The organism is Klebsiella sp. CN_Kp091, assembly GCF_040065095.1.
Lineage (GTDB): Bacteria > Pseudomonadota > Gammaproteobacteria > Enterobacterales > Enterobacteriaceae > Klebsiella > Klebsiella aerogenes.
This window is the reverse complement of the sequence record NZ_JBEAIO010000003.1, coordinates 113123-170187: the sequence shown is the minus strand read 5'-3', so window position 1 is coordinate 170187 and position 57065 is coordinate 113123. Positions and strand designations below refer to the sequence as shown.

The window sequence follows — 57065 nt, the reverse complement described above, 5'->3', positions numbered from 1 at the left end:
CGCAGATTGAATTGCCTGATAGAGCTCGTCGTCGGAAATGCCATGAGAGCTAGCCTCTCTGGCGAACCATTTGGTTTTAAAGATACGCATTGCTGACATCCTGTCGTTAAAAGTATAGCACATAGTGCTATATTAAATTCTCCTGAGATTTGTTAAAGCGATAGCAAGCATCGTTTTTTTAAACATGCGAGCAGCTACGCATCCTCTTATGAAAAGCGAGAAGAGTTGCGAAAACGTTAAGTACGTCACATACAAAATGTTACACTGCGCAGCTTTCCGCCACTTTCTTCGCAGGTAACTCATGAGTCATTCAAATGAAGCCAAACCCCATGCAAGCGATCTCGCGCGGCCAAACTGGTCGGCGGTCTTCGCGGTTGCTTTCTGCGTCGCCTGCCTGATTACCGTCGAGTTTTTGCCGGTTAGTCTGCTGACGCCGATGGCGCTGGATTTAGGCATCTCCGAAGGGATGGCCGGGCAATCGGTGACGACGACGGCATTCGTCGCGATGTTTTCCAGCCTGTTTATCACCACGGTTATCGGCAAAACCGATCGCCGCTACGTGGTTATCCTGTTTTCGCTGCTGCTGACCCTTTCTTGCCTGCTGGTATCGTTTGCCGATAGTTTCACCCTGCTGCTGCTGGGACGCGCCTGTTTGGGTCTGGCGCTCGGCGGTTTCTGGGCGATGTCGGCATCGCTGACCATGCGTCTGGTGCCGATGCGCGTGGTACCGAAAGCGCTATCGATTATCTTCGGCGCGGTATCAATCGCGCTGGTGATCGCCGCCCCATTGGGCAGTTTCCTTGGCGGGCTTATCGGCTGGCGCAACGTCTTTAACGGCGCGGCGGTGATGGGCGTGCTGTGTACGCTCTGGGTGCTGAAAGCGCTGCCGTCGCTGCCGGGTGAATCGGCGGCTCAGCAGCAAAATATGTTTGGTCTGCTGAAGCGTCCGGGGGTGATGGCCGGGATGTGCGCCATTTTCATGGCCTTTGCCGGACAGTTCGCCTTCTTTACCTATATTCGCCCGGTTTACATGACCCTCGCCGGTTTTGACGTCGACGGCCTGACGCTGGTGCTGCTGAGCTTTGGTATCGCCAGCTTTATCGGCACCTCGCTCTCCTCGGTGGTGCTGAAGCGCTCGGTTAAAGCGGCGCTGGCGATTTCGCCGCTGGTGCTGACCGCCTGCGCAGTGGCGCTGGTACTGTGGGGAGAAAGCAAAATCGTCGCCTCGACGGTGGCGATTATCTGGGGCTTCGCGTTTGCGCTAATCCCGGTGGGGTGGTCAACGTGGATCACCCGTTCTCTCTCCGATCAGGCGGAAAAAGCCGGGTCGATTCAGGTGGCGGTGATCCAGCTTGCCAACACCTGCGGCGCCGCGGTCGGCGGCGTTGCGCTCGACCACTTAGGGCTGCTGTCGCCGCTGGTGTTGTCAGGAATATTAATGCTGTTTACCGGCCTGCTGGTGACGACCAAAGTGAAGGTGAATTAACCCGCTTACGGCCGCTCGCCTTTTGTCAGCCGGGCGTTGATGTCGGCAATCACTTCCGGCAGATCCGCCAGGGTATCAACCACATAGTGAGCCCCGGCGGCATACAGTTTGCCTGCCGCCCGCTCGCGACGGGTGGCGATTTCCTCTTTCGACATCGCCTGGTACTCCTCCCAGGTAGCGCCGAATTCGTTACCGGACACCGCGAGGCCGACGCTCCACATCCCGGCATGTAACCCTTCGCTGATGCCCGGTGCGGCGTCATCGACCTTCACGCAGTGGGCCACATCGTCTATGCCCAGGGTAATCACGTTCTGCAGCGCCATCCACGGGCCCGGTCGACCGCCGACGGCAAGGTCATCGGTAGCGACCCAGTGGTCCGGGGCGTAGCCATGGGCGGCGGCGGCCGGTACCAGCTTTTCCATCACCGGCCGCGGATAACCTGAGCAGGAGCCGATCTTCAGGCCCTCGGCGCGCAGCGCGGCGATAGTGTCGACAACGCCGGCAATCGGTGCGGAAAAATCGACAACCTTAGCGATTTGCAGCGGCATAAACGCGGCGTAGATCGCATCGATATCGGCGGCAGTCATCGCGCGGCCGAATTTGGCCTGCCAGCGGCTATCGACAGCAGGGAGTTTGCCCAGCGCTTCAATGTGCTGCCACTTGCCAAGCCCCATCGGCACGCGGGCCTCTTCAAGGGTGATCTCAATATCGAAAGCCTGGCGGAAGGCCTCGACGAAAATTTGCGTCGGGGCGAAAGAGCCGAAGTCTACGGTGGTGCCTGCCCAGTCAAGGATCAGTGCGCTAATACGGTTCATGGCGGTTCCTTATTGTTTCCAGTACATGGCGTTGTCGATAGCCGCCAGCAGGGCGGTGATATCGGCGTCGTAGACTTCGCCAATGTTGCCGATGCGGAAGCAGTCGCTTTGCGATACTTTGCCCGGATAGATAACGAAGCCCTGATCTTTCAGCTTCTGGTAGAAGGTGTGAAAGCGATACTGCGGCGCATCCGGTGAATAAAAGGCGGTGATAATCGGCGAATGCAGGCTATCGTCGAGCAGCGGCCGGAAGCCGAGCGCGCGCATCCCTGCCACCAGACGGCGTTGATTGTTGCGGTAGCGCTGATGGCGCGCGCTAACGCCGCCCTCCTGCGCCAGCTCTTTAAGCGCCTGGGCAAAGGCCAGCACGGTATGGGTCGGCGAGGTGAAGCGCCACTTGCCGTGGTTATCTTCCATGCAGCGCCACTGGGCATACAGATCCAGTGACAGCGAGCGTGAACGGCCTTTGCAGGCGGCCAGCTCCGCTTCGCGGGCAATCACGAAGGCAAAGCCCGGCACGCCCTGAATACATTTGTTGGCGGAGCTTATCAGGTAATCAATATTTAGCGCGGCGATATCCAACGGAATGCCGCCAAAGCTGCTCATCGCATCGACGATATAGCGTTTATCGTACCGTTTCGCCAGTTCGGCCACCTCTTCGATCGGATTCAGCATGCCGGTGGTGGTTTCGCTATGTACCATCGCGATATGGGTGATCGCCGGGTCGTTCTGCAGAATCTGTTCGATCGCCGCCGCATCAGGGCGTGCGACTTCGCCGCAGTCGTAAGGGTGGCAGGCGATGCCCATCAGCTGCGCCATCTCAATCATACGCGCGCCATAGGCGCCATTGCTGACGATCAGCACTTTGCCCTGTCCGCCGATGACGCTGCCGAGTACCGCTTCGACCGCGTAGCTGCCGCTGCCCTGCAGCAGTACCGCTGTATAACCGTCGGCTGGGGTAGCCAGTTGCACCAGCTGCTGGCGAATGGTCTGTACCACGCCGAGATTGTAATCATCATCCCAGGTGCAGCTATCGAACAACATCGCCTCTTTTACCGTACGGGAGGTGGTTAGTGGGCCGGGGGTCAGCAGCAGGTAGTTCCGTGAAGTCATTTGTCTCACCATTTGGTCTATACCAGATTTATATTTATCATGGAGACAAAGCCGGGGAAGGGTCAAAGGAAATGTGGCGCTGCAACAAAAAATTCATCTGGCTATGTATAATGAGCGCACGAAAAGTGGCAGTGAGTAAACATGAAATCACCCTCTGGCGAGATGCCGCAATACCTGATGATTAAAGCGCAGCTGCAGGCGCGTATTCAAAACGGCGCCCTCAAAAGCGGCGACAAGCTGCCTTCCGAGCGCGAGCTGTGCGCGCTGTTCAACACGACCCGGATTACGGTGCGTGAGAGCCTGGCGCAGCTGGAGGCCAGCGGCGTGATTTACCGCGCCGACCGCCGCGGCTGGTTTGTGACGCCGGAGCGTCTATGGCTGGATCCGACGCAAAATACCAACTTCCACAAGCTGTGTCTCGAGCAGGGGCGCGAACCGAAAACGGTGCTGCTTGATGGCCGCCTGGCTGCCGTGCCGCTGGATGTGATGGCGCCGTTGGCGCTGCAGCCCTTCGATCAGGTCTATTTGCTGACCCGGCTGCGCTATGCCGACGGCCGGCCGGTGTGCTACTGCGAAAACCACTGTCTGCCCGCGCGGGTGCCTGAGCTGCTGCGCCACGATCTCAACGGCAGTCTGACCGAGATTTATCAAACTCAGTACGACCTGATCTATACCAGTATGCATTTGTCGTTTTATCCCACCTCAATGCCGCCGCAGGCCGCAGAAGCGTTGGGGGTGATGGAAGGGCGCCCGGCGCTGCTGCTGCGCCGGCTGAATTACGATCAGCATGGGCGTATTCTCGATTACGATATTGAATACTGGCGGCATGACAGCCTGCGGATCGAAGTCGATACCCATTGATTTTATTGGTTAAATTTTTTGATCTCCCCGGTGGCGCTAACGCTTACCGGGACTATGCATCCCGCTCGTTTTAACTCTTTCGACACACTTCTTTCATCGTTTTGTCATAAACCCCCGGTAGCGTGAAGCCAAATCTGGTCTACACCAGAATAACTGACTATCCGATGAGGCTTATACGATGAAACTCTCCCGACTTGCTCTGCTGTCCCTGTTCGCGCTGACCAGCTCTCCGGTTTGGGCGGACGGCGTCGTCACGGTTTACTCCGCCGACGGCCTGCATGACGGCGATAACAGCTGGTATCAGAGCCAGTTCGACGCCTTCACCAAAGCGACGGGCATCAAAGTGCAGTATGTGGAAGGCGGCTCCGGCGCGATCGTCGAACGTCTGGCGAAGGAGCGTACCAATCCGCAGGCTGACGTGCTGGTCACGGTGCCGCCGTTTATCCAGCGCGCCGCGAAAGAGCAATTGCTGGCAACCTTTACCCCGCAGGGTAGCGCGCAGATCCCCGGCGCTAACGACCGCTACGCGCCGCTGGTGAATAACTATCTGACCTTCATCTATAACAGCCAGTTGCTGAAAGCCGCACCGGCCAGCTGGCAGGATTTGCTGGATAGTCGCTTTAAGAACAAGTTGCAGTACTCCACGCCGGGTCAGGCGGGCGACGGTACCGCGGTGATGCTGCAGGCGTTCCATAGCCTCGGCGGTAAAGACGCCGGTTTTGCATATCTGGGTAAGCTACAGGCCAATAATGTCGGCCCATCGGCCTCGACCGGCAAGCTGACGGCGCTGGTCAACAAAGGCGAGCTGTACGTCGCCAACGGCGATTTGCAGATGAACCTGTCGCAGATGGCGCGTAACCCGAACGTTAAAATTTTCTGGCCGGCGGATGACAAAGGCGAGCGCAGCGCGCTGGCGCTGCCCTATACCATCGGGCTTGTGCAGAACGGACCGAACAGCGAAAACGGCAAGAAGCTGATTAATTTCCTGCTGGATAAACCAGCGCAATCCAGCGTTAGCGCGCTCTCCTGGGGCTTACCGGTACGCAGCGACGTGGCGCCGGATGACGCTAACTTTAAGGCGGCGAAAGCGGCGCTCGACGGCGTGAAGAGCTGGGAGCCGAACTGGGATGATGTCGCGGTATCGCTGTCGGCTGACATTGTCCGTTGGCATAAAGTGACCGATAGCGAGTAAGCCTGATGTTGATGAAAACCACCGTCACTTCTTCCCCGTCGCTGGCGGGGACTTCCGGGATCACCCTGGACTCGCTGCGCGTTTCATACCACGGCAACGTGGTCTTAAAACCGCTGTCATTGACCATTGAACCCGGTGAGGTGCTGGCGCTGATAGGCCCTTCCGGTTCAGGGAAAACCACGGTGCTGCGGGCGATTGCCGGTTTTGTGCAACCGGCTGGCGGTCGGATCCTGATTGGCGATACTGACGTCACACAGTTGCCGCCGTACAAACGCGGGCTGGCGATGGTGGTGCAGAACTACGCGCTGTTCCCGCATATGAAGGTGGAAGATAACGTTGCTTTCGGCCTGCGGGCGCAGAAGCAGCCCAGGGGGCTTATCGCCGAGCGGGTGACCGAAGCCTTAAAAATCGTCGGTATGGCGGATTACGCCACCCGCTACCCGCATCAGCTTTCCGGCGGCCAGCAGCAGCGCGTCGCGATAGCCCGCGCGATTGCCGTGCGTCCTCGGGTACTGTTGCTTGATGAACCGCTGTCGGCGCTGGATGCGCAAATTCGTCATAACATGGTGGAAGAGATTGCCCGTCTGCATCGCGAACTGCCGGAACTGACCATTCTCTACGTCACCCACGATCAGACCGAAGCGCTGACCCTGGCGGACAAAATCGGCATCATGAAAGACGGTTCGCTGATCGCCCACGGCGAAACGCACGAGCTGTACCACTATCCACCGAACCGCTTTAGCGCCGAATTCCTCGGCCGCGCCAATATCCTGCAGGCGACGGCGCTGAAAGACAGCACCGAGCCGGGGCTGGTTAGCGTGAGCTGTGGCGGCGGCCTGATTAACGCCTTCAGCCGGGGCGGCCTGCACGGCAACAACAAGCTGTTATGCATTCGCCCGCAGCACATGAGCCTGGCGCCGCGCTCGGCAACCAGTAATCGCCTCAACGCCACACTAACTTCGGTACACTGGCAGGGCGATCTGACGCATCTGCTGTGCGATGTTGCCGGCGAAGCGGTGCGGATCGTCATGACCCACGTAAACCCACTGCCGCGCTCGGGGGACAAGCTGGCGCTCTACTTTGAACCTGGCGATGCGGTTCTGATCGAGGTGCAATAATGGCGCAAACCCTCACGCTTGCGCGTCCGGCGCGAAACCTACGCCCTTACCTGTGGCTGGCGTTGCCGCTGCTGGTGCTGGCGACGCTATTTTTCTATCCGCTACTGCTGATCGCCGAACAGGCGTTACGCGACGCCAGCGGCAATCTAAGCCTCGAGACTTTCTGGCAGGTGATCGACTCTAAGCGCTTTATCAGCGCATTGTTTAATACCTTGCAGATCGCCGTTTTCGCGACGCTCGGCTGCCTGGTGCTCGGCAGCGTGCTGGCGCTGATTCTGGTGTTTATTCCGTTCCCCGGCAGCCAACTGGTGAGCCGGGTCATTGATACGTTTATCGCGCTGCCGACCTTCCTGATTACTCTCGCGTTCACCTTTATTTACGGCTCGGCGGGGCTGCTCAACGGCACCCTGATGGCGCTGTTTGCTTTTGAACTGCCGCCGGTAGACTTTCTCTATTCGATTAACGGCGTGATCCTGGCGGAGATTACCGTCTTTACGCCGCTGGTGATGCGCCCGTTGATGGCCGGACTGCGGCAGATAGATAAGAGCCAGCTGGAAGCGGCGAGTATTCTCGGCGCCCATCCGCTACGGGTAATTACCCAGGTTATCTTCCCGGCGGCGCTACCGGCGCTGATGGCGGGCGGCAGCTTGTGCCTGCTGCTGACCACTAACGAGTTCGGTATCGTGCTGTTTATTGGCGCCAAAGGGGTTAATACCCTGCCGATGATGGTCTACAGCAAGGCGATTTTGGAGTCGGATTACAGCGTGGCCTGCATGATTGCGCTGATTAATATTCTGCTGTCGCTGGGGCTGTTTATGCTCTATCGGCTGGCTGCGGCGCGCACTGGCGTAAGGAGTTAACGATGTTGATTTGGTCGCGTAAAGGCCCCGCGGCGGCGGGTGCGCTGGCGGTCACGTTATTTGCCGGCGTTTTCCTGCTGCCGCTGGCGGTGATTTTACTCTCCAGCCTGAGTAAACAATGGAATGGCCTGCTGCCCACTGGCTTTACCTTTGCCCACTTTGTTAACGCCTTTCGCGGCGCGGCGTGGGATTCGCTGTTTTCGAGCCTGATGGTGGGTTTCTGCGCCAGCCTGTTGGCGCTGCTGTGCGGGATGTGGGCGGCGCTGGCGCTGCGCCAGTATGGCGCGACGCTACAGAAATATCTTGGCCTGGCGTTTTATCTGCCCAGCGCTATCCCCTCGGTTTCCGTCGGACTGGGCATTCTGGTGGCGTTCAGCCAGGGACCGCTGCAGATGAACGGCACCTTCTTTATCGTCCTGGCGGCGCACTTTGTGCTGATCTCCGCCTTTACCTTCAGCAACGTAACGACCGGGCTGGCGCGGATTTCCGCCGATATTGAAAACGTCGCCTCCAGTCTTGGCGCCTCGCCGTGGTATCGCCTGCGCCATGTTACGCTACCGCTGATGACGCCGTGGATGATTTCAGCGCTGGCGCTGAGTTTATCGCTGTCGATGGGAGAGTTAGGGGCGACGGTGATGATTTATCCGCCGGGTTGGACGACGCTGCCGGTGACCATTTTCAGCCTCACCGATCGCGGCAATATCGCTGATGGCTCGGCGCTGACCATTGTGCTGGTGGGCGTCACGCTGCTGTTGATGATGAAGCTTGAGCGCATCGCCCGCCGATTAAGCCAGAGATAGGTTGTATCCGGAGTTGTAGCCCGGCTCAGCGTAGCGCCAGCCGGGAATCGGATTGCCTCAGAACCAGGCCTCAAACATACCGCCGATGTTCAGCGAATCCAGCCGCTCGTCGCTGGTGCCGTCTACTTTCGCGGTGTGCTCGTTATTCACCTGGCCGCCGGTAACATAGAAGCGCAGCATCGGGCGGAACTCCGGCCCCATGCCGATGGCGATGTTCTGCGACAGCGTCAGCTTCCAGCCGTGGTTATCCCCGCCCTGGTCGTAGTCAACGCGCTGGTAGCCCGCTTCCAGCCAGGTCGAGTGCACATCGTTCCAGAAGTACATCGGCCGGACGATCGCGCCGTAGTTTTTACGGTTGTCGGTATTATCCTTGCCGTTGTCGTAGTCGTGGAAGGCCAGCAGATACTCGATCTGCGCCTGCTGAGTGAACTTATGGCTGCCCTCGAAGCTGGCGTAAACCGTGGTCAGGTCGTCGGTTTTGTTGTAGACGCTGTTATCCGAGTTATCGGAGTAGCGCAGAATAACTTTGTTCACCCCGCTGTCGTTGGTATGGCTCAGCACCAGCCCGCCCTGCCAGGCATCGAGGCGCGCGTCGCTGTCCACCGCTTTTGAGTCAAAGCCGTAGTTGGCGTACAACTCGACGTCAATCGGCCCGGCCTTGATGTTGTGGGTTTTGGTGGTCAACGCGTAGTGGCCGTTGTCGCCGGTATCGGAGCTGCCGGTACAGGTGATGCGCGACGGGTTGGTCTCGTCGGCCATCACTTCCGGGCTACAGGATTTCACCTGCGACACCGTCGCCACGTCGAACTGCACGCCGCCGATATCGAAATTCTTCACCCCGGCGCCCTGGCCGTCGTGGTTCATCCAGAAGTAGTCGTTGATCCCCTGTTGCGGGCGCTGGTGGAAGTCGCGGCCGGCCCAGATATAGGCGTTGGGGTTGGATTCAAGGACGTTGGTGACGCCAACGTAGGCTTTTTTCAGGTTAACCTCGTCGCTCCAGTGGTCAAACATGACGTTGAGATCCCAGATGGCCCCCTGCGCGCTTTTGAACGCTTTGCTGATCTGGAATTCGCCACCGTTGCTTTCGTTGCCGAGACGGCCGATCGCCGAGGCGCCGTTATAGGAGCCGTCGACGCCGACATATTTCTGGTCGCCGGTCTGGAAGTGGGCGCCATAGCGGGCGTAACCGCTAAATTTCAGGCCGAAGGGGATCGCCAGATCCGGCGAAGCGGCGGTGGTTTGCGGGTTGGTAATAACATCGACCTTTTTATTGGCCGCGGCGTCGATTTTCGCCTGGCGGTCGGCCAGCGCTTTATCAACCGCTTTCGCGACGATGGCGTCGATCTGCTCCTGGGTAAACTCCTGCGCCAGTACGGAAATTGGGCACAGCGCGGCGATAACCGCCATGGCCAATGGCAGCTTTTTAACTGTATTCATGGTTATCTCACTTTAATAATTAATATATGCAGACAATAACCGCCCCATTCTGGTTAAAATAAAAATAACCAAAATAAGCTGATTTTTTTCAGGGTACAGCTACGCCGGAGAATAAATATCTTATTCTCAGTGGCGAAAATTAACGACTAATACAGATGGCTTAATTTATTAGAAAATAGATCATAATATTTCCTGAGGTTATTGAGTTTATAATCAGGTCAGTTGGCGAAAATCCCTTTTCCGCATAAATTCATATTTCAGGTAAGACAATAATTACTGGCTAACGGCTCCGGCGACTGGTGCCACGCTTTTCGCCTTTTCGACTTCATTCTTTATTAATGAACGCTCATAGGCGCGCAGGAATGGCAGATAAATCACCGCCGACATCACCATGCAGATAACGCACATCACCACCGGGCTTAAGGTCCAGTTAGCCGCCCACGAGGCGCCAATCGGCGCGGGCGTCGTCCACGGCGTCAGCGACACTACCTGACTCAGCCAGCCAAGGCGGGTTGCGCCGTAAGCCAGCACCGCGTTGACCATCGGCACGCAGACGAAGGGAATAAACATCATTGGGTTCATGATGATCGGCGCGCCGAACAGAATCGGTTCGTTGATATTAAAGAAGCTCGGCACGATGCCCATTTTGCCGATAGTCCGCAGATGCGTGACCCGGCTACGCAGCAGCAGGAAGGCCAGCGGCAGGGTCGAACCGACGCCGCCAATCAGCAAATAGTGATCCCAGAAGCCCTGCAGGTAGACGTGCGGCAGCGCCGCGCCGGCCGCCAGCGCCGCCTGGTTTGCCGACAGGTTGGCCATCCAGAACGGGTTCATAATCCCGGTGACGATAAGCGAGCCGTGAATACCGGCGAACCAGAAAATCTGGCACATCAGCACCGACAGCAGAATTGCCGGCAGCGAATCGGAGGCGGAGACCAGCGGTTCCAGCAGATGCATAATCGCCTGCGGCAGGATCATGCCGGTTTGCGCCTCAATGAACAGGTTGAGCGGATGCAGAGTACCGATGACCACCAGTACCGGAATGAGGATCTCAAACGAACGGGCGACGCCGGTCGGCACCTCTTTCGGCAGGCGGATGGTCACATTGTTTTGCTTAAGCCAGGCGTAAACGCGGGTGGAGTAGATGGCGGTGATCAGCGCGGTGAAAATGCCCTGGCCGGATAAATACTGAGTAGAAATTTTGCCATCGGCATAGGGCGCGGCGACCAGCAGGAAGGCCATAAACGCCAGCAGGCCAGACATGACCGGATCGAGCTGGAACTGGCGTCCGAGGCTGGCGCCGATGCCGACTGAGATAAAAAAGGTCATCACGCCCATGCTGAGGTTAAACGGCAGCATCAGCTGTTCACGGTACTGCTGGGAAAAGTCCAGCCAGCCGCGGGCAAAGCCGTTAGTGGTCTCCGGCGAGAAAGGCGGAAAGATAAATACCAGCATGAAAGAGCCGATGATCATGAACGGCAATGCGGCGGTAAAGCCATCGCGGATGGCGATTACATATTTCTGTTGCCCAAGGCGTCCTGCCAGCGGAGTAATAGACTGCTCGATCACGGCAATCATCGACTGATACAGAGAACTCATTTGAACACCTCTTAGTGCGCCGCGGCGATCAGCGACAGGGCATAATTCAGAACGTTATCTCCCCGCTGCATTCCGTAATCCATCGTATCGATAGGCTGGACGGGAATATTCAGGGGAGCGGCTTTCTCGCTAAGCATTTTCAGCATGTATTTGACCTGGGGGCCAAGCAGCACCACCTGGTATTGCGGAAACTGCATATCAAATTCGGCAACGCCATAGGCGTCAATCTGCACCGGCAGGTCGCGTTCCTTTGCGGCATCCACCATTTTCCTCACCAGCAGGCTGGTGGACATCCCGGCGGAGCAACACAGCATAATCTTGTACATCGACGGCTTTCCTCATATGTAAAAAGTTATTGCGAGGATGGTTTGATATCAGACGGAAACCGGTTTCCATTTATAAAAAACAGAACTGTGAGCGCGGTCAATAACTCACCGTTAGCGGCCTTACTAATTAGATTTCGCTCACAAAATAATGTCGATTTGGCGTGGTTTTTTGCCGAAATGGAAAATCGGTTTCCAAATAAAAAAGGAAACGGCTATACTGCCGCTGGTTATAATTGAAGCGATTCAGGACACAGCGTTACAGGGGCTAAGCCGCACCTGCCAGGGGAAAAAAGATGTCGACAATCAATGATGTATCACGGTTAGCCGGGGTATCGAAAGCCACGGTTTCGCGCGTGCTGAGCGGTTCGCGCGGGGTAAAAGAGGCCAGCCGCCAGGCGGTGCTTCAGGCGGCGGAAACGCTGAACTACCGGCCCAATATGATTGCCCAATCCTTACTGAGCCAGTCGACGGGCTGTATCGGCGTGATTTGCGCGCAGGACAACATCAATCAGACCACCAGCTATCTCTACGCCCTGGAAAAACAGCTCAGCCAGCATCAGAAGCATCTACTGCTGCGCTTCGCCAATAACCGCGGCGACGTATTAAGCGCGCTGGATGAACTCACCTGTGGCCTGTGCGATGACGTGCTGATCATCGGCGCGCGCTTTCCGCTGCAGATCGAGCGCCCCGATGTGGTGCTGATTGATTGTCTGGAAAGCGATGGCGAGAACAGTATTCAGTTTGATCACGCCTTCGCCGCGGAAACCGCGTGTCATTATCTGATTAATCAGGGGCGGCGGCAGATTGCGCTGATCCATCCGCAGGGGAGCGGCTTTGCCGACCAGGTGCTGCTGGGCTATAAGCATGCGCTGGAGAAGAACTTCCTGCCGTTTAATCGCAACCTGGTCTTCCTGGACTGCGCCTCGTCGTCGGTGGCGGTGCAGGAGTTGATGAATAACGCCACTACCCTGAACTTTAATGCGCTGTTGGTGAGCGATGAACTGCAGGCGCAGCGGGTAGTGCCGCAGCTGCAGGCGTTTAACCGCGCGGTGCCGGAAAAGGTGATGGTCTTCAGTCTCGCGGGTTCGCTGCAGATGCCGGGTATTCCAACCATCCCGGCGATTGAGTATTCGATGGATGCGATGGCTTCGCGGATCGTCAACTGGCTGATCGAGAAAAGCCCGCAGCCCGGCGGCAGCCTGCTGCGCGGCGACTTAATTATTCCCTAGAGGTGCGGAGATATTCTAAATATGCGTGTCTAAATGCCATCAAGCATGAAATCGAGCGCTCCTTTAATAGCGTTGCGGTATCCGCTCGCATCGCAAAACTCGACTCCTAAGGCTTTAACAGGAATGGTTGCCGCTTCGTGTGTCATCAAAACGTATTTTTTCCCGTCAACCAAAGCCAGTATCGGGTTTAAACGCTCCGGAGCGGGATTAACACCGAGTCGCTCAACGGGCATTAACGGGATCGCTAAGCGGCGATTAATGTCGCCAATAATGTCACTGGTAACATCAATTAAAAGTGGGAAGGCCGGGTTTTTACTGGTACTTCTGTAGACATAATATTGCACTGTCAAAAACTCCGATATTCATCAGAAAAGCATCCGGTCTCTTCCCCTAAAGCATTCATTGCAGCTATTGCTTCAGCATTAGCTTCTCGCCAACGCAGGGCAGCATGTTTTTTCAGCTCAGCATCAAGCGCTGCGGCTAATGTAGCGCTCATATTTACACCGGCTTCGCGCGCACGATTGAGTAAATCCCGTTCGAGAGTGACGGTCACGTTTTGCGTTTTACGTTTTACAGTCATGATGAGATCTCCAGTGAGCAGATATGTGGAGCTTACACTTATACTGACACGATCGCTACCTGGCGGCCTCTGATAGCTCATCGCGATAAAACATATTATTTAGGAGATACGGTGAGGGTAACGCCCTCATGGGACGTAAAGCCTGAGTCCGGCGAAGTACCGAACTCAGGTCAGGATAATTTGGAGTGGCAACGGTTTTCCTGATAATTCAGCCCGTTACTTCCCCGGGCAGCGAATTTTATCAATGGCGGCCAGATAGCCTTTTTGATTATTGCGCTCTTTCGCCAGCGTCGCTTCGCGAACGTAACTCTGGTTGTCTTTCGAGGCGAGGATTTTATTGGCGAAATCGGTATCGCTGAGGGTGCTCGCCGGGGCGCATTTTTCCTTCACCGCTTTCAACACCTGCTGTTTTTGCTGCTCAAACTGCAGGCTTTGCAGCGGCGATTCGGCCCACGCCGCGCTGGCGCTAAGGGCAGTAACCAGACACAACATCCAACACGCTTTCATGGCGTTTCTCCTTCACTTTTCGCTTCAGTCAACTATATGCGCAGCAGGTGAATTGCGCAAATGTTAGACACTTTTTGTTGTTTAAAATCAGACGATTGCTATTACGCCGCGCGTACCCGCCGCCGGGAATCCACTGCGATAAGAATGACCGAAGAGAGAATCAACAGCGTCCCCAGCCAGTCCGGAAGAGTAAAGGTAATGCCCAACAGCAATAGAGAGAGCAGGGCGCTGCTCAGCGGCTCGGCGCAGCTGAGGATCCCGGCTTTCGCGCCGCCAATCTGCTGGGCGCCGTTGAGATACAGGCTGAAGGTCAGCGAGGTACCGATCACCACGAGATAGAAAAACGCCAGCAGCAGACGGCCGTTCACCACAAAGTTCGCGCTTTGGCTGCCATAAAACGGCAACAGCATCGCCCCGCCAATCAGCATGCTCCAGCCGACGATCGGCAGCGTGCCGTAGCGGGCGATAAGCGTTGAGGGATAGGTGGTATAAAACGCCGCCGCGAAGGCTGAGGCGATCCCCCAGAACAGCGCCGCCGGCGAGATGGAGAGCGAGGTCGGGTTGCCGTGGGTGACCAGCAGGAAGGTGCCGGCAAGCGAGGTGCCAATCGCCAGCAGCACAAAGGGACTGGGCCGGGCCTTACGCGCCAGCGCGAACCAGGCGACGATAATCGTCGGCGATAAAAACTGTAGCACCGTGGCGGTGGCGGCGTTCGACTTCTCGATGGTCATCAGGAAGGTGTACTGCACGGTTAACGCGCCGACCAGCGAGAAAAACAGCAGGCTAAGGGCATCTTTGCGGTTTTGCATGACGCGGAAAATTTTGTCGCCGTGAACGAAGGCGAGCATCAGCAAAATCAGCCCGGCGAACAGCAGGCGGATCATGGTCAGATAAGGCGATGACATCTGACTTTGCTGCATAATGTACTGCGCGCAGACCCCGGAACTGCCCCACAGGACGGCGGCGATCAATACGTTCAACATCCCTCTTTTGCTGGAACCCATTTTTCCCTCGCGTGAAATAGCGCAAAGCAGGAATCATAGCACGGCGGCGACGCGGCGCGTGTTTTACTGCCGACGCCACTTGCCCGGCGTCATGCCGTAGTGTTTTTTAAAGGTTTTCGCAAATGAAGCCTGTGATTGAAAACCGCAGCGTTCGGCAATCACTTCCAGCCGCGCCTGGCGATCGAGATGTAGCAGGCGAGCGGCCATCGCCATCCGCAGCTGCGACAGCCACGCCTGCGGCGTCAGATGATAGACGCGGGCAAAATGGCGGGCGAAGGTGGCGCGCGATAAAAACGCCCGCGCCGCCATGCTCTCGATAGTCCACGGCTGTTCCGGCGCGGCCAGCACCGCGAGAACGGCCGGCATTAGCCGCGTATCGCTCATCAGGCGCAACAGGCCGCCCGGCGGCTCCTGCGCGCCGAGCAGGGTACGTAACAGCAGTACCAGCAGCGTATCGCCAAGACTGCGTACGATAGCGCTGCCGCCGGGATGTTCCGCCAGGCTTTCGCGCACCAGCACGTTAAGCAAAATATCCAGTTCCGGGCAATCTTCGCGCTCATCGGTATGTAAATGGATCAGCGCCGACTCTTCGGCGAACAGCCAGTTGACGTGCGGGCCGAAGTAAAACTCGCCGCACAGCATCTCCAGCGCGTCGCTTTCCACGGCGGTACGCACTTCCGTTAGCGTGCCGTTAAAGCGATGGGCGACGGGCAGTACCTGGCCCCACTCCACCAGGCTCTCCATCAGATGCGGCGAACCGTGCGGCAGCAAGATCACGTCGCCGGCGCGCATGTGACGGGTTTGATGACCGACGGTTAGGCGCCCTTCGCCGCGCAACACAAAGTGCCACGGCACCACGCCCGCTCGCATTTGATCGTGTCCGGCCTGCCAGCGGCCGCCGAAACGGCAATGCAGATTCACTTCGCAACGCGGGGCCAGCAGCGTCAACAGATGGCTCAAACTATCCATGCGACTCCTGAGACGATAAGACAAAAAAATGAGACGAAGAGCGCCAGTCTAGCACGTCGCCGACCACTAAGATGTCTCCATTGCCACAACATACCCTCAAATAACAGGAGTACACCATGAGCCGTTTAGCCGATATCCGTGAACAAGATGCCACCGGTAAAGCCGCCGATATTTTCGCCGGAATTAAAAAAGCGATGGGTAAAGTGCCGAATGCCTATCTGACCATCGGCGGCCACTCGCCGGCGGCGCTCCAGCAGGCGCTGGCGCACAACGCGATGCTGCATAAAAGCAGCCTTAGCGCGCAGGAGCTGGAAGCGATTAATTTATCGGTCAGCGAAGCGACCGGCTGTGATTACTGCCTGGCCGCCCATACCCTGATGGCCAAAAAAGCGGGCTTCAGCGGCGAGCAAATCCACGCCCTGCGCCGCGGCGAGTATACGGAAGATGCGCGCCTGGACGCGCTGGCGAAATTCGCCCAAACCTTGGTGACCACCACCGGTACGCTGCCGGAAGCGGACGTCGCCGCGCTGCGTCACGCCGGTTTTAGCGACCAGCAGGTGATTGAGATCATCAGCGCCGTCAGCGCCATCCTGTTCACCAACATGGTAAACCGGGTTAACGACACGGTAGTGGACTTCCCGAAAGCCGATTAACCCGTCGTCGCGCGCCTGTTTACAGTCCCAGTTCGCTTAGCCCCGGATGATCGTCAGGGCGGCGACCCTGGGGCCAGTGGAACAGGCGCTCGCTTTCCGCGATCGGCAAATCGTTAATGCAGGCGTAGCGCGTGGACATTAGGCCGTGCTCATCAAACTGCCAGTTTTCATTGCCGTACGAACGAAACCAGTTGCCGCTGTCGTCGCACCACTCATAGGCGAAGCGTACGGCGATGCGATTCTCCTGCCACGCCCATAGCTCCTTAATCAGCCGGTATTGCAGCTCTTTACGCCATTTTCGCTGCAGAAACTCCACGATTTGCCCCCGTCCGTGGACAAATTCGCTGCGGTTGCGCCATTCGCTATCCACGGTATAAGCCAGCGCGACTTTTTGCGCATCGCGGCTGTTCCAGCCATCTTCTGCGGCGCGCACCTTCTGCACGGCGCTGTCGCGGGTGAACGGCGGTAACGGGGGACGTTGTTCGCTCATCAGGACTCTCCTTTTGGGGATAATTGATGCTGCAGGCGCTGATTCTCCTGCTCCAGTTCATGAATACGCTCTTGCAGGCTCTGGCTGTATTCCGCGACCTGCTGTGCGCTGTAGCGCGGCGTAATGTGCTGCGGGCAGTTCCAGTCAAAAGCCTGCAGATGAAAACGAAACAGGCGTTCGATGCGGGCGCGATAGTTTGCCGGCGTCACTAACGCCAGCAGCTCAGGCTGCTCTTCCGCCGCCAGCACCTCGACGGTAGCGTAGATCTTCAGCCTGGCACGGCGCGGGTAATCCATCAAAAACAGGCAGGCCCGGTCGCTGCCGCGCAGGTTGCCGGTGGTAATGTACTGGCGATTACCGCCGAAATCGGCCATGGCCAGCGTGGCGTCATCCAGCAGGCGCAGAAAACCCGGCGGGCCGCCGCGATGCTGAATGTAGGGCCAGCCGCTTTGCGACACCGTCGCCAGATAAAAACTGTCGCGGGTAGCGATCATCCCTTCTTCGCTAGCGCCGAAGCGATCCGCCTGACGGCGGCTGTGCGGCGTTTGCCACAGCTGGTCGCTGCCCATTTCATGTTGCACATCCATGACATCCGGGGTGATAGCGATATCGAGAAAGGTTGCTGCCATAACGCCTCCTGAAGGTAGGGGGCTATCATGGACTGTGCTGTGAAAAATGATAATACTGCTTATCTGGTAATCATCTTTCCAGATAACGGGAGAATAATGGACCGATTAAGCGCTATGGCGCTGCTGGTGAAAGTCACTGAACTGGGCAGTATGTCGGCGGCGGCGCGGGCGATGAATATGCCGCTAACGACCGTGAGCCGTAATATCGGCGAGCTGGAGAGCGCGCTGGGAGTCCGTTTATTGACGCGCACCACCCGTAAACTCACCCTCACTGATGCCGGCGTCGATTATGTCGCCGCTGCGCGGCGGATCCTCGAAGAGGTGGAAAACGCCGAACGCCGGGCAACGGGTGAATACCAGGAGCCGAAGGGCGAGCTGGTGATCTCCGCGCCGACGATGTTTGGTCGCCAGCACGTTCTGCCAGTAATTAGTGAATTTATCGCCCGTTATCCGCAAATTCGCGTACGTTTGTTACTTAGCGATAGTAATGCCGATCTGGTCGGCGACCATATCGATCTGGCGGTACGGATTGGCGAACTGGCTGATAGCAGCATGGTGGCGACCCGGCTGGGCGCGATGCGTATTGTGGCCTGCGCCCATCCCGCGCTGTTGGCCAAATACGGCGAACCGCAGCGTCCGCGCGATCTGGCGGCGTTGCCGATCATCCGTATTGAATCGCCGATGCCCTATCGTGGCTGGCGCTTTCGCGCCGTTGAACGGGAAGATCAGCTGATTAATCTGCCGCCGGTGTTGGCCGTCACCACGCCGGAGAGCGCCGCCGATGCCGCCCGACTGGGCGTTGGGGTGGCCCGCTTGCTGCACTATCAGGCGTTGGATGGTCTGCGCTGTGGGGAACTGCGTCTGCTGCTGGAAAGCGTCGAGCCGGAGCCCGCGCCGGTTCATTTGTTATATACCGCGCGGGAGCTGGCTCCGCTTAAGCTGCGGAAATTTATCGATTTTGCCGCGCCGGCGCTGCGCCAGTCCTTGCTACGCATTGCCGGGGCCGCTTAATGCGCCGCGCTTTTCAGCGGCGCCTCCTTCAATAGCCAGGAAAGGACAAACGCGACGGCCATAATGCAGGCCGCCATCAGGAATGCCGCATGGATCGCCGCGCCGAAGGCGTCGAGATAATCGAGACGGATCGCCGCTGGCAGATGCTGTACCGCCACCGGATTCATGGCTGGCGGCAGCACCGCGCCCTCAGGCAGCAGTTTCTGCAGGTTATTTTGCAGCACATGGGTAAAGACCGCGCCGAACAATGCCACGCCGATGGAGCCGCCAATCGAGCGGAACAGGGTCACGCCGGAAGTGGCAACACCGTACATCTGCGCCGGCATCGCGTTCTGTACCGCCAGCACCAGTACCTGCATCACCAGCCCCAGACCCGCGCCGAGCACGCCGGTAAACAGATAAAGCTGCCACATCGGCGAATGAATGGTGATGCGGGTCAGCAGCACCATGCCGGTCACGCCGAGCAGGGTACCGATAATCGGGAAAATCCGGTATTTCCCGGTGTGGCTAATCACCCGGCCGCTGATGATCGAGGTCAGCAGCAGGCCGCCCATCAGCGGGATTAACTGTAACCCGGCCTCGGTTGGCGTCGCCTCTTTCACCACCTGCAGATAGAGCGGCAGGAAAGTGACCGAACCGAACAGCGACATGCCGATAACAAAGCCAATCAGGCTGCACAGCAGAAAGCTACGGTTGCGGAACAGCGACAGCGGAATAATCGGCTCGGCGGCAATCCGTTCTTCGTAGATAAAACCGATGATCCCCACGATGCCGAAGGCCAGAATGCACCACAGCTGCGGGTCATTCCACGCATGGACGCTGCCGCCTTCCGAGGTAAACAGGATGATGCACAACAGCGCCATGCTGAGGTAAATCGCCCCCAGCCAGTCAATCTGATGCTGGCTGCGTTTGTTGCTGCTGTGGAATACCGCGCCGATCACCAGCAGCGCGAACAGACCCAGCGGCAGGTTGATATAGAAAATCCAGCGCCACGAGGCGTGCTGTACCAGGAAACCGCCGATCAGCGGGCCGATAACCGTCGCCAGGCCGAAGACGCCGCCGAACAGCCCCTGATAGCGCCCACGGTTGGCGGGTGGGATAACGTCGGCGACCGCCGCCATGCTGATCACCATCAGGCCGCCGCCGCCGAGCCCCTGCAGCGCGCGCATCAGTACTAATTGCGTCATGTTTTGCGCAAGCCCGCAGAGCGCGGAACCGGCAAGAAACAGCACGATCGCCACCTGCAGCACGATTTTGCGCCCGAAAAGATCGCCGAATTTACCGTACAGCGGCACTACGATGGTCGAGCTGAGGATATAGGCGGTGACCACCCACGAAAGTTTATCCAGCCCGCCGAGCTCGCCAACGATAGTAGGCAAGGCGGTGGAGACAATGGTCTGGTCCAGCGCCGACAGTAGCATCACCAGCAGCAGGGCGCTGAACAGCAGGCGGATTGAGGGCGCCGGTTGGTTTGCGACTTCAGATGTCATTGCATCACTCGCTTGAAATTAATTAAATGCATAATTAATATTTAGGGAAATGATGAATCGGGTCAAGAGATCGCCAGCATATGCCAGCACTAAAAGCTAATGAAGCGCCGCGCCGCCCCGGTCGGCCACGCGGTAAAAAGCCGGGAACCGCTAACCGCGAGCAGTTGATAGATATCGCCCTGGCGCTGTTTGCTCGCCACGGCGCGGCCCGCGTGTCGCTAAATGCCATTGCCAAAGAGGCCGGGGTGACGCCGGCGATGCTGAATTACTATTTTACGTCGCGGGAAGCGCTGATTGAGAATTTGCTGGAAGAGCGCTTTATGCCGCTGCGTAACGATATCAGCCGCATTTTTGTCGACCATCCGCAGGATCCGGTGACGGCGTTGACGATGATGGTTGAGACGCTGGCGGACATGGCGGAGCAAAATGCCTGGTTCGCGCCGCTGTGGATGCAGGAGATCATCGGCGAGATGCCGATGCTGCGCCAGCACATGGATGCGCGCTTCGGCGAGGAGCGTTTTCAGGTGATGCTGGAGACGGTTCGCCGCTGGCAGCAGGAGGGGAAAATTAACCCGGCGCTGGCGCCGGAACTGCTGTTTACCACGGTGATTAGCCTGGTGCTGGTGCCGTTCTCGCGCATCCATAGCGACCCGCGTTTACAGGCGATAACCCGGCAGACCATTGTTAGCCACGCGCTGGCATTAATGGGCCACGGGGTTGGCGGTTAAGACGTGATGTTGTGTTAATTCAGATGCCGACACTGCTTCTGCCTTATGGCTCTCCTGGCGCAGGGATTTTCCCGGAGGCGGCGCGTTGCGCCTTGTCCGGGCTACCAAAGAACTGTAGGCCGGATAAGGCGTAGCCGCCATCCGGCGCAAAAGTCGCGCCTTATCCACGGTTATCGTTACAGCGTCTTCGATAAATAGTGGCGTTGCATACCCGCGTGCGGGAAATCGGGCAGCGACATCTGCAACTGATAGCCTAATTTCTGATAAAACGGCAGCGCCTGGAAGCTAAAGGTATCGACCAGCAAATGACTGCAGCCCAACGCCTGCGCCTGCTGTTCTGCCTCCTGCATAAGCTCGCGGCCCAGGCCGTTGCCGCGCATCTCTTCGCTCACCCACAGGTATTCGATACACAGCCAGTTGCCTTTGCGTTTGGCGATAAGCCCGCCGCGCATCACCGCTTGCTCATCGCGGGAGTAAATGCCCAGATCGCCAAACTGCGTCGGGTCGAGGTAGCGTGAATTGTATTCACGCAGGCCTGCCAGCAATTCTTGTTGATCGTCGGGATTAATGCTTTTTGTAATTATTAGACCCATTAAGTTTCTCCAGTTGCACAGGCTATCGTTATATTTTCCTCTCCTGACTTTCACAAAATATTCTTATTTTCTCCACTATTTTTTGTCTTAATTTTGACCTTCAAAGTAAGCGAAATAACCTTTCCATGACTTTCGAAAGGGCGGGCTGAGAATCCCCACAATAATAATAGTGTTAAGGAACATCTACGCTCCATTTCGATATTTTCATTGAGACGAAAATGTCGCAGCGCCCATCTTTTCCTCGCGATTTAATTCACGGGGGGACGTCTTACATCTTGAGAAAATAAAATGAAACACATCATAGCCCCCATCGCGACAGCATTATTTCTCCTGAGCGGATGCGATAATGCGCAGACAACTGCGCCGCAACAACCCACGCCGGAGGTGGGAATTGTAACGCTGCAAGCCCAGCCGGTGCCGGTTGTCAGTCAACTGACTGGCCGCACGACCGCCTCGCTCAGCGCCGAAGTGCGTCCGCAGGTCGGCGGTATCATTCAGAAGCGCCTGTTTACCGAAGGCGATATGGTGAAGGCCGGGCAGGCCCTTTACCAGATCGATCCCTCCAGTTATCGCGCCGCCTGGAACGAAGCGGCGGCCGCGTTGAAGCAGGCACAGGCGCTGGTGGTCTCTGATTGCCAGAAAGCCCAACGCTACGCGTCGTTGGTCAGAGATAACGGCGTCTCTCGCCAGGATGCCGACGACGCTGCCTCCGCCTGCGCCCAGGACAAGGCCAGTGTGGAGTCGAAAAAAGCGGCGCTTGAGAGCGCGCGCATCAACCTGAACTGGACCACCGTCACCGCGCCGATTGCCGGGCGCATCGGCATCTCCTCGGTCACGCCGGGAGCGCTGGTCTCTGCAGACCAGGATACCGCGCTGGCGACGATCCGCGGCCTCGACACCATGTATGTCGATCTGACGCGATCCAGTGTCGATCTCCTGCGTTTACGCAGGCAGAGCCTGGCCAGCAACAGCGATACCCTCAGCGTGACGTTAACCCTTGAAGATGGCAGTACCTATCCCGAAAAAGGGCATTTGGCGCTCACCGAAGTCGCCGTCGATGAATCCACTGGCTCGGTGACCCTGCGCGCCATCTTCCCCAACCCGCAGCACATCCTGCTGCCGGGGATGTTTGTCCGCGCGCGTATCGATGAAGGCATCATGAACGACGCGATCCTCGCGCCGCAGCAGGGTATTACCCGCGATGCCAAAGGCGACGCCACGGCGCTGGTTGTCGATGCCGACAACAACGTTGAGCAGCGTACCGTGCAAACCGGCGATACCTACGGCGATAAATGGCTGGTGCTGAGCGGTCTGAAAGCGGGCGACAAGCTGATTGTCGAAGGCACCGGTAAAGTATCCCCCGGACAAGCGGTGAAGGCCGTTGCCGTCAAAAATAACGGAGGCAATGCCTGATGTTCTCCCGTTTCTTCGTACGGCGCCCGGTCTTTGCCTGGGTGATCGCTATCCTTATCATGCTTGCCGGGGCGCTGGCGATCCGCACGCTGCCGGTGGGGCAATATCCGGACGTCGCCCCGCCGGCGGTCAAAATATCCGCTACCTATACCGGAGCTTCCGCAGAAACCCTGGAAAACAGCGTCACCCAGGTTATCGAGCAGCAGCTCACCGGACTGGATAACTTACTTTATTTCACCTCCACCAGCAGTTCGGATGGTACGGTGAGTATTACCGTCACCTTTGAGCAGGGAACCGATCCGGATACCGCTCAGGTACAGGTACAAAACAAAGTGCAGCAGGCGGAATCGCGTCTGCCGAGTGAAGTACAGCAATCTGGCGTAACGGTAGAAAAATCGCAAAGCAGTTTCCTGTTAATCCTCGCGGTGTATGACAAAACCAACCGCGCCACCAGTTCTGATATCTCCGACTGGCTGGTCAGCAATATGCAGGACCCGCTGGCGCGCGTGGAGGGCGTCGGCAGCCTGCAGGTATTCGGCGCCGAATACGCGATGCGCATCTGGATGGACCCGACCAAACTCGCCTCTTACTCGTTGATGCCTTCCGACGTACAGTCGGCGATTGAGGCGCAGAACGTGCAGGTCTCCGCGGGTAAAATCGGCGCGCTACCGTCGTCCAATGCCCAGCAATTGACCGCTACCGTGCGTGCGCAGTCGCGGCTGCAAACACCTGACCAGTTCAAAGCGATCATTGTAAAGAGCCAGTCAGACGGTTCAGTGGTGCGCCTGAGCGATGTCGCGCGGGTGGAGATGGGCAGCGAGGATTACACCGCTACCGCTAATCTGAACGGCCACCCCGCAGCCGGGATTGCGGTGATGATGGCACCCGGCGCCAACGCGCTGGATACCGCAACGCTGGTGAAAAGCAAAATCGCTGAATTCCAGCGTCAAATGCCGCAGGGCTACGATATCGCCTACCCGAAAGACAGCACCGAGTTCATCAAAATCTCGGTCGAGGATGTTATCCATACCCTGTTTGAAGCGATTATTCTCGTGGTCTGCGTAATGTATCTGTTCCTGCAGAACTTCCGCGCGACGCTCATTCCGGCGGTAGCGGTACCGGTCGTGTTACTTGGCACCTTTGGGGTGCTGGCGCTGTTCGGCTACTCCATTAATACCCTGACGCTGTTCGCCATGGTGCTGGCGATCGGCCTGCTGGTGGATGATGCCATTGTGGTGGTGGAAAACGTCGAACGTATTATGCGCGACGAAGGGTTGCCCGCCCGCGAAGCCACCGAAAAATCGATGGGCGAAATTTCCGGCGCGCTGGTGGCGATCGCCCTGGTGCTGTCGGCGGTATTCCTGCCAATGGCCTTTTTCGGCGGCTCGACCGGGGTAATCTATCGCCAGTTCTCGGTGACGATCATCTCGGCGATGATGCTGTCGGTGGTCGTAGCGTTAACCCTCACTCCGGCGCTGTGCGGCGCGCTGCTAAGCCACTCCAAACCTCATGACAAAGGCTTCTTCGGCGCCTTTAATCGCCTGTGGGGGCGTACAGAAGAGGGCTACCAGCGTCGCGTACTCGGCGGCCTACGCCGCGGCGCGGTGATGATGGGCGCTTACGCCTTGATTTGCGGGGCGATGGCGCTGGCGATGTGGAAACTGCCGGGCAGCTTCCTGCCGGTGGAGGATCAGGGCGAAATCATGGTCCAGTACACCTTGCCTGCCGGGGCGACGGCGGTGCGTACCGCCGAGGTGCGCCGTCAGGTGACCGACTGGTTCCTCACCAAAGAGAAAGCCAATACCGAGGTTATCTTCACCGTCGACGGCTTCAGTTTCAGCGGCAGCGGTCAGAATGCCGGTATGGCCTTCGTCTCATTGAAAAACTGGTCGCAGCGCAAAGGCGACGAAAATACCGCGCAAGCCATTGCGCTGCGCGCCAACAAAGAGCTGGGCGCGATCCGCGACGCCACCCTGTTCGCCATGACGCCGCCATCGGTGGACGGCCTTGGGCAAAGTAACGGCTTCACTTTCGAGCTGATGGCCAGCGGGGGTACCGATCGCGATAGCCTGATGAAGCTGCGCAGCCAACTGCTGGCCGCAGCCAATCAGAGCGGCGAACTGCAATCGGTTCGCGCCAACGATCTGCCACAAATGCCACAGCTGCAGGTGGATATCGATAACAACAAAGCCGTCTCGCTGGGGCTGTCGCTCAGCGACGTGACCGATACGCTCTCCAGCGCCTGGGGCGGCACGTACGTCAACGACTTTATCGATCGCGGCCGGGTGAAAAAGGTCTACATCCAGGGCGAGAGCGACGCGCGCGCTGTGCCCTCCGATCTTGGTAAATGGTTTGTCCGCGGCAGCGATAACAGCATGACGCCGTTCACCGCGTTCGCCACCACCCATTGGGAATACGGGACGGAAAGCCTGGTACGCTACAACGGCTCAGCCGCCTTTGAGATCCAGGGGGAAAACGCCGCGGGCTTCAGCTCAGGGGCGGCAATGGACAAAATGGAAAAACTGGCCGATAGCCTGCCGGCGGGTTCCACCTGGGCATGGAGCGGTATTTCGCTGCAGGAAAAACTGGCCAGCGGCCAGGCGATGAGCCTGTACGCCATTTCGATTCTGGTGGTGTTCCTGTGCCTGGCGGCGCTGTATGAAAGCTGGTCGGTGCCGTTCTCGGTGATCATGGTCATCCCGTTAGGCCTGCTTGGCGCGGCGCTGGCGGCCACGCTGCGCGGCTTAAGTAACGACGTCTATTTCCAGGTGGCGCTGTTGACGACCATTGGCCTGTCGTCGAAGAACGCCATTCTTATCGTTGAATTCGCTGAATCCGCGGTGGATGAGGGCTATTCGCTCTCGCGGGCGGCGATCCGCGCCGCGCAGACCCGTCTGCGCCCGATTGTCATGACCTCGCTGGCATTTATCGCCGGAGTACTGCCGCTGGCCATTGCTACCGGCGCCGGGGCCAACAGCCGCGTGGCGATCGGTACCGGGATTATCGGCGGCACCCTGACGGCGACGCTGCTGGCGGTGTTCTTCGTCCCGCTGTTCTTTGTGCTGGTGAAGCGTCTCTTTACCCGCCCACGTCCTTCTCAGGAGTAAGTTATGTTTCGTTTGAGTTTAATGTTTATCGCGCTCCTGACCGCGGGCTGCGTCTCTCTTGACCCGCACTACGAGCGCCCGGCCGCGCCGGTGCCGGCGACCCTTCCCGGCGCGCACGGCGAATCGACGGCGGTGGTCGGCGACTGGCAAAAAGTGGTCAATGATGCGCGGCTAAAAAAAGTGGTCAGCATCGCGCTTAATAGCAACCGTGATGTGCAAAAGGCATTGGCCGATATTGAAGCCGCTCGCGCCCAGTATGGCGAAACGCGCGCATCGTTGTTTCCCACCGTCGATGCCGAGCTGAGCCATACCCGCAGCAAAACGATCGCCAGCGGCTTAAGTTCTACCTCGCAGGCTGACGGCGCGGTCTCGAGCTTCGAACTGGACTTGTTCGGCAAGAACCAGAGCCTGTCGCGCGCGGCGCGAGAAAGCTGGCTTGCCAGCGAATTCACCGCGCAAAATACCCGACTGACGATGATTGCCGATTTGACCACCGCCTGGGTGACGCTGGCGACGGATAATAGCAATCTGGCGCTGGCGCAGCAGACGATGGATAGCGCGGAGAACTCGCGCAAAATCGTCGCTCGCCAGATGGCGGTGGGCACCGCCTCCGCCGGTGATTTAAGTTCGGCGGAAAGCGTCTATCAGCAGGCGCGAGCCAGCGTCGCCAGCTATCGTACGCTGGTGGCGCAGGATAAAAACGCCATTAACCTACTGGCGGGGGAAACCGTGCCGGAGAGCCTGCTGCCCGGCACGCTGGAAAGTCTGGGCGCCAACAGCATTGCACTGGTGCCGGCGGGCGTGTCTTCATCGGTGCTGCTGCGCCGGCCGGATATTCAGGAGGCGGAACATAATCTCAAGAGCGCTAATGCCGATATCGGCGCGGCGCGAGCGAACTTTTTCCCGTCCATTTCGCTGACCGCCAGCGCCGGGGTCGGCAGCGACTCGCTATCGTCGCTGTTCAGCCACGGCATGCAGGTGTGGTCGTTTGCGCCCTCTATCAGCCTGCCGCTGTTCACCGGCGGCAGTAATCTGGCCCAGCTACGCTATGCGCTAGCGGAGAAAAAGGGGCTGATTGCCACCTACGAGAAATCCATTCAGAGCGCCTTTAAGGACGTTGCCGATGCGCTGGCGCGCCGGGAAACGCTGAGTGAACAGCTCGATGCCCAGCAGCAGTATGTTGCCGCCGAGCAGAAGTCGCTGGATATCGCGATGAAGAGTTACCAGGCCGGGGTTGGCGATTATCTGTCGGTGCTGACCGCCCAGCGGACGCTGTGGTCGGCGAAGGCGACGCTGCTGTCGCTGCAGCAGACCGACCTCAATAACCGCATTACGCTCTGGCAATCGCTGGGCGGCGGCGCCAGTTAATGTTCCTCTTCGGACGCGTTATAGCACCTTAATCACTCCTGGCACATGCGTTAACTCCAGGTTGCGGTAATAAAATATTCCACCTTTATTACCGCAATATCTCTGGCTATACCTACAATTCTCCTATTATCCCAAGCGTATTAATCGTGATACTCTTCACATGAATGGAATAAAAAATTCCTTATACTGCGCGCAACTGAGAATAACGAGGTTTTTATGAGTATCGACCTGAGCAAACTGCTGACCGAGCGACGCAACGCCAACAGCGCCAACATTGACACCCTCTCCACTGTCGACATGCTGACGGTGATAAACCAGGAAGATCAGCAAGTGGCGCAGGCGATAACGCCTTACTTGCCGCAGATAGCGGAAGTCGTGGATAAAGTGGCGGCGGCGCTGCGGGCCGAGGGACGGCTGATTTACATCGGCGCCGGCACGTCGGGGCGTTTGGGTATTCTGGACGCCAGCGAATGCCCGCCGACCTTTGGCACCCGTCCGGAACAGGTGGTGGGGATTATCGCTGGCGGACATAAAGCGATTCTGAGCGCCGTGGAAAACGTGGAAGACAATAAAGCGCAAGGGGCGTTGGACCTGCAGAACCTTAATTTCAGCAACCGTGATGTGCTGGTGGGGCTGGCGGCCAGCGGGCGTACGCCGTACGTCATTGGCGCGATGGAATACGCCCATAGCCAGAATGCGTTTGTCGCTATCGTCAGCTGTAACCCGCACGGTGAAATGGCGCAGCTGGCGGACGTGGCGATTACCCCGGTGGTCGGCCCGGAAGTGGTTACCGGATCGACCCGCCTGAAAGCCGGCACCGCGCAGAAACTGGTGCTGAATATGATCTCCACCGGGGCGATGATCCGCATCGGTAAGGTCTACAGCAACCTGATGGTGGATGTCGAAGCGACCAATGCCAAGCTGATTGAGCGCCAGGTGTCTATCGTGATGGAAGCGACCGACTGCGATCGCGCCACCGCGCAGAATGCGCTGGATGCCTGTGGCCGCCACTGTAAGACGGCGATTGTGATGGTGTTGGCTGACTTAAGCGCCGCAGAAGCGCAGTCGCTGCTGGCGAAAAACAACGGTTATATCCGCAAGGCGCTAAGCAACACCTGAGCGCCGACAGACAGGTAACAGGCAATGGCAAAAATAACTAAAGAGATGATAGCGCGGATCCTGGCCCACGTCGGCGGGGCCGCAAACGTGGCGCAGGCGGGTAACTGCATGACGCGCCTGCGCTTGACCCTGCGCGATGATAGCCTGGCCGATAGCGCCGCCATTCGCCAGATTGATGGCGTGATGGGGGTTATCGTCAGCGATGAACAGTTCCAGGTGGTATTAGGCCCCGGCAAGGCGCAGACCGCCGCGGAAATGATGAACGGCCTGATGGAAGCGGCGCCGCAGGCAGCCGCCTCGCTGGCGGATGTGGCAGCGGAGAAAAAGCAGGCGTTAAAGAGTAAGCAGACCAGCGGGGTACAGAAATTTCTCGCGAAGTTCGCCACTATCTTTACGCCGTTGATCCCCGGCTTCATCGCCGTCGGGCTGCTGCTGGGCTTTGCTACGCTGGCGGAACAAATCTTCGTGCTGGAGAACGCGCACCCTAACGCCAGCCTGGTGGCGCTGATTGGCTACATGAAGGTATTCAGCAAAGGGATGTTTACCTTCCTGAGTATCCTGATTGGCTATAACGCTCAGAAAGCCTTCGGCGGTTCTGGCGTGAACGGCGCGATTATCGCCTCGCTGTTCGTGCTGGGCTACAACCCGGAAGCGACCAGCGGATTCTACGCCGGAATTTCGACCTTCTTCGGCCACGGTATCGACCCGCGCGGCAATATTATCGGCGTGCTAATCGCCTCGATTATTGGCGCGTGGGTAGAACGTCAGGTGCGGCGTATAATGCCTGCTAACCTCGATATGATCCTTACCTCGGCGGTGACGCTGCTGATTATGGGCGCGGTGACCTTTACGGTGATTATGCCGATTGGCGGCTGGCTGTTTACCGGTATGTCGTGGCTGTTCCTGCATCTTAACGGTAATCCGTTTGGCTCGGCGGTGCTGGCCGGGCTGTTCCTGCTGGCGGTGATGTTCGGCGTGCATCAGGGGTTTGTACCGGTCTATTTTGCGCTGGTGGATGCGCAGGGCTTTAACTCGCTGTTCCCGATCCTGGCGATGGCCGGGGCCGGGCAGGTGGGCGCGGCGCTGGCGCTGTTCTGGCGCGCGAAGCGCGATTCGCTGCTGCGAACCCAGATCAAAGGGGCGATTATTCCGGGCTTCCTCGGCATTGGCGAACCGCTGATTTACGGCGTGACCCTGCCGCGTATGAAACCATTTATCACCGCCTGTATCGGCGGCGCCTGCGGCGGTTTCTTCGTGGGCCTGATCGCCTGGCTGGGGCTGCCGGTCGGCCTGAACACGGTGTTCGGCCCCTCGGGGCTGGTGGCGCTGCCGCTGATGACCTCCGGTAGCGGAATTTATGCCGGGATGGCGGTGTACGCCGGCGGTCTGGCGGTTTCGTATCTATGCGGTTTTGTGCTCACCTGGCTGTTCGCCAGTAAAAACGTTGACCTGAGTTAAGCGTATTTCCCCGGCCACGGTTGGGTATTCGGTCAGTAGCCCCGGTAAGCGTAAGCGCTACCGGGGAAGGCGCTTAGACGATTTTCATCTTATTGATACCTTTTCGTGTTTAAAAATCGAACACAAAATCGTTATAGTTTTGCTCGAAAAATAATAATGATTTTCCATGGACTGATGGGGTACTAACGATGAAATTGCGTTTACGCACGGCGGCGGCAGTGATGCTGGCTGGCCTGCTGTTAGCGGGCTGTGACCAGAAGAATGACAATGCCAAACACATAAAAGTCGGCGTGATTAACGGCGCGGAACAGGATGTGGCGGAAGTGGCGAAGAAGGTGGCGAAAGAAAAGTATGGCCTCGACGTCGAGCTGGTGGGCTTTAGCGGCTCGCTGTTGCCGAACGATGCTACCAACGCCGGGGAGCTGGATGCCAACGTCTTCCAGCATCGTCCCTATCTGGAACAAGACAACAAAGCGCACGGCTACCACCTGGTGGCCATCGGCAATACTTTCGTCTTTCCCATGGCCGGCTATTCGCGCAAGATTAAATCCGTTGCCGATATTAAAGATGGCGCGACTATCGCCATTCCCAACGACCCGACCAACCTCGGCCGCGCGCTATTGTTATTGCAAAAAGAGCAGCTGATTACCCTCAAAGCGGGTACCGGCCTGCTGCCGACGGCGGTGGATATCACCAGTAACCCGCGTAATCTGAAAATTATGGAGCTGGAAGGGGCGCAACTGCCGCGGGTGCTGGACGATCCGAAGGTCGATGTCGCTATTATCAGTACCACCTACCTGCAGCAAACCGGGTTATCGCCGGTGCGCGACGGCATCTTTATTGAAGACAAAAACTCGCCGTACGTGAACATCATTGTGGCGCGTGAAGACAATAAAGATGCCGAAAACGTGAAAGAGTTTATGCAGTCGTACCAGTCGCCGGAAGTGGCGAAGGCGGCAGAAACCATCTTCAACGGCGGCGCGGTACCGGGCTGGTAATCATCTACGCTGCGCCATCAGGTGCAGCAGCGGCACCAGAGACAGCCCGTCCGGCATTTCGCCGCGGGCGATCAGCTGGTTTATCTCCTCGAAGGTAAACCAGCCGGTTTCCATCACTTCATCCTGATCTGCGTCCATGCCAACCCAGCTTAAATCGGTGGCGAGCCAGGTGATAAACAGCTGGTCGCTGCTGCCGTATGACGGGTTGTAGCGGATGATTTCCTCAGCGTGTTGCGCCTGCCAGCCGGTCTCTTCGCGCAGTTCGCGCAGCGCGGCGACGGCGGGTTCTTCGCCTTCATCGACGCCGCCAGAGGGAATGGCCCACACCACCTTATCGATCAGATAGCGGTAATGGCGAATCAGCAGCACTTTGTCGTCCTGGAGCGCCACAATCCCGACCGCCGGGCGTGGGTAGTGAATGGAATAAAAGTCGCGCCGCTCGCCGGGGGCGACATCAATACCTACCTTGCGCATGCTGAACCACGGCGTTTCGGCGATGATCTGCGGATTATGCATATCGGCGGCGGTCAGTTTCTTTTTCATCCTGCCATTCCTGTAGAAAGTTTAATCTTCAGAACAACATAGCCGGCTGCGATTGGCAACCGTCGCAGGTTGGCCCGATTCCATCGATCATTGCCCAAACGCCCATATTGCGCCAGGCTGGTACTCAGTACGATGTTCGTCAGATTACCCCACAGAGGAACGCTAACATGAACATCACTCATATCCGAAATGCTACACAGATTATTGAATACGCTGGTAAAAAATTCCTGATCGATCCAATGCTGGCGGACAAAGGCGCCTGGCCGGGATTTCCTGGAACCGCGCGCAGCGAGCTGCGCAATCCGCTGGTGGCGCTGCCGTTTTCTCGTGAAAAAATTATCGACGTTGACGCGGTTATCGTCACCCATACCCATGACGATCATTGGGACGAAGCGGCGATCGCGGCGATCCCAAAAACCCTACCGGTATTCGTCCAGCATGAAGCCGACGCCGCGCTGCTGCGCAGCCAGGGATTTCAGGATATCCGCCTGCTGTCGGCAGATAGCGAATTTGCCGGCGTTAGTCTGCAGAAAACCACTTCCGGACAACATGGCAGCGACCGTACCTACGCGGTACCGGCCATGGCTGAACGTCTGGGCGAGGCCTGCGGCGTGGTGTTCCGTCATCCGCAGGAGAAGACGCTGTGGCTGGTTGGCGATACCATCTGGCGCGATGAGATAGAAGCCGACATGCTGAAGCTGCGCCCGGATGTGGTGGTGTTGAACGCCGGCTACGCTCACGTTATCGGCTTTGGCCCGATCATCATGGGCAAAGAGGACCTGTTGAAGGCGCATTTCGCCCTGCCGGAAGCGAAAATCATGGCCATCCACCTGGAGGCGGTCAACCATTGTCTGGTGAGCCGCGAAGAGATGCGCCAGTACGTCGCGGATAATCAGATTGCCGGGGTAGTCAGTATTCCGCAGGATGGGGAAACCGTTGTTTATTAACCTGCTCAAGGGGAAGGGATGATGAAATTAACCGACGTGGCGATTGTCGCCGTAGAGGGCTTTAGCCCGTTTCATTATTCCGTCCCCTGTATGCTGTTTGGCGATACGGTCTCGGAAACCAAACGTTTTAATCTGCAGATTTGCGCCGAACAGCCGGGATTACTCAGCGCCCGCGACGGCTTTGCGTTGTACGCCAGCGGTGATTTTACCGCGATGGAACAGGCGGATATCGTGGTGGTGCCCTACTGGGGCGAGGTCAATCAGTGCCCGCCGCAGGCGTTGATCGCGAGCCTGATTCGGGCGCGGGATAACGGCGCAGAAATCGTCGGCCTGTGCCTCGGCGCATTTGTCCTTGGCTACGCCGGGCTGCTCGACGGTAAGCGGGCGGCGACCCACTGGGAGTTCGAGCAGGATTTCCAGCGCCTGTTTCCGCAGGTGCAGCTCGATATCAACGCCCTGTACGTCGATGACCAGAAGGTAATTACCTCGGCGGGTACCGCGGCGGCGCTAGATTGCTGCCTGTATATCATTCGCCAGCGTTTTGGCAGCCTCGCCGCCAACCAGATCGCCCGGCGGATGATCGTTCCGCCGCACCGCGAGGGCGGCCAGGCGCAGTTTATCGCCCAGCCGGTGCCGCGCAACACCCGCGATGCGCGGATTAATTGTCTGCTGGATTATCTGCAGCAGCACATTGCCGAGCCGCATAACCTTGATTCGCTGGCCGAGGTGGTGGCGATGAGCCGCCGTACCCTGACCCGCCACTTCGCCAGGGCGACCGGGATGAGCATTGCCGACTGGTTGACCGCCGAGCGCCTGCGCCGTAGCCAGAGCCTGCTCGAAGCGGGGGATTTGCCGGTCGAGCAGGTGGCGGAAGCAGTGGGCTATCTTTCCGCCGTGACCTGGCGCCAGCAGTTTAAAGCGCGTTTTGGCGTTAGCCCGACGGAGTGGCGGCGGACTTTCCGCCGCGGCGTTTAGCCGGCGAGAGTCGAACTGTCGATCACGAAGCGATATTTCACGTCGCCCTTGACCATTCTTTCCCAGGCTTCGTTGATCTGATCGGCGCGAATCAGCTCGATATCGGCGACGATGCCGTGTTCGGCGCAGAAGTCGAGCATCTCTTGGGTTTCCGGGATACCGCCGATCATCGAGCCGGCAATCGAGCGGCGGCGGAAGATCAGATTGAACACTTCCGGCGATGGATGCGGCGTGGCCGGGGCGCCAACCAGCGTCATGGTGCCATCGCGTTTCAGCAGCGTGGTGAAGGCATCGAGATTGTGCGGCGCCGCCACGGTGTTGAGGATGAAATCGAAGCTTTTGACATGGGCCGCCATTTCGTCTTCGTTGCGCGACACCACGACCTCATCCGCGCCCAACGCTCTGGCCGCGTCGCGCTTGGATTCCGAGGTGGTAAAGGCCACCACGTGGGCCCCCATGGCGTGGGCCAACTTGATCCCCATATGCCCCAACCCGCCGATGCCGACGACGCCGACTTTTTTGCCCGGCCCGGCGTGCCAGTGGCGCAGCGGCGAATAGGTCGTGATCCCGGCGCACAACAGCGGCGCGACGGCGGCGAGCTGCGCTTCGGGATGATTTATCCGCAATATGTAGCGTTCATTGACCACGATCTGCTGTGAATAACCGCCGAGCGTGTGCCCTGGCGCGTCCTGGGTCGGCCCGTTATAGGTCAGCACCATATGGTCGCAGTAGTTCTCCAGTCCCTCAGCGCACTCCTCGCACTTCTTACAGCTATCCACCATACAGCCGACGCCCACCAGATCGCCAACGGCGTAACCTGAGACGGCATCGCCGACCGCCGTTACCCGGCCAACGATTTCATGGCCCGGCACGCAGGGATACAGCGTCCCGGCCCATTCCGCTCGCGCCTGATGAAGATCGGAATGGCAGACGCCGCAGTATGCAATGGCGATCTGCACATCCTGTGGGCCGGGTTCGCGGCGGGTGATAGACATCGATTCGAGCGGCTGGCTGGCGGAGTACGTACCTATAGCGTTGATCTGCATAGCATTACCTCTTGTGCAATAGCGTGATAAATCAAGCGGAAGGGAGTGAACGTTTTTTGCGCGGCAAGGGTAAGCGTAGCCTGGTTAGGGCAGGATGAGAAAAGCGCAGCTCGAAGGGTTAAAAAAGGCGCCTCACCGAGGTGAGACGCTCGTGATATCAAGGCGCGATGGGCGAAATGGCCTCATCGCGCATTTAAAAACCCTCCAGCACGATTTTGCCGACCGAGCGCCCGGTTTCCAGCTTAGCGTGGGCTTTTTGCAGATTGGCGGCGTTGATGGTTCCGTAGTGCTCGCCAAGGGTGGTGCGCAGCGTGTTATCGTCAATCAACGCGGCGACGCGGGTCAGTAGCTGATGTTGGGCGATCATATCATCCGTCTCAAACATTGAGCGGGTGAACATAAATTCCCAGTGCAGCGAAATGCTTTTCGCTTTCAGCGGCACCACGTCCAGGCTCTCCGGGTCATCAATCAGCGCCAGCTTACCCTGCGGGGCGAGCGCGGCGATCAGTTCTTTAAAGTGCTGATCGGTATTGGTCAGGCTGGCGACGTGGGTCACGGCATGAATGCCGATTTTCGCCAGTTCTTCACTGAGCGGCTTGCTGTGGTCAATGACGTGATGCGCTCCGGCCTCGCGTACCCATTTCTGGCTTTCCGGGCGCGATGCGGTACCAATCACCGTCATGTTGGTGAGTTTGCTGGCCAACTGGGTGAGGATAGAGCCAACGCCGCCCGCCGCGCCGACAATCAGCAGCGTATCGCCGGTGTTACCGCCTTCCTGCACGCCAAGGCGGTGGAACAGCAATTCCCAGGCGGTGATAGCGGTCAGAGGCAGCGCGGCGGCGGCGGCATTCTCCAGCGAGCGCGGCTTCAGCGCCACGATGCGTTCATCAACCAGCTGCAGTTCGCTGTTACTGCCGGGACGGCCCAGCGCGCCGGCGTACCACACTTCATCGCCCGGCGTGAATAGCGTTACCGCATCACCAACGGCTTTCACCACGCCAACCGCATCCCAGCCCAGCACCCGCGGGGTATCGGCATTAAACCCGGCGCGCACTTTGGTGTCGACCGGGTTCACCGAAATGGCTTTGACCTCGACCAGCAGATCGTGCCCCTGCGCCTGCGGATCCGGCAGATCGATATCGCGTAAAAAGGGAATGTTGTTGCCGTCGGCGGCGGCCTGGGTAATGGCAATGGCTTTCATAGGTTCTCCGGTCTATAAAGAGTATTCATGGTGCGAATGTGTCGAGGATAGACCGGTCTAGCGTCGGGAAAAACGGCCCGGCGGCGATAACAGTTATATAAAAAAAGTGAAAATCGGCGACACCACCCATCCTGCGCCCGCCTGTCACTACAGATAAACAGTGCGATGGTCAGGTACCAGGACCATGATGGTTCAACAATATAAATTATCACAAGCATAGCGTTTCATATTTGAGAAAGTTTCCTCCTCCATGTCGCAAATATTAATATCACTCCGGAAGAATAATAATATTGCGTTATGGCTCAAGGTTTATACCTTGACGCCCGACATCCTGCGTGCGATTTTTCTTCTATCAAATAATAAACAGAGTTTCATATTTGGAACAAAAATAAAACCATCGTGCTATTTAATTAAGAGTTTCACCACTGAGACAAAATAATAAGTCGATATTAATCGACGGTCTTTTATCGCTTATAAAAATAAAGTGAGGGATGTGCTATGCGTAAAATACTCCTTTCGCTGCTGCTGGCTGCCGTGACCAGCGGGCTGGCGCTGGCGGACGACGGCAAGCCGTTCCCGCATATCGGCTGGCGCAGCGCGGATAATCTTGCCGGGCTGGATTTCGGCGGCGCGCTGCGGGCGAACTATCGCTATGAGGACTGGAAAGGCAGTAATTATCGCAACCCGCCGCATCTGCGTTTTGATACCTTCCGTATCGACAGCAGCGGCTTCTATGATAATTATTTCTTTGATGCCGGGTTCTGGTTTCAGGATCACCGTAAATACGCCATCGACCGCGCTTACGTAGGGTATCGCTTCGACAATAATAATATCCAGCTGGGGATCCCCGGCAAACCATTTGGCCTTGAACCTTATCCGCAATTTGGCTGGTCCTATGGTATTCCGTTTTATTTAGGCTTTGGCGTTAGCGCCGGTAGCGGCGTGAACTATCAATATCATGATAATAACTGGTCACTGGATGTGGCCTATTTCCCATGGATGGAGCCGGAGAATTTGCGCTATGCGCCGGACGTTGGCGATTACGATCGGCTGAAAAACACTATCTATCCGACTCAGCATCAACAGCATAATGAAAAGCGCGACCAGGTGAACGTGCGTATTGCGCGGGATTTTCACGGCGGCGGCTGGAATAACGAGCTGGGCGGCTCGCTGGCGCTGGCGCGGTTGCACAACCGCGAGACCGACGACGACGGCACCTTCTGGGCAGCAGGCGTGCACGGCATGTTGCATAACGGGCCGTGGCAGCTGACTTCGCAGCTGATTCGCTACCAATACGATCCGAAGAACCCGGCGGGCGTCAGCGACGATACGATACTGATGGGCGGCAACGGCCTGACGCCGGCCTACCTGATCCCGGCAAAAGCGACGACCGCGTCGCTGAACGTCGCCCGCGATGTTGATGTGAAGTGGGGCGGCGTGTCGAAGCTGCGTTTTTACAACGACTACAGCGTGCTGTGGAAAGATAAAAGCGGCTGGAGCGATTCGCAGATGAACACCCTTGGCGTACAGGTCTTTGCGCTGCCGGTGATGTTCTGGGTCGATCTCAGCTGGGCGAAGAACGTTAATCCGTGGGGCGGCGCGCTGAACGCCACCGGCTGGACCAGCACCCAGTCCGAGGGCAGCGGCAAATGGTACTTTCGCACTAACGTCAATATTGGCTATTACTTCTGAGGCGGGAATTTTCCCTGCTCGCGCTGCGCTCAGCAGGGCTACCGTTCTGCGCCCTTTGGTAGCCCGGGTAAGGCGCTAGCCGCCACCCGGGGATTTTTCTTGCTCTCGCTGCGCTCAGCAGGGCTACATTTCTGCGCCGTCCGGTAACCCGGGTAAGGCGTTAGCTGCAACCCGGGAGATTTCCCTGCTCGCGCTGCGCTCAGCAGGGCTACATTTCTGCACCTTCCGGTAGCCCGGGTAAGGCGTTAGCCGCCACCCGGGGATTTCCCTGCTCGCCAGCGCTTAGCAGGGTGAAACTCTTTAGATGAGGAGTTTAGGTAGAGAATTGAATAAAGGTACAGAGTAGAACTAAAGTTTAATTGTCCAAGGCGTTATAACCTTGGACATATATAATAGTTAACGTAATTTCTGATAAAAATTTTTACGTACTGTACGACTGATATAACTATTCAGGCCCTTACCAGCTCTTGCCAGCGCTTTCATATGCTCAACAACAGCTTGTCCTGGTCTAATATAGTTATATAGATATAGTGATTTATCCCGGAATTGCACAGTAATAGAGTCATCACTTATCTCAAAACTAATGACCCCAGAGTCTCCGCCACGGTTTTTATATTCTTCCATTTTATATCCTTGTGAATTAAATAAAATTGAGTGTGAATAATAACCACATAAATAAAGTGTGTATGTGATAAAGATCTCCAATTGAAATATAAAATTGGTTGCTTAACACACTAGTATCTAAGAGGAATTTATAATGATTAAAATAATATACTTTTTCGGTTATTACTGGAGAATTTGCGTTACATGCTAGATATCGATGATGATGAAAGGCTGAAAAATAAAATTTATCCACTAGGTCATCGGCAAAAAATGAAAATGCCGATCTGGGGAAGTTTATAATTGTATGTGTTTTTCACTCAGCTATTCTGGCCAAAATCCAGCTAGAGGACAGTTGCAAGCGGAGCTTTCGCACCAACGTCATTATTAGTATCACCTTTGATGGGGGGTGACATTAATAGTCAAAAACACTGCTGTTTAACCTCAATGTGTTGGTTGCAGTATTTGGTGTTACGCGCTTTTGTAGGGCGTTTGTGAAATGGAGAGTGTTCAGATAAAAAGAACTTTGGCGGAAGATCACAGGAGTTGAACCTGCCCGGGACCGCTGGCGGCCCCAACTGGATTTGAAGTCCAGCCACCTCACCGGAGATGACGATCTTCCGCGCCTCGATTGCTACATGGAGGCGGGCGCATTATAGCTACTTTCAGGCATTTACCACATACCTAAACGCACTTTTTTACTGTTAAAACTGGACTTTGCAGAACAGTCTGAGACAAATCCGTTCAAAATCCATGGGTTACACTTTTCACACTCTTTCGGGCTACCGCGATCACAGAAAACAAGAAACGTAATTTGATAACGAGATATCGCAATTCATCTTACTGCGCCAAAGGGTTACAAAAACCGTAACCGGTACCAATCCGCGGTGCCGCTAAGGGAATAGTGCGCAAATGAAAGATCATATTCTGTCCGTCAAAGAGAAAATTGGCTACGGTATGGGTGACGCCGCCAGCCACATTATTTTTGATAACGTCATGTTATACATGATGTTTTTCTACACCGATATTTTCGGTATCCCCGCCGGCTTTGTCGGCACCATGTTCCTGCTGGCGCGGGCGCTGGATGCGATTTCCGACCCGTGCATGGGCCTGCTTGCCGACCGTACCCGCAGCCGCTGGGGTAAGTTCCGCCCGTGGATCCTCTTCGGCGCTATCCCGTTCGGCCTCGTCTGCGTGCTGGCTTACAGCTCGCCGGATTTAAGCCACAACGGCAAGCTGATCTACGCCGCCGTGACCTACACGCTGCTGACCCTGCTCTACACCGTAGTGAATATCCCCTACTGCGCGCTCGGCGGCGTGATCACCGATAACCCGACGCAGCGCATCTCGCTGCAGTCCTGGCGCTTCGTGCTGGCGACGGCGGGGGGCATGCTCTCCACCGTGCTGATGATGCCGCTGGTCAACTTTATCGGCGGCGAAGATAAAGCGCTCGGCTTCCAGGGCGGCATTGCGGTACTGTCGGTGGTCGCCTTCCTGATGCTGGCCTTCTGTTTTTTCACCACCAAAGAGCGTGTCGAAGCGCCGCCAAGCAGTACCTCGATGCGTGAAGACCTGCGCGATATCTGGCGCAATGACCAGTGGCGGGTGGTCGGCGTACTCACCATCCTTAATATCCTCGCGGTCTGCGTTCGCGGTGGCGCGATGATGTACTACACCACCTGGATCATGGGCTCGGCGGCGCTGTTCACCGTCTTCCTCACCACCTACTGCGTCGGCAACCTGATTGGCTCGGCGCTGGCGAAGCCGCTGACCGACTGGAAATGCAAAGTCAGCGTCTTCTGGTGGACCAACGCCCTCCTGGCGGTGCTCAGCGTGGCGATGTTCTTCGTACCGATGGACGCCGAAATCACCATGTTTGTCTTTATCTTCGTTATTGGCGTACTGCACCAGCTGGTGACGCCAATCCAGTGGGTGATGATGTCCGACACCGTCGACTACGGCGAATGGTGTAACGGCAAACGCCTGACCGGCATCAGCTTCGCCGGCACCCTGTTTGTGCTCAAGTTGGGGCTGGCGCTGGGCGGCGCGCTGATCGGCTGGATGCTGGCCGGCGGCGGCTATGACGCCGCCGCTAAAACCCAGAACAGCGTCACCCTCACCATCATTATCGCCTTGTTCACCCTCGTTCCGGCGGTGTGCTACCTGCTGAGCGCGGTAATCGCCAAACGCTACTACACGCTAAAAACGCCGTTCCTGAAAAAAATGATGGCCGAGCTGGCCGAGGGCGCGCGTCGCAACGAACAAGAATTCACGGCAGCCCCGATCGAAAAAGAATGGCAAAACTAAGAGGACGTTTTAATGAAAATCAGTGATGGAAACTGGCTCATTCAACCAGGGCTCAACCTGATCCAACCCATACAGGTTTACGAGGTGGAGCAGCAGGGGAATGAAATGGTGGTCTATGCCGCGCCACGCGATGTCCGCGAACGCGCCTGGCAGCTGGATACGCCATTGTTCACCCTGCGCTTTTTCTCGCCTCAGGAAGGGATAATCGGCGTGCGCATGGAGCACTTCCAGGGCGCGCTGGATAACGGCCCGCACTATCCGCTGAACGTGCAGAAAGACGTCCATGTCGAAATAGAAAATACGGCCGAGTTCGCCGAGCTGAAAAGCGGCAGCCTCAGCGTGCGGGTGACTAAAGGTGAATTCTGGGCGCTGGATTTTCTGCGCGACGGCGTGCGTATCACCGGTAGCCAACTGAAAAACAACGGCTACGTGCAGGATAGTAAGACCCAGCGCAACTACATGTTTGAGCGCCTCGACCTCGGCGTCGGCGAAACCGTCTACGGCCTCGGCGAACGCTTTACCGCGCTGGTGCGCAACGGCCAGACGGTAGAAACCTGGAACGAAGACGGCGGCACCAGCACCGAGCAATCCTACAAAAACATTCCGTTCTACCTGACCAACCGCGGCTACGGCGTGCTGGTGAATCACCCGCAGCGCGTCTCCTTCGAGGTGGGCTCGGAGAAAGTCTCTAAAGTCCAGTTCAGCGTTGAAGGCGAATATCTCGAGTACTTCGTGATCGACGGCCCGACGCCGAAAGCGGTGCTTAACCGCTATACGCAGTTCACCGGCCGCCCGGCGCTGCCGCCGGCATGGTCGTTCGGTCTGTGGCTGACGACCTCGTTCACTACCAACTATGACGAAGCGACGGTAAATAGCTTTATCGACGGCATGGCCGAGCGCCATCTGCCGCTGCACGTCTTCCACTTCGACTGCTTCTGGATGAAGGCCTTCCAGTGGTGCGATTTTGAATGGGATCCGCTAACTTTCCCGGACCCGGAAGGGATGATCAAGCGCCTGAAGGCGAATGGGCTGAAGGTCTGCGTGTGGATCAACCCGTACATCGGCCAGCGCTCGCCGGTGTTCAAGGAGCTGAAAGAGAAGGGCTATCTGCTTAAGCGCCCGGACGGTTCGCTGTGGCAGTGGGATAAGTGGCAGCCGGGGCTGGCGATTTATGACTTCACCAACCCGGAAGCCTGCCAGTGGTACGCCGACAAGTTAAAAGGTCTGGTAGCGATGGGGGTCGATTGCTTCAAGACCGACTTCGGCGAGCGTATCCCGACCGACGTGCAGTGGTTTGACGGTTCCGATCCGCAGAAAATGCACAACCACTACGCATTCATCTATAACGAGCTGGTGTGGAAGGTGCTGAAAGAGACCGTCGGCGAGCAGGAGGCGGTGCTGTTCGCCCGTTCCGCCTCGGTGGGGGCGCAGCAGTTCCCGGTGCACTGGGGTGGCGACTGCTATGCCAATTACGAATCGATGGCGGAAAGCCTGCGCGGCGGGCTGTCGATCGGCATGTCCGGCTTCGGTTTCTGGAGTCACGATATCGGCGGTTTCGAAAACACAGCGCCGGCCCATGTTTATAAGCGCTGGTGCGCCTTTGGCCTGCTCTCCAGCCACAGCCGCCTGCACGGCAGCAAATCCTATCGTGTGCCGTGGGCCTACGACGAAGAGTCCTGTGACGTGGTGCGCCACTTCACGCAGCTGAAATGCCGCATGATGCCGTATCTCTATCGCCAGGCGGCGCTGGCCAACGAGTTCGGTACTCCGATGTTGCGTGCGATGATGCTCGAGTTCCCGGACGATCCGGCCTGCGACTATCTCGACCGTCAGTATATGCTCGGCGATTCGGTCCTGGTGGCGCCGGTGTTCTCTGAAGCGGGCGAGGTGCAGTTTTATCTGCCGGAGGGGCGCTGGACGCACCTGTGGCATAACGATGAATTGCCGGGTAGCCGCTGGCATAAGCAGCGTCACGATGCGCTGAGCCTGCCGGTCTACGTTCGTGACAACACCCTGCTGGCGCTGGGCAACAACGACCAGAAACCCGATTATGCCTGGCATGAAGGCACCGCCTTCCAGCTGTTCCAGCTCGACGATGGCCGCGAAGCTCTGTGCCAGGTTCCGGCGGCCGACGGTTCCGTGATTTTCACCCTGAAGGCGAAGCGCCAGGGCAACACCATCACCGTGAGCGGCGAAGGCGAAGCCCGCGGCTGGACGCTGTGTCTGCGCAATATCCCGCAGATAGCGGGCGTGCAGGGTGGGACTCAGGCCGGCAGCGAACGGGGCGTGGTAGTGAGCGCCGAGGGTAATGCGCTGACGATTACGTTGTAAGTTAATACCACCCTCTCCGCCAGCGGAGAGGGTTTTTTTATTCCATTTATTGCATAGTTCGTAACGTTCATTTCATTCTGGTGACTCATCCCACAGACCGATTTGCCCTCCGGTGGTAGCGTAATCTGCCGCTGAGAGGAGCCCGTAATGGACTTAGAAAATATCTTTCGTGACGTGAAGTTGAGTAAAACCGAAATGACCGTGCTGCGTTTTATTCAGAATGACCCGCAGCTGTGTATCCGTGAAGGGATCCGCACCGTCGCGGAGCGCTGCTACAGTAATCCTTCTTCGCTGGTGCGGCTGGCGAAGAAGCTTAAGTTCAGCGGCTGGCTGGAGCTGGTCTATTTCATCAAGTTCAATATCACCATGCCAAAGCTCGATGTCACCAACGATATCGATTATATGAGCATTCAGCCGGCAGAAGCGCTGACGCCGCTGCTGACTGGCCTTGAGCAGCAGCGTATTTTGATCCACGGCAGCGGCTTTTCGCAGCTGATCGCCCAGTATATTTATAATAAGTTTCTCGTCACCGGCGTTAACGCCAGCCTGGCGCTGTGGCCCGATTACGAAATCCTTGAGCAAAAAAACGCTGCCCGCTTTGATTCTATCTGGATCATTTCGAAATCCGGACGCAGCAGTTCGGCGTTAAATTGGGTTAAGGCGCTGGAAGGTAAGGAGATAAACCTGGTTTGCTTTACCGGCGATTATCAAAGCCCGCTGGCGCAGGCCGCGAATACGGCGTTTATTATTCACGACCCGCAGAAGTTCGACGATGATATTTACTGGAGCAACCCGTTTTTTGGCTACTGCATATTGGGCTTTGAGCGGTTGTTAAAAATGTGGTTTACCAGCGTACGTAGCAATAGGTAGCCCCGCTAAGCGTAGCGCGAGCGGGGGATAGTTCCCGGATAGCGGCTGTCGCCTTATCCGGGCTACTCAATCGGGTGGGCTGTAGCCCCGCTAAGCGTAGCGCGAGCGGGGGAGTTCCCGGATAGCGGCTGGCGCCTTATCCGGGCTACTCAATCGAGTGTGAACTCGTTACCGCCACCCGGCGAACTGTTCATCGTCGAGATAGGCCGCAACCAGCCTCTTCGCCAGCGAATATGAACCGACCAGCGGATGAGCCATTAACGCCTGCACCGCCAGCGATTTGTCCTGCTGCAGAATCGCCGCCACCGCCAGCCGTTCATACTCCTTCACGCTGGCAATCATATTTTTCTGCGCCGTCGGCACGTTTATCGGCGTCACCGGCTTAAGACCCTCTTTGCTCAGATCGCAGCTGATTTCAATTACATCGTCAGGGCGTAAAAAATCGAGCGTGCCGTTATTCTGTATCGACACCACGATGCGTTTGGTGGTGGTGCTGTTGACCGCCTCCAGAATATCCAGCGCCACCCCGGCGTAGCCGCCGGTATCCGGCTCTTCGATAAACTGCCGCAACGTTAACGGCTCGCGAGTATGGAATTTTTCCTGCTGCGACTCGTTCTGCATATAGCTGTTTTCGCGGCGCAGGTAGTGCTTCATCCAGATGGTAAAGGCCGCCTGCGGATCCGCTTTAACATCCACGCCGCTTAGCTCCTGACGCATATCGTGGTTGATACGGGCAATCTGCTCGCCGCGGGTCTCCGGCGCCTGTTGAATCGCCCGTAGCGCCACTTCGCGATAGTAGTAGTAATAGAGATACTCGTTGAGCAACTGGTTATCGCACAGTTTGACCAGCTCCGGCGAGAAGTACTGCATCGCCGTTTTGCGGTACAAATCCGGGTTGGCGACCAACTGGGCGGTAACATCTTCCCCGCGCACGGTGAAATGCGTAAACCAGGAAAAGTGGTTTAAGCCGTAGCATTCCACGCTCAGGTCGTGCGGGTCGCAGCCGAGGATCTCCGGCAGCTCGCGGATGAGCTCCGACGGCGCATCGCAAATCCCGTACACCCGGCATTTAAAACCGGATTTGATAATCGCCTCGGTAACCAGCCCGGACGGATTGGTAAAGTTAAACAGGATCGCGTCTTTGTCGGCGTGTTCCTCGATCAACTGACAGTAGCGCAGGATCGCCGGGATCGAGCGCATCGCCATGGCAAAACCGCCCGCGCCGGTGGTCTCCTGGCCCAGCGTGTTATGCTCCAGCGCAATCCGCTCGTCGCGGATGCGGCTCTCATCGCCGCCGACGCGCAGCGTGGTAATCACGTAATGGGTACCCTGCAGCGCGGCAATCGGATCGCTGGTGGTAGTAAAATGAATATCCGGGCGAATGGTATTAAATACATAGCGGGCGATTTCACCAAATAGCGATAAATTCTCCGCTGAGCTATCCTGAAATACCACTTCCGTTAAACCAATGCGGTGCGCGTTATAAGCCAGCGACTTCGCCAGAAATGCAGAGCGTACGCCGCCCCCGCCTAATACGGTTAATTTCATATATTACTCCCAATTAATTTTCTGCTAGCCAGCTATCAACCCGGGAACGGACTTGCCCGACTTTGATGCCATAAATAACCTGAACTTCATTACGATTGCGTACTACGCCATTTGCGCCGGTGCTTTTTAATATTTCATCATCAACTAATGCCATATTATGGACGGCCACCCTCAGGCGCGTGAAACAGTTATCAACGGAGATAATATTGGCTTTACCGCCTAAACCATTAATAATTTCATCTGTCATCGACTGCGGGCCGCTGACTTTTTTACGGTAGTCCGCCTTACTGTATAACTTGACGTTATCGTCATCCTCGCGGCCCGGCGTTTTCAGATTTAACTTCACGACCAGCGTGCGGAATATCGCGTAATAAACGATAAATTGGCCAATACCGATCAGCACGTACCCAGGCCAGCGGGTTAACGACACCGGCAGCGGCAGGTTGTAGATCAGAAATTCAATCAGGCCGGAGGCGCCCCACGGTCGCACGGTGAAGATGTCGCAAATTGCCTGTGAAGCGGCGGTTAAGGTCGCATGGATCACCCACAGCAGCGGCGAGACAAATAAGAAGGTGAACTCAATGGGTTCGGTGATGCCGGTTAGCATCGAGGTGATAATCGCCGGCAGCAGAATCGCCTTCGCCATCGCTTTCTTCTCCGGCTTCGCGGTGTGATAAAACGCCAGCGATGCGCCCGCCAGGCCAAAGATGGTGGTCATCCCCTGTTGCGAGAAACGCAACGCGTCGTTCATCACCGGGGTCAGGTCTGGATGGCGCATATAGGCGAGGAAAATCGCCTGGGTGCCGGAGACCACCTGGCCATCGACATTCAGCGTGCCGCCGATTTGCGTGAGCTGGAAAGGCGACCACACGAAATGGTGCAAGCCGGTGGGAATAAGGAATTTTTCAAAGAAGCCGTAGACAAACACTCCCGCGACGCCGGCATTCTTCATAAACCCGGTCAGGGCGCTAATGCCGTGGGTCATAAACGGCCAAATCCAGGTAAAAGCAATGGCGTAGCAGATAATGACCGGCGTCATGGCGACCAGCGTCAGTTTCGCCCCGCCGTACATCGATAGCGCGCCGGGCAGCTCAATATTGGAGACTTTATTATGTACCCAGGCAATGGTGCAGCCAAGGATGATTCCGAGGAATACTCCCATATCGACGACCACAAAGCCTAATAGCTGCGTTTGCCCGGTGCCGTAATATTCGCCGTTAATTTTTTCCGCCACCGCATGCGTATGTTCCAGCCATGAATGGTTGGCGCCGAGAAACATGATAAAACACATCACCGAGACAAGCGCGACTTCCGTTTTTTTATCTTTTGCCAGGCCGTAACTTATTCCCACGCAAAACAATAATCCGAGGTTACCGAATAATGGCCAGAAGGTATCGCCAAGCAGTTGCCCTAATTGATGAAGGAAACTGGTTTCAGCAATAAGAGTTGGGTTAGTTAAGACGGAACTGAGAGCCAGAATTAATCCAATGACCGGCAAGAACAATACTGCGCCGATCATGGCCCTGGAGAATTTTTGCATATTCTCCAGAATACGTTGACGTATTACAGACATGGTTGTTCCTTTTATTTTTGTAGGTACAGGGGATCATTATTTTTATCAACTTCCAGTATTTTGGTTATAGCAATTCTGATATTTGAAAGGAACCTGTTGCGGGAAATAGGTACAAATAGCCGCTCATTGCGCACAGGTTTCAGCTCCCTCTCCCTGAAAGGGAGAGGGAGCTGTCAGAGCTGAGTTTTGCGGGGAGAGGGCAGGGGAGGGGGACTTTACTGCGGCGCGGCGGGCGCGTTGCTAACCTCGCCGTTGCGCATCACCTGCGCCGCCTGCTGCTTATCCATATTGGCGGCGCTGAGCTGGCCGTTGACGCTCGGTTTCAGCGGCGCATTGGCCTGCATGCTACCGTTCGCGGTTAGCTGGAAGTTGCCGTCGCCGCTAATCGGCAGCGCAGGCCAGCCCCAGGCCTGCAGAATATTCAGCGGCACGCCGCGGCCGTTCAAGCTCAGATTAACCTGGCGTTGCGGCAATTGTGACACCGCGGCGGTCGCCTGCAGAATGCCGCGCTCGGTAAAAGCGCTCAGCTCGCTGATGTTGACCGTCGAAGCGTTCGCGCTCAGCTTCAGCGACGGGCGGCGTACGTCGATGCGGTTGAAGGTCGCGGCGGCGGCATTGAGGGTGGCGCTACCGTTCCACACGCCCCACTGGCCATCTTTCACCAGCTGTAGTTCACCGCCGTAACCGTCCAGCGCGGTGATCTGCCACGGGAAGGCTGGGTCGATATCGATAATCAGATTTCGGCTGGCGCTGAATTTCTTCAACGTCAGGCTTTGCAGCCAGCCCGGCATCGGCTCCATCCACAGCTGTTTCCAGTTGGACGGCAGCGTATATTCCAGCCCGGCGAAGACGGCATCGTCGAGCACCAGCGCATTACCGGCGCGCAGCCAGTTGCCGGAGGTACGCACCATGCCGCCCTCCCAGCGGGAGCTGAACTGGCGCAGCGCAATGCCCTGCGGCGAGAATTCGGCATTGACGATGGGATCGAGGAAATTCAACGAACCGTAGATAAACTCGCTGGCGTTCATCGATAGCGTCCCGTCGTCGCTCTGCCAGCCGTTATGGCTCAAAGTCAGATTGCGCAAGTTGAGGTCGAGGTCGGTCACCGCCCAGCCTGGCCCCTGCAAACGAGCATCGGTCACATCCAGCCGGCCAATCTGCAGCGACGGCACCGAGGTGAGCGGCGCAAGGAACTCATTCAGCGGTTTGGTGCTCTGTAGCCGAATTTCATTCAGGCGCAGGTTATCAACCAGCCAGCTACCGTCGGCGCGGCGTTTGGCGTTGCCGGTCAGCGTGCCGCGCGCGATATCGGCGCCAAGGGTGTTCAGAGTCACCTCGCCGTTATCAATTGCCCCCTGGATCAGGACGTTGCTGGCTTCGACGCCGTTAATATTCATCGAGCCCGCGCTCATCTGAATTTGCGCTTTTCTGCCCAGCACGTCGCCCGCTTCCGGCTGCCACGGCATCACGCCGCCGGTCACCCGCTGCGCGCTCAGGTTCCACTCGCTGTCCGGGCTGTTAAAGGCCATATCGCGTAGCTGCAGGCGGTCGGCGGCAAACGGCATCGAGGCGGAAGCCGGAGAGAGATTCAGCGTGCCGTCGCTGAGGACGATTTCATCGGCGTGCAGCGGGTCGCTGAACTGGCGGGTGCTAAAACCGATATCCACCGTTCTGGCGACCAGCGTCGGCGGCTTGCCGTCGCGGCCAAAGGTGACATTTTGCAACTGCAGATGCAGTGGGGAAGAGAAGTCATGCGCCATCTTATCGAAGGCGATTTTCCAGCCGGTGCTTTCGCTTAACCAACTGCTCGCCTGACGCGCCCCCCAGCGGGTTTGCAGCGCAAAGTAAGCGGCGACGATAACGACCAGCAGGGCGATCAGCAGCCAGAGAATCAGCTTTCCAAGAAATTTCATGATCTTCCATCCTGATAAGTACACATCACCGTGTTATGCACGATTTATGCGCAATCCTCAAGGCGGGAATAGTGAAATGAGATGAAGTGAGGTGAAGAGATGTTACAGCCGCCGCGCTCCCAGGTCGCCGTGGCGATACCGGGGAGCGCAACTTCAATGCGTTAGTTCTTCTCAGGCGGGAAGATTAAATTCAGAACAATCGCCGTGATACCGCCAGCGGCAATACCGGAAGAGAGCAGGTTTTTCAGCCAGTCCGGCGCGAACTGCAGGATCAGCGGCTGCTGCGATACGCCGAGACCCACCGCCAGAGAGAGGGCGATAATCAGAATGGCGCGGCGATTCAGCGGCTCGCGGGAGACGATGCGCACGCCGGATGCGGCAATGGTGCCGAACATCACCAGCGTCGCGCCGCCAAGTACCGGCTCAGGAATATGCTGCACAAAGCCGCTTACCGCCGGGAACAGGCCGAGCACAATCAGCATCAGCGCCACCACAAAGCCCACATAGCGGCTGGCGACGCCAGTCAGTTGGATCACGCCGTTGTTCTGGCCGAAGCAGGAGTTCGGGAAGGTATTGAAAACTGCGGAAACAAATGAGTTCAGGCCGTTCGCCAGTACGCCGCCTTTCAGACGTTTCATATACAGCGGGCCGGAGACCGGTTGCTCAGAAACGTCGGAGGTGGCGGTGATATCGCCGATCGTTTCCAGCGAGGTAATCATAAAGACCAGCATCAGCGGCAGCAGCAGGCTCCAGTCGATGCCCAGGCCGTAATAGAGCGGCGTAGGGATAGTGATCAGGCTGCTGTTGGTAGGCGCGGTGTTAGCCGGCAGCATATCGAGGAACCACGCCGCCAGATAACCGGCAGCCATCGCGATCACCAGCGAGGCGATGCGCAGGTACGGGTTGCGCTGGCGGTTGAGGATAATAATCAGCGCCAGCACGATGCCCGCCAACAGCAGGTTTTTCGGCGCGCCGAAGGTATGGTCGGCCATCGCCGCATAGCCGCCGCCGATAGAAGTCAGGCCAACCTGAATCAGCGACAGGCCGATAATCATCACCACCACGCCGGAGACCAGCGGCGTAATAATGCGGCGCGCCAGATGCAGAACCCGCGAGAGGACCATTTCGGTGCAGCTCGCCAGCATCAGGGTGCCGAACAGCGCGGCCATCATCGTCGGCACGTCGGCGCCGCCGGTTTTCAGCGCGGTGCCGCCCATAATCAACGGGGCGACGAAGTTGAAGCTGGTGCCCTGGATGGAGAGCAGGCCGGAGCCTACAGGCCCCCAGGCTTTAATCTGGATAATGGATGCCACGCCGGAGGCGAACAGCGACATGCTGATGATGTGTTGCGTATCTTCGGCCGGGAGGCCGAGCGCCTGACAGATGAGCAGCGCCGGGGTGATGACCGCGACAAACATCGCCAGCAGGTGCTGGAATGCGGCAAACAGCGTTTGCGGAAGCGGCGGACGGTCTTCGAGGCGATAGATTAATTCGCTGGCTGGTTTATGCGCAACCGGTTGCGCATTTTCTGACTCTGCGGTCGTAACGGACATCACAAACAATCCCAAGGTGGCAAAGCGGGAATTTTATCGGACTGTAGACCAAAAGCAAACGTTTGCCACGATTTGGCGCAAAAAATATCCTCACTGAATAGATGTAACAAATTAATTAACATTTTGTATGCTTGATCGCATCAACGCTAATACAAAATATCTTTTTCTGTCATTTTTTGCGCGCTTCTGCTTAAAATCGCTCTCCAACTCCTCAAGATGAGAAGTAATCGACACCGGGAATACCGTCGCGTGTGAATGAATCATGCGCCCATAAGGAGCTCTTTTTTATGTTGCATCTCGATACCTTATCGACGCTCGTTGCCGCAACCATGGTGTTGCTTTTAGGGCGAAAGCTCGTTCAGAACGTCCCATTCCTCAAAAAATATACCATTCCTGAACCCGTCGCTGGCGGCCTGCTGGTGGCGCTGGCGCTGCTGGTTTTGAAAAAAAGCATGGATATCGAAATCGATTTCGATATGAGCCTGAAGGACCCGCTGATGCTGGCATTCTTCGCCACTATCGGCCTTAACGCTAACCTTGCCAGCCTGCGGGCGGGCGGCAAAGTGCTTGGCACTTTCCTGATTGTGGTGGTGGGCCTGCTGCTGCTGCAGAACGCTCTCGGTATCGGCATGGCGAAGCTGCTGGGGCTGGATCCGCTGATGGGTCTGCTGGCCGGTTCTATCACACTTTCCGGCGGCCACGGCACCGGGGCGGCGTGGAGTAAATTATTCGTTGAGCGCTACGGTTTTGCGAATGCCACCGAGGTCGCCATGGCTTGCGCAACCTTCGGCCTGGTGCTCGGCGGCCTAATCGGCGGGCCGGTGGCGCGTTATCTGGTGAAGCACTCTTCCTCGCCGGACGGTACGCCGGACGACCAACTGGCGCCGACGGCGTTTGAGAAGCCGGATATGGGCCGCATGATCACCTCGCTGGTGCTGATTGAAAGCATTGCGCTGATCGCTATCTGCCTGACCGTAGGTAAGGTGGTTGCGCAACTGCTGGCAGGCACCGTGTTTGAATTGCCGACCTTCGTCTGCGTGCTGTTTATCGGCGTGATCCTCAGCAACGGCCTGGCGCTGGCTGGGCTGTATCGCGTGTTTGACCGCGCGGTATCGGTACTGGGCAACGTCAGCCTGTCGCTGTTCCTCGCGATGGCGCTGATGAGCCTCAAGCTGTGGGAACTGGCGTCGCTGGCGCTGCCGATGATTATTATTCTGGCGGTGCAGGCGGTGGCGATGGCGCTGTATGCGGTGTTTGTGACTTACCGGATGATGGGCAAGAACTATGATGCCGCCGTGCTGGCAGCCGGTCATTGCGGGTTCGGGCTTGGCGCGACGCCGACGGCGATTGCCAATATGCAGGCGATTACCGACCGTTTTGGCCCGTCGCATATGGCTTTCCTGGTGGTGCCGATGGTGGGGGCGTTCTTTATCGACATCGTCAACGCGCTGGTGATTAAGCTGTACCTGCTGTTGCCGATATTTGGCTGATAAAAAACCCGGAGGCGGTGCTGCGCACCTGTCCGGGCTACAAGATCGTGCTGTTTGGGGTTTTGTAGCCCGGCTAAGGCGTTTACGCCGCAAGCCGGGAATACCTCCACAATCTTACGCTTCGTCGTGCTCTTCCCACGCTAACGCGCGTTTCACCGCTTTCTTCCAGCCGCTGTAGCGGAAATTACGCTCGGTGGTTTCAATACCCGGGCGGAACTCACGTTCAATCACCGCTTTCTCCTGCAGCTCGTCGAGATTTTGCCAGAAGCCGACCGCCAGACCGGCCAGATAGGCAGCGCCCAGCGCCGTGACTTCACGCACTTCCGGGCGTTCCACGCGGGTGCCGAGAATATCGGACTGGAACTGCATCAGGAAGTTGTTGGCGACCGCGCCGCCGTCCACGCGCAGGGCGTGCAGACGGATACCGGAGTCGGCCTGCATCGCTTCCAGAACGTCACGCGTCTGATAGGCGATAGATTCCAGCGTGGCGCGGATAATATGGTTGGCGTTCACCCCGCGGGTCAGGCCGAAAATCGCGCCGCGCGCATACGGATCCCAGTACGGCGCGCCAAGACCGGTAAAGGCCGGCACCACATACACGCCGTTGGTGTCTTTCACTTTAGTGGCGAAGTATTCAGAATCGAAGGCATCGTTGATGAGTTTCATTTCATCACGCAGCCACTGAATCGACGCTCCGGCCATAAACACCGCGCCTTCCAGCGCGTAGTTCACTTCGCCGGTCGGGCCGCAGGCGATGGTGGTCAGCAGGCCGTGGGTTGAGGTCACCGCCTTTTCACCGGTGTTCATCAACATGAAGCAGCCGGTACCGTAGGTGTTTTTCGCCATCCCTTCTTTCACACACAGCTGGCCAAACAGCGCCGCCTGCTGGTCGCCGGCGATGCCGGAGATAGGAATACGGGTACCGCCTTTACCGCCGATGTTGGTCTGGCCGTACACTTCAGAAGACTTACGTACTTCCGGTAGCATGGCGCGCGGGATATCCAGCGCGTCGAGCATTTTGTCGTCCCAGTCCAGTTCATGGATGTTGAACAACATGGTACGCGAGGCGTTGGTGTAGTCGGTGACGTGCACGCGCCCCTGGGTCATTTTCCAGATAAGCCAGGTATCAACGGTACCGAACAGCAGCTCGCCGCGCTTGGCGCGCTCGCGGGCGCCTTCGACGTGGTCAAGGATCCACTTCACTTTGGTACCGGAGAAGTACGGGTCCACCACCAGACCGGTGGCTTTGCGGATGTACTCTTCCATGCCGTCGCGCTTGAGCTGCTCGCAAATATCCGCGGTGCGGCGGCACTGCCAGACGATAGCGTTGTAAATAGGCTTGCCGGTCTCACGCTCCCATACGATGGCGGTTTCACGCTGGTTGGTGATGCCGATGGCGGCAATTTCGTCGGAGTTGATATCGGCTTTTGCCAACACTTCGACCAGCGTAGAGCTCTGCGAGGCCCAAATCTCCATCGGGTCGTGCTCAACCCAGCCTGGCTTCGGATAAATTTGTTCGAATTCACGCTGTGACACGCTGACGATATTGGCGTCGTGATCCATCACGACGGCGCGGGAGCTGGTAGTGCCCTGGTCGAGCGCAACGATATATTTTTTCTCGGTCATAATTGGTGTCCCGTAGTCAGATTACAGCGAAGCTTTTTGTTGCGACGCGGAAGAAGCGGATTCTTTTTCTTCCTCGACGCAGGTGTCGCAAGGCAGATGGCGGCCAATGAATTTGCGGTAGCTGAATGCGCCCAGCGCCGCGCCGACCACCGGTGCGCACAGCGGCACCAGGAAATAAGGAATATCTTTGCCGCCGGTGAAGGCGACGTTGCCCCAGCCTGCCAGCCAGGCGAAGGCTTTCGGTCCGATATCACGCGCAGGGTTCATCGCGAAGCCGGTCAGCGGGCCCATGGAGGCGCCGATAACGGCAATCAGCAGGCCAATCAGCAGCGGCGCCAGCGGGCCGCGCGGCACGCCGTTGCCGTCGTCGGTCAGCGCTAAAATCACGCCCATCAGGATAGCGGTAATCACCATTTCTACCGCGAAGGCCTGCACAAAATTGATATGCGGGTTAGGGTAGGTCGAGAAGATACCGGCGAGCTCAAGGCTTTCCACGCTGCCGCGTACCATATTGTGGGTGTGTTCGAAATCGAAGAAAAGATTGTAATAAAGCCCGTAAACTAATGCCGCAGCGCAAAAGGCGCCGGCGAATTGCGAAATAATAAAAGGAATAACTTTGCGCCCATCAAAGCAGGCGAATAACCATAAGGCGATGGTGACCGCCGGATTAAGGTGCGCACCGGATACGCCCGCGGTCAGGTAGATAGCCATAGCCACCCCCAGACCCCAGATGATGCTGATTTCCCACTGACCGAAGCTGGCTCCTGCGACTTTGAGCGCAGCTACGCACCCAACGCCGAAAAAGATCAACAACCCGGTACCGAGAAACTCTGCGATGCACTGGCCTTTTAATGTTGATGTCTGGCTCATAATCGGATCCTGAAGCGAAGTGATTATTGTAAGTATGTTGGTCGTGGACGACCACGGTGCCTTGTAGGCATAGTGTTAATTTATCGTTAACGAGCATAAACGAGAAATATCGAAATTTAAATTTGTGTCCCTCGTCAAGAAAATGAGCGTTTTCGCGCCATAAACGCGTGTTGCGGCACATTTACCCACCTTTTTCTGCGTATTTTGTTATCTCATTGATTAACAATCGCCAGAGAAGTTCGGGGCAATTGCCGCGAACGCACCAGGTAAAGACTGAAAAGTGTTGCAAACCGCAATCTGCGCGGGTTGTCGCTGGACAGGTGAGGCGGGGATTCATACAATCGACGACAACACCGCTATTGTGCGCTAATTCGTTAAGGCGGGACCGCGTATACGAAACACGAGTTTCTATCAACGCCTTGCAAGATCAGGAGAGGTATGACGATGTCATTAGAAGTGTTTGAGAAATTAGAATCTAAAGTTCAGCAGGCGATTGATACCATCACTCTGTTGCAGATGGAAATCGAAGAGCTGAAAGAAAAGAACACCACGCTGGCGCAGGAAGTGCAGAGCGCGCAGCACGGTCGTGAAGAGCTGGAGCGTGAAAATAGCCAGCTGAGAGAACAACAGCAGGGCTGGCAGGATCGTCTGCAGGCGCTGCTGGGCCGCATGGAAGAAGTCTAATCGCTTCTCGCCCCTTCCCGTCCGGGAGGGGGTTTTCTTTATCCTCCGCTTTATATCTCCAGGTTATAGCCAATCTTTTTTTATTCTTTAATCATTGATTCGCTTTCTGGCACGCTTAGTTCATCACAACACGACATAAAGAGAGCGGTGCGATGAATAAGTGGGGCGTAGGGTTAACTCTGTTGCTGGCATCCGCCAGCGTGCTGGCAAAAGATTATCAGCTGTTAAACGTATCGTACGATCCGACGCGCGAGCTGTACGAACAGTATAATAAAGCGTTTAGCGCGCACTGGAAGCAGGAAACCGGCGATAACGTGGTGATTCGTCAGTCGCACGGCGGCTCCGGCAAACAGGCGACGTCAGTTATCAACGGGATTGAAGCGGATGTCGTCACCCTGGCGCTGGCCTACGACGTAGACGCCATTGCTGAACGTGGCCGTATCGATAAAAACTGGCTGAAGCGCCTGCCGGATAACTCCGCGCCGTATACCTCAACCATCGTGTTCCTCGTCCGTAAGGGCAACCCAAAACAGATCCATGACTGGAACGACCTGATTAAACCTGGCGTGTCGGTCATCACCCCGAACCCGAAAAGCTCCGGCGGCGCCCGCTGGAACTACCTGGCGGCATGGGGCTACGCCCTGCATCAGAATCACGGCGATCAAGCTAAAGCGCAGGAGTTCGTGAAGGCGCTGTATAAAAACGTGGAAGTGCTGGATTCCGGCGCGCGCGGTTCTACCAACACCTTCGTCGAACGCGGGATCGGCGATGTGCTGATTGCCTGGGAGAACGAAGCGCTGCTGGCGACGAAAGAGCTGGGCAAGGACAAGTTTGAAATCGTGACGCCGAGCGAGTCTATTCTGGCCGAGCCGACGGTTTCCGTCGTCGATAAAGTGGTGGATAAGAAAGGCACTCGTCAGGTGGCGGAAGCGTACCTGAAGTATCTCTACTCGCCGGAAGGCCAGGAGATTGCGGCGAAGAACTTCTATCGTCCGCGCGATCCTGATGTGGCGAAGAAATATGCCAACGAGTTCCCGAAATTGAAGCTGTTTACCATCGATCAGGAGTTCGGCGGCTGGACGAAAGCGCAGAAGGAGCACTTCTCCAACGGCGGTACCTTCGACCAGATTAGCCAGCGTTAATCCTCTTGTCCCTGCTGGCGCTACGCTTAGCAGGGATACAGTTCTGCGCCATTTGGTATCCCGGGTAAGGCGACAGCCGCCACCCGGGGTAACTCCCCGCCCGCCATCTGTTTTTATTTAGTCATCAAATTACGTTACTCTTCCGGTTCAGGCTTAACAGGGAACAATAATGAGAAGAGTAAGATACCTTTTATGGGCGCTGCTGGTGGTTATTCTGGCGGCGCTGGCTGGCGGCTACTATTGGCTGCATTCCGGCAACCCGAACGCGTTACGTCATATTGTCCTGCAGCAGTGCGTACCCAATCAGCAGCAACATCAAAATCCGTCGCCGTGCGCGGAAGTGAACCTGAAAGGCGGCTACGTGTTGTTTAAAGATCGCAACGGCCCGCTGCAATATCTGCTGATGCCGACCTACCGTATTAACGGTACCGAAAGTCCGCTGCTGTTGGATCCGCTGACGCCGAATTTCTTCTGGCAGGCGTGGCAGGGGCGCGAAATTATGAGCCAGCGCCGCGGCGCGCCAATTGATGATAACGCGGTATCGCTGGCGATTAACTCGCGCAGCGGGCGCACGCAAAACCACTTCCATATTCATATCTCCTGCCTGCGTCCCGATGTCCGCGCGCAGTTAGATAATGATGCGGCGACAATTAGCAGCCGCTGGCTACCCTTGCCGGGCGGTCTGCAGGGCCATCAATATCTGGCGCGTCGGGTAACGGAAACCGAGCTGGCTCAGCGCAGCCCGTTCCTGATGCTGGCGGAAGAGGTACCGGAAGCGCGCGAACATATGGGGCGTTATGCGTTAGCGATGGCGCGTCAAAGCGACGGCTCGCTGGTGCTGTTGGCGACAGAACGTAACCTGCTGACTTTCAACCGTGCTTCGGCGGAAGAAATTCAGGATCATAGCTGCGCAATTCTTAACGCAAACCACTAGTTCTGGCGTTTACCTGTCTTTCCTGTCGTCGTATTCTTGCTGAAAAAAACGACAGGAGACAGGCATGTCGCTCTGGCTAACCCACCCGCTGTTCCTCCCTTCGCTGATCGTCGGCATCACCATTGTGCTCTGGGCGACTTCACTGTTACCGGAATTTATCACCGCGCTGCTGTTCTTCGCGGCGGCGATGATGACCAAAATCGCTCCGCCGGAGGTGATCTTCGGCGGTTTTGCTTCCTCGGCGTTCTGGCTAGTGTTCAGCGGCTT

52 protein-coding genes and 1 tRNA gene (2 of these 53 running past the window's edge) are annotated in these 57065 nt (G+C 57.1%); 27 read left to right on the top strand and 26 right to left on the bottom strand.

All coding sequences use genetic code 11. The features are described from left to right. Positions 1 to 90: the beginning of a type II toxin-antitoxin system RelE/ParE family toxin gene (locus ABLV17_RS02935; RefSeq protein WP_087858890.1), read on the bottom strand. It extends 270 nt beyond the left edge of the window; only the first 90 of its 360 coding nucleotides appear in the window; its start codon is at positions 88 to 90; its stop codon lies off the left edge, out of view. 211 nt (positions 91 to 301) lie between these two features. Here ABLV17_RS02935 and nepI point away from each other — a divergent pair, with 211 nt between their 5' ends. After that, positions 302 to 1486: a purine ribonucleoside efflux pump NepI gene (gene nepI, locus ABLV17_RS02930; RefSeq protein ID WP_212769317.1), complete on the top strand. Its 1185-nt coding sequence runs from the start codon at positions 302 to 304 to the stop codon at positions 1484 to 1486. A 5-nt stretch (positions 1487 to 1491) separates the two neighbouring features. On the opposite strand, the gene phnX is transcribed toward nepI, so the two are convergent. Then, complete coding sequence (gene phnX / locus ABLV17_RS02925) at positions 1492 to 2301, bottom strand: phosphonoacetaldehyde hydrolase (protein WP_348854075.1); 810 nt, start codon at positions 2299 to 2301, stop codon at positions 1492 to 1494. Between the two features lie 9 nt (positions 2302 to 2310). Beyond that, positions 2311 to 3414 carry a 2-aminoethylphosphonate--pyruvate transaminase gene (gene phnW, locus ABLV17_RS02920; RefSeq protein ID WP_213317683.1) on the bottom strand — a complete coding sequence of 368 codons (1104 nt, stop codon included), beginning with the start codon at positions 3412 to 3414 and terminating at the stop codon, positions 2311 to 2313. 141 nt (positions 3415 to 3555) lie between these two features. Here phnW and phnR point away from each other — a divergent pair, with 141 nt between their 5' ends. From phnR to phnV, 5 genes are all read left to right on the top strand, one after another. Then, on the top strand, positions 3556 to 4275 hold the full coding sequence (phnR, locus tag ABLV17_RS02915; RefSeq protein WP_045397821.1) for a phosphonate utilization transcriptional regulator PhnR: 720 nt from the start codon (positions 3556 to 3558) through the stop codon (positions 4273 to 4275). Between the two features lie 178 nt (positions 4276 to 4453). Then, positions 4454 to 5467 carry a 2-aminoethylphosphonate ABC transporter substrate-binding protein gene (gene phnS, locus ABLV17_RS02910; protein ID WP_308958083.1) on the top strand — a complete coding sequence of 338 codons (1014 nt, stop codon included), beginning with the start codon at positions 4454 to 4456 and terminating at the stop codon, positions 5465 to 5467. 5 nt (positions 5468 to 5472) lie between these two features. After that, positions 5473 to 6585, top strand: a complete 1113-nt coding sequence (phnT, locus tag ABLV17_RS02905) for a 2-aminoethylphosphonate ABC transport system ATP-binding subunit PhnT (protein ID WP_308958084.1) — start codon at positions 5473 to 5475, stop codon at positions 6583 to 6585. Then, the gene (phnU, locus tag ABLV17_RS02900) at positions 6585 to 7445 is read left to right on the top strand and encodes a 2-aminoethylphosphonate ABC transporter permease subunit (protein ID WP_087858896.1); all 861 of its coding nucleotides are present in this window, start codon (positions 6585 to 6587) and stop codon (positions 7443 to 7445) included. Before phnT ends, phnU begins: the two co-directional genes overlap by 1 nt. A gap of 2 nt (positions 7446 to 7447) precedes the next feature. Further along, positions 7448 to 8245: a 2-aminoethylphosphonate ABC transport system, membrane component PhnV gene (phnV, locus tag ABLV17_RS02895; RefSeq protein WP_308958085.1), complete on the top strand. Its 798-nt coding sequence runs from the start codon at positions 7448 to 7450 to the stop codon at positions 8243 to 8245. Between the two features lie 57 nt (positions 8246 to 8302). Here the strand turns inward: phnV and ABLV17_RS02890 are convergent, their stop codons facing one another. The 3 genes from ABLV17_RS02890 to ABLV17_RS02880 form a co-directional block, all read right to left on the bottom strand. After that, positions 8303 to 9682: a carbohydrate porin gene (locus tag ABLV17_RS02890; RefSeq protein WP_308958086.1), complete on the bottom strand. Its 1380-nt coding sequence runs from the start codon at positions 9680 to 9682 to the stop codon at positions 8303 to 8305. A 273-nt stretch (positions 9683 to 9955) separates the two neighbouring features. Next, positions 9956 to 11281 carry a PTS cellobiose transporter subunit IIC gene (locus ABLV17_RS02885; RefSeq protein WP_015703869.1) on the bottom strand — a complete coding sequence of 442 codons (1326 nt, stop codon included), beginning with the start codon at positions 11279 to 11281 and terminating at the stop codon, positions 9956 to 9958. Between the two features lie 11 nt (positions 11282 to 11292). Continuing rightward, positions 11293 to 11607, bottom strand: coding sequence for a PTS sugar transporter subunit IIB (locus ABLV17_RS02880; RefSeq protein WP_015369080.1), 315 nt, complete (start codon positions 11605 to 11607; stop codon positions 11293 to 11295). A gap of 293 nt (positions 11608 to 11900) precedes the next feature. Here ABLV17_RS02880 and ABLV17_RS02875 point away from each other — a divergent pair, with 293 nt between their 5' ends. After that, complete coding sequence (locus ABLV17_RS02875; protein ID WP_308958087.1) at positions 11901 to 12836, top strand: LacI family DNA-binding transcriptional regulator; 936 nt, start codon at positions 11901 to 11903, stop codon at positions 12834 to 12836. Positions 12837 to 12865: 29 nt separating this feature from the next. On the opposite strand, the gene ABLV17_RS02870 is transcribed toward ABLV17_RS02875, so the two are convergent. From ABLV17_RS02870 to ABLV17_RS02850, 5 genes are all read right to left on the bottom strand, one after another. Beyond that, a complete protein-coding gene (locus ABLV17_RS02870; RefSeq protein WP_047078232.1) occupies positions 12866 to 13180 on the bottom strand; it encodes a CcdB family protein in 315 nt (104 codons plus the stop codon). Between the two features lie 2 nt (positions 13181 to 13182). Beyond that, complete coding sequence (locus ABLV17_RS02865; protein ID WP_045390507.1) at positions 13183 to 13416, bottom strand: type II toxin-antitoxin system CcdA family antitoxin; 234 nt, start codon at positions 13414 to 13416, stop codon at positions 13183 to 13185. Positions 13417 to 13632: 216 nt separating this feature from the next. Further along, positions 13633 to 13923, bottom strand: coding sequence for a YicS family protein (locus tag ABLV17_RS02860; RefSeq protein WP_015703867.1), 291 nt, complete (start codon positions 13921 to 13923; stop codon positions 13633 to 13635). A gap of 101 nt (positions 13924 to 14024) precedes the next feature. Then, positions 14025 to 14927 (bottom strand): EamA family transporter, encoded by a 903-nt coding sequence (locus tag ABLV17_RS02855; RefSeq protein ID WP_045375196.1) that lies wholly within the window; start codon positions 14925 to 14927, stop codon positions 14025 to 14027. Between the two features lie 63 nt (positions 14928 to 14990). Continuing rightward, complete coding sequence (locus tag ABLV17_RS02850) at positions 14991 to 15896, bottom strand: AraC family transcriptional regulator (RefSeq protein WP_271032689.1); 906 nt, start codon at positions 15894 to 15896, stop codon at positions 14991 to 14993. A gap of 116 nt (positions 15897 to 16012) precedes the next feature. Here ABLV17_RS02850 and ABLV17_RS02845 point away from each other — a divergent pair, with 116 nt between their 5' ends. After that, positions 16013 to 16549 carry a peroxidase-related enzyme gene (locus tag ABLV17_RS02845; protein WP_113374077.1) on the top strand — a complete coding sequence of 179 codons (537 nt, stop codon included), beginning with the start codon at positions 16013 to 16015 and terminating at the stop codon, positions 16547 to 16549. A gap of 19 nt (positions 16550 to 16568) precedes the next feature. Here ABLV17_RS02845 and ABLV17_RS02840 read toward each other — a convergent pair whose 3' ends face one another. Together ABLV17_RS02840 and ABLV17_RS02835 are read right to left on the bottom strand one after the other, a co-directional pair. After that, a complete protein-coding gene (locus tag ABLV17_RS02840; RefSeq protein WP_087858902.1) occupies positions 16569 to 17039 on the bottom strand; it encodes a nuclear transport factor 2 family protein in 471 nt (156 codons plus the stop codon). Then, a complete protein-coding gene (locus ABLV17_RS02835) occupies positions 17039 to 17668 on the bottom strand; it encodes a pyridoxamine 5'-phosphate oxidase family protein (RefSeq protein WP_063447230.1) in 630 nt (209 codons plus the stop codon). The genes ABLV17_RS02840 and ABLV17_RS02835 overlap by 1 nt, the downstream gene beginning before the upstream one ends. Positions 17669 to 17707: 39 nt before the next feature. Between ABLV17_RS02835 and ABLV17_RS02830 the strand changes: the two genes are divergently transcribed. Continuing rightward, on the top strand, positions 17708 to 18679 hold the full coding sequence (locus tag ABLV17_RS02830) for a LysR substrate-binding domain-containing protein (protein WP_308958088.1): 972 nt from the start codon (positions 17708 to 17710) through the stop codon (positions 18677 to 18679). On the opposite strand, the gene ABLV17_RS02825 is transcribed toward ABLV17_RS02830, so the two are convergent. After that, positions 18676 to 20169, bottom strand: a complete 1494-nt coding sequence (locus ABLV17_RS02825; RefSeq protein ID WP_221695112.1) for an MDR family MFS transporter — start codon at positions 20167 to 20169, stop codon at positions 18676 to 18678. The genes ABLV17_RS02830 and ABLV17_RS02825 overlap by 4 nt on opposite strands. Before the next feature lie 80 nt (positions 20170 to 20249). Between ABLV17_RS02825 and ABLV17_RS02820 the strand changes: the two genes are divergently transcribed. Then, on the top strand, positions 20250 to 20897 hold the full coding sequence (locus ABLV17_RS02820; RefSeq protein ID WP_308958089.1) for a TetR/AcrR family transcriptional regulator: 648 nt from the start codon (positions 20250 to 20252) through the stop codon (positions 20895 to 20897). Positions 20898 to 21073: 176 nt separating this feature from the next. On the opposite strand, the gene ABLV17_RS02815 is transcribed toward ABLV17_RS02820, so the two are convergent. Next, positions 21074 to 21490 (bottom strand): GNAT family N-acetyltransferase, encoded by a 417-nt coding sequence (locus ABLV17_RS02815; protein ID WP_308958090.1) that lies wholly within the window; start codon positions 21488 to 21490, stop codon positions 21074 to 21076. Between the two features lie 288 nt (positions 21491 to 21778). On the opposite strand from ABLV17_RS02815, the gene eefA reads away from it, so the two are divergent. From eefA to nlpA, 6 genes are all read left to right on the top strand, one after another. Beyond that, positions 21779 to 22903 carry a multidrug efflux RND transporter periplasmic adaptor subunit EefA gene (gene eefA, locus ABLV17_RS02810; protein WP_308958091.1) on the top strand — a complete coding sequence of 375 codons (1125 nt, stop codon included), beginning with the start codon at positions 21779 to 21781 and terminating at the stop codon, positions 22901 to 22903. Next, positions 22903 to 26010 carry a multidrug efflux RND transporter permease subunit EefB gene (gene eefB / locus ABLV17_RS02805; RefSeq protein ID WP_308958092.1) on the top strand — a complete coding sequence of 1036 codons (3108 nt, stop codon included), beginning with the start codon at positions 22903 to 22905 and terminating at the stop codon, positions 26008 to 26010. The genes eefA and eefB overlap by 1 nt, the downstream gene beginning before the upstream one ends. A gap of 3 nt (positions 26011 to 26013) precedes the next feature. Continuing rightward, a complete protein-coding gene (gene eefC / locus ABLV17_RS02800; protein ID WP_348854074.1) occupies positions 26014 to 27378 on the top strand; it encodes a multidrug efflux RND transporter outer membrane subunit EefC in 1365 nt (454 codons plus the stop codon). Between the two features lie 216 nt (positions 27379 to 27594). Then, entirely contained in the window at positions 27595 to 28497 is a 903-nt protein-coding gene (gene murQ, locus ABLV17_RS02795; RefSeq protein WP_271032694.1) for an N-acetylmuramic acid 6-phosphate etherase, read from the top strand. A gap of 24 nt (positions 28498 to 28521) precedes the next feature. After that, positions 28522 to 29955, top strand: a complete 1434-nt coding sequence (gene murP / locus ABLV17_RS02790; protein WP_271032695.1) for a PTS N-acetylmuramic acid transporter subunit IIBC — start codon at positions 28522 to 28524, stop codon at positions 29953 to 29955. Between the two features lie 188 nt (positions 29956 to 30143). Beyond that, the gene (gene nlpA, locus ABLV17_RS02785; RefSeq protein ID WP_015703853.1) at positions 30144 to 30953 is read left to right on the top strand and encodes a lipoprotein NlpA; all 810 of its coding nucleotides are present in this window, start codon (positions 30144 to 30146) and stop codon (positions 30951 to 30953) included. On the opposite strand, the gene ABLV17_RS02780 is transcribed toward nlpA, so the two are convergent. Next, complete coding sequence (locus tag ABLV17_RS02780) at positions 30954 to 31496, bottom strand: NUDIX hydrolase (RefSeq protein WP_045362966.1); 543 nt, start codon at positions 31494 to 31496, stop codon at positions 30954 to 30956. Between the two features lie 167 nt (positions 31497 to 31663). On the opposite strand from ABLV17_RS02780, the gene ABLV17_RS02775 reads away from it, so the two are divergent. After that, the gene (locus tag ABLV17_RS02775) at positions 31664 to 32443 is read left to right on the top strand and encodes an MBL fold metallo-hydrolase (RefSeq protein ID WP_271032696.1); all 780 of its coding nucleotides are present in this window, start codon (positions 31664 to 31666) and stop codon (positions 32441 to 32443) included. A gap of 21 nt (positions 32444 to 32464) precedes the next feature. Next, positions 32465 to 33418: a helix-turn-helix domain-containing protein gene (locus tag ABLV17_RS02770; RefSeq protein ID WP_308958099.1), complete on the top strand. Its 954-nt coding sequence runs from the start codon at positions 32465 to 32467 to the stop codon at positions 33416 to 33418. Here the strand turns inward: ABLV17_RS02770 and ABLV17_RS02765 are convergent. Together ABLV17_RS02765 and ABLV17_RS02760 are read right to left on the bottom strand one after the other, a co-directional pair. After that, positions 33415 to 34464 carry an NAD(P)-dependent alcohol dehydrogenase gene (locus ABLV17_RS02765; protein WP_308958093.1) on the bottom strand — a complete coding sequence of 350 codons (1050 nt, stop codon included), beginning with the start codon at positions 34462 to 34464 and terminating at the stop codon, positions 33415 to 33417. The genes ABLV17_RS02770 and ABLV17_RS02765 overlap by 4 nt on opposite strands. Positions 34465 to 34657: 193 nt before the next feature. Continuing rightward, complete coding sequence (locus ABLV17_RS02760) at positions 34658 to 35665, bottom strand: zinc-binding alcohol dehydrogenase family protein (protein WP_308958094.1); 1008 nt, start codon at positions 35663 to 35665, stop codon at positions 34658 to 34660. Between the two features lie 498 nt (positions 35666 to 36163). On the opposite strand from ABLV17_RS02760, the gene ABLV17_RS02755 reads away from it, so the two are divergent. Beyond that, positions 36164 to 37357, top strand: a complete 1194-nt coding sequence (locus ABLV17_RS02755) for a hypothetical protein (protein ID WP_234275995.1) — start codon at positions 36164 to 36166, stop codon at positions 37355 to 37357. Between the two features lie 396 nt (positions 37358 to 37753). Here the strand turns inward: ABLV17_RS02755 and ABLV17_RS02750 are convergent, their stop codons facing one another. Both ABLV17_RS02750 and ABLV17_RS02745 read right to left on the bottom strand, forming a co-directional pair. Further along, entirely contained in the window at positions 37754 to 37981 is a 228-nt protein-coding gene (locus ABLV17_RS02750) for a hypothetical protein (protein WP_271032700.1), read from the bottom strand. A gap of 503 nt (positions 37982 to 38484) precedes the next feature. Further along, positions 38485 to 38579 (bottom strand) — tRNA-Sec (locus ABLV17_RS02745). Between the two features lie 290 nt (positions 38580 to 38869). Between ABLV17_RS02745 and ABLV17_RS02740 the strand changes: the two genes are divergently transcribed. The 3 genes from ABLV17_RS02740 to ABLV17_RS02730 all read left to right on the top strand — a co-directional run bounded on the left by ABLV17_RS02740 (position 38870) and on the right by ABLV17_RS02730 (position 43465). Further along, positions 38870 to 40264 carry a glycoside-pentoside-hexuronide family transporter gene (locus ABLV17_RS02740; protein ID WP_308958095.1) on the top strand — a complete coding sequence of 465 codons (1395 nt, stop codon included), beginning with the start codon at positions 38870 to 38872 and terminating at the stop codon, positions 40262 to 40264. A 12-nt stretch (positions 40265 to 40276) separates the two neighbouring features. Then, on the top strand, positions 40277 to 42595 hold the full coding sequence (gene yicI, locus ABLV17_RS02735) for an alpha-xylosidase (protein WP_348854073.1): 2319 nt from the start codon (positions 40277 to 40279) through the stop codon (positions 42593 to 42595). 147 nt (positions 42596 to 42742) lie between these two features. Beyond that, complete coding sequence (locus ABLV17_RS02730) at positions 42743 to 43465, top strand: SIS domain-containing protein (RefSeq protein WP_271032703.1); 723 nt, start codon at positions 42743 to 42745, stop codon at positions 43463 to 43465. A 168-nt stretch (positions 43466 to 43633) separates the two neighbouring features. Here the strand turns inward: ABLV17_RS02730 and ABLV17_RS02725 are convergent, their stop codons facing one another. The 4 genes from ABLV17_RS02725 to ABLV17_RS02710 all read right to left on the bottom strand — a co-directional run bounded on the left by ABLV17_RS02725 (position 43634) and on the right by ABLV17_RS02710 (position 50052). Next, on the bottom strand, positions 43634 to 45013 hold the full coding sequence (locus tag ABLV17_RS02725) for a glycoside hydrolase (protein ID WP_271032704.1): 1380 nt from the start codon (positions 45011 to 45013) through the stop codon (positions 43634 to 43636). A 13-nt stretch (positions 45014 to 45026) separates the two neighbouring features. Beyond that, the gene (locus ABLV17_RS02720; protein WP_271032705.1) at positions 45027 to 46586 is read right to left on the bottom strand and encodes a PTS transporter subunit EIIC; all 1560 of its coding nucleotides are present in this window, start codon (positions 46584 to 46586) and stop codon (positions 45027 to 45029) included. A gap of 215 nt (positions 46587 to 46801) precedes the next feature. Further along, a complete protein-coding gene (locus tag ABLV17_RS02715) occupies positions 46802 to 48499 on the bottom strand; it encodes an AsmA family protein (protein WP_271032706.1) in 1698 nt (565 codons plus the stop codon). Between the two features lie 161 nt (positions 48500 to 48660). Further along, entirely contained in the window at positions 48661 to 50052 is a 1392-nt protein-coding gene (locus tag ABLV17_RS02710) for a uracil-xanthine permease family protein (protein ID WP_015369129.1), read from the bottom strand. 287 nt (positions 50053 to 50339) lie between these two features. On the opposite strand from ABLV17_RS02710, the gene gltS reads away from it, so the two are divergent. Beyond that, positions 50340 to 51542 carry a sodium/glutamate symporter gene (gltS, locus tag ABLV17_RS02705; protein WP_015703819.1) on the top strand — a complete coding sequence of 401 codons (1203 nt, stop codon included), beginning with the start codon at positions 50340 to 50342 and terminating at the stop codon, positions 51540 to 51542. 114 nt (positions 51543 to 51656) lie between these two features. Here the strand turns inward: gltS and glpK are convergent, their stop codons facing one another. Then, positions 51657 to 53168 (bottom strand): glycerol kinase GlpK, encoded by a 1512-nt coding sequence (gene glpK / locus ABLV17_RS02700; protein ID WP_015369131.1) that lies wholly within the window; start codon positions 53166 to 53168, stop codon positions 51657 to 51659. A 21-nt stretch (positions 53169 to 53189) separates the two neighbouring features. After that, a complete protein-coding gene (locus tag ABLV17_RS02695) occupies positions 53190 to 54038 on the bottom strand; it encodes an MIP/aquaporin family protein (protein WP_213317608.1) in 849 nt (282 codons plus the stop codon). A 438-nt stretch (positions 54039 to 54476) separates the two neighbouring features. On the opposite strand from ABLV17_RS02695, the gene zapB reads away from it, so the two are divergent. The 4 genes from zapB to ABLV17_RS02675 all read left to right on the top strand — a co-directional run. Then, a complete protein-coding gene (gene zapB, locus ABLV17_RS02690; protein WP_020077673.1) occupies positions 54477 to 54722 on the top strand; it encodes a septal ring assembly protein ZapB in 246 nt (81 codons plus the stop codon). 152 nt (positions 54723 to 54874) lie between these two features. After that, positions 54875 to 55864 carry a sulfate ABC transporter substrate-binding protein gene (locus ABLV17_RS02685; protein WP_015369134.1) on the top strand — a complete coding sequence of 330 codons (990 nt, stop codon included), beginning with the start codon at positions 54875 to 54877 and terminating at the stop codon, positions 55862 to 55864. A gap of 169 nt (positions 55865 to 56033) precedes the next feature. After that, the gene (locus tag ABLV17_RS02680; RefSeq protein WP_087858922.1) at positions 56034 to 56798 is read left to right on the top strand and encodes a CDP-diacylglycerol diphosphatase; all 765 of its coding nucleotides are present in this window, start codon (positions 56034 to 56036) and stop codon (positions 56796 to 56798) included. 64 nt (positions 56799 to 56862) lie between these two features. Further along, on the top strand, positions 56863 to 57065 hold the 5' end (the start) of the coding sequence (locus ABLV17_RS02675) for an SLC13 family permease (protein ID WP_032709408.1). It continues 1102 nt past the right edge of the window; the window shows 203 of its 1305 coding nt (coding positions 1–203); the start codon lies at positions 56863 to 56865; its stop codon lies beyond the right edge, outside the window.

Coding starts and splice junctions, on each gene's coding strand:
- nepI (WP_212769317.1), top strand. CDS start 302: ATGAGTCATTCAAATGAAGCCAAACCCCATGCAAGCGATCTCGCGCGG.
- phnX (WP_348854075.1), bottom strand. CDS start 2,301: ATGAACCGTATTAGCGCACTGATCCTTGACTGGGCAGGCACCACCGTA.
- phnW (WP_213317683.1), bottom strand. CDS start 3,414: ATGACTTCACGGAACTACCTGCTGCTGACCCCCGGCCCACTAACCACC.
- phnR (WP_045397821.1), top strand. CDS start 3,556: ATGAAATCACCCTCTGGCGAGATGCCGCAATACCTGATGATTAAAGCG.
- phnS (WP_308958083.1), top strand. CDS start 4,454: ATGAAACTCTCCCGACTTGCTCTGCTGTCCCTGTTCGCGCTGACCAGC.
- phnT (WP_308958084.1), top strand. CDS start 5,473: ATGTTGATGAAAACCACCGTCACTTCTTCCCCGTCGCTGGCGGGGACT.
- phnU (WP_087858896.1), top strand. CDS start 6,585: ATGGCGCAAACCCTCACGCTTGCGCGTCCGGCGCGAAACCTACGCCCT.
- phnV (WP_308958085.1), top strand. CDS start 7,448: ATGTTGATTTGGTCGCGTAAAGGCCCCGCGGCGGCGGGTGCGCTGGCG.
- ABLV17_RS02890 (WP_308958086.1), bottom strand. CDS start 9,682: ATGAATACAGTTAAAAAGCTGCCATTGGCCATGGCGGTTATCGCCGCG.
- ABLV17_RS02885 (WP_015703869.1), bottom strand. CDS start 11,281: ATGAGTTCTCTGTATCAGTCGATGATTGCCGTGATCGAGCAGTCTATT.
- ABLV17_RS02880 (WP_015369080.1), bottom strand. CDS start 11,607: ATGTACAAGATTATGCTGTGTTGCTCCGCCGGGATGTCCACCAGCCTG.
- ABLV17_RS02875 (WP_308958087.1), top strand. CDS start 11,901: ATGTCGACAATCAATGATGTATCACGGTTAGCCGGGGTATCGAAAGCC.
- ABLV17_RS02865 (WP_045390507.1), bottom strand. CDS start 13,416: ATGACTGTAAAACGTAAAACGCAAAACGTGACCGTCACTCTCGAACGG.
- ABLV17_RS02860 (WP_015703867.1), bottom strand. CDS start 13,923: ATGAAAGCGTGTTGGATGTTGTGTCTGGTTACTGCCCTTAGCGCCAGC.
- ABLV17_RS02855 (WP_045375196.1), bottom strand. CDS start 14,927: ATGGGTTCCAGCAAAAGAGGGATGTTGAACGTATTGATCGCCGCCGTC.
- ABLV17_RS02850 (WP_271032689.1), bottom strand. CDS start 15,896: ATGGATAGTTTGAGCCATCTGTTGACGCTGCTGGCCCCGCGTTGCGAA.
- ABLV17_RS02845 (WP_113374077.1), top strand. CDS start 16,013: ATGAGCCGTTTAGCCGATATCCGTGAACAAGATGCCACCGGTAAAGCC.
- ABLV17_RS02840 (WP_087858902.1), bottom strand. CDS start 17,039: ATGAGCGAACAACGTCCCCCGTTACCGCCGTTCACCCGCGACAGCGCC.
- ABLV17_RS02835 (WP_063447230.1), bottom strand. CDS start 17,668: ATGGCAGCAACCTTTCTCGATATCGCTATCACCCCGGATGTCATGGAT.
- ABLV17_RS02825 (WP_221695112.1), bottom strand. CDS start 20,169: ATGACATCTGAAGTCGCAAACCAACCGGCGCCCTCAATCCGCCTGCTG.
- ABLV17_RS02820 (WP_308958089.1), top strand. CDS start 20,250: ATGCCAGCACTAAAAGCTAATGAAGCGCCGCGCCGCCCCGGTCGGCCA.
- ABLV17_RS02815 (WP_308958090.1), bottom strand. CDS start 21,490: ATGGGTCTAATAATTACAAAAAGCATTAATCCCGACGATCAACAAGAA.
- eefA (WP_308958091.1), top strand. CDS start 21,779: ATGAAACACATCATAGCCCCCATCGCGACAGCATTATTTCTCCTGAGC.
- eefB (WP_308958092.1), top strand. CDS start 22,903: ATGTTCTCCCGTTTCTTCGTACGGCGCCCGGTCTTTGCCTGGGTGATC.
- eefC (WP_348854074.1), top strand. CDS start 26,014: ATGTTTCGTTTGAGTTTAATGTTTATCGCGCTCCTGACCGCGGGCTGC.
- murQ (WP_271032694.1), top strand. CDS start 27,595: ATGAGTATCGACCTGAGCAAACTGCTGACCGAGCGACGCAACGCCAAC.
- murP (WP_271032695.1), top strand. CDS start 28,522: ATGGCAAAAATAACTAAAGAGATGATAGCGCGGATCCTGGCCCACGTC.
- nlpA (WP_015703853.1), top strand. CDS start 30,144: ATGAAATTGCGTTTACGCACGGCGGCGGCAGTGATGCTGGCTGGCCTG.
- ABLV17_RS02780 (WP_045362966.1), bottom strand. CDS start 31,496: ATGAAAAAGAAACTGACCGCCGCCGATATGCATAATCCGCAGATCATC.
- ABLV17_RS02775 (WP_271032696.1), top strand. CDS start 31,664: ATGAACATCACTCATATCCGAAATGCTACACAGATTATTGAATACGCT.
- ABLV17_RS02770 (WP_308958099.1), top strand. CDS start 32,465: ATGAAATTAACCGACGTGGCGATTGTCGCCGTAGAGGGCTTTAGCCCG.
- ABLV17_RS02765 (WP_308958093.1), bottom strand. CDS start 34,464: ATGCAGATCAACGCTATAGGTACGTACTCCGCCAGCCAGCCGCTCGAA.
- ABLV17_RS02760 (WP_308958094.1), bottom strand. CDS start 35,665: ATGAAAGCCATTGCCATTACCCAGGCCGCCGCCGACGGCAACAACATT.
- ABLV17_RS02755 (WP_234275995.1), top strand. CDS start 36,164: ATGCGTAAAATACTCCTTTCGCTGCTGCTGGCTGCCGTGACCAGCGGG.
- ABLV17_RS02750 (WP_271032700.1), bottom strand. CDS start 37,981: ATGGAAGAATATAAAAACCGTGGCGGAGACTCTGGGGTCATTAGTTTT.
- ABLV17_RS02740 (WP_308958095.1), top strand. CDS start 38,870: ATGAAAGATCATATTCTGTCCGTCAAAGAGAAAATTGGCTACGGTATG.
- yicI (WP_348854073.1), top strand. CDS start 40,277: ATGAAAATCAGTGATGGAAACTGGCTCATTCAACCAGGGCTCAACCTG.
- ABLV17_RS02730 (WP_271032703.1), top strand. CDS start 42,743: ATGGACTTAGAAAATATCTTTCGTGACGTGAAGTTGAGTAAAACCGAA.
- ABLV17_RS02725 (WP_271032704.1), bottom strand. CDS start 45,013: ATGAAATTAACCGTATTAGGCGGGGGCGGCGTACGCTCTGCATTTCTG.
- ABLV17_RS02720 (WP_271032705.1), bottom strand. CDS start 46,586: ATGTCTGTAATACGTCAACGTATTCTGGAGAATATGCAAAAATTCTCC.
- ABLV17_RS02715 (WP_271032706.1), bottom strand. CDS start 48,499: ATGAAATTTCTTGGAAAGCTGATTCTCTGGCTGCTGATCGCCCTGCTG.
- ABLV17_RS02710 (WP_015369129.1), bottom strand. CDS start 50,052: ATGTCCGTTACGACCGCAGAGTCAGAAAATGCGCAACCGGTTGCGCAT.
- gltS (WP_015703819.1), top strand. CDS start 50,340: ATGTTGCATCTCGATACCTTATCGACGCTCGTTGCCGCAACCATGGTG.
- glpK (WP_015369131.1), bottom strand. CDS start 53,168: ATGACCGAGAAAAAATATATCGTTGCGCTCGACCAGGGCACTACCAGC.
- ABLV17_RS02695 (WP_213317608.1), bottom strand. CDS start 54,038: ATGAGCCAGACATCAACATTAAAAGGCCAGTGCATCGCAGAGTTTCTC.
- zapB (WP_020077673.1), top strand. CDS start 54,477: ATGACGATGTCATTAGAAGTGTTTGAGAAATTAGAATCTAAAGTTCAG.
- ABLV17_RS02685 (WP_015369134.1), top strand. CDS start 54,875: ATGAATAAGTGGGGCGTAGGGTTAACTCTGTTGCTGGCATCCGCCAGC.
- ABLV17_RS02680 (WP_087858922.1), top strand. CDS start 56,034: ATGAGAAGAGTAAGATACCTTTTATGGGCGCTGCTGGTGGTTATTCTG.